General features: G+C 63.5%; 47 protein-coding genes and 1 pseudogene (1 of these 48 only partly in view). 32 read left to right on the forward strand and 16 right to left on the reverse strand.

Annotation, left to right across the window (positions count from 1 at the left end; genetic code table 11):
* The first annotated feature begins 71 nt into the window (after positions 1-71).
* Together nadA and ACZ1G8_RS03370 are read left to right on the forward strand one after the other, a co-directional pair.
* Positions 72-1,058, forward strand: coding sequence for a quinolinate synthase NadA (gene nadA, locus ACZ1G8_RS03365; protein WP_221554304.1), 987 nt, complete (start codon positions 72-74; stop codon positions 1,056-1,058).
* A 34-nt stretch (positions 1,059-1,092) separates the two neighbouring features.
* Complete coding sequence (locus ACZ1G8_RS03370) at positions 1,093-2,409, forward strand: DUF2254 domain-containing protein (RefSeq protein WP_472680394.1); 1,317 nt, start codon at positions 1,093-1,095, stop codon at positions 2,407-2,409.
* Here the strand turns inward: ACZ1G8_RS03370 and ACZ1G8_RS03375 are convergent, their stop codons facing one another.
* Positions 2,410-3,327 carry a DMT family transporter gene (locus tag ACZ1G8_RS03375; RefSeq protein ID WP_472680395.1) on the reverse strand — a complete coding sequence of 306 codons (918 nt, stop codon included), beginning with the start codon at positions 3,325-3,327 and terminating at the stop codon, positions 2,410-2,412.
* A gap of 55 nt (positions 3,328-3,382) precedes the next feature.
* On the opposite strand from ACZ1G8_RS03375, the gene ACZ1G8_RS03380 reads away from it, so the two are divergent.
* Together ACZ1G8_RS03380 and ACZ1G8_RS03385 are read left to right on the forward strand one after the other, a co-directional pair.
* Entirely contained in the window at positions 3,383-4,495 is a 1,113-nt protein-coding gene (locus ACZ1G8_RS03380) for an alkene reductase (protein ID WP_472680396.1), read from the forward strand.
* 46 nt (positions 4,496-4,541) lie between these two features.
* The gene (locus ACZ1G8_RS03385; RefSeq protein WP_472680397.1) at positions 4,542-5,417 is read left to right on the forward strand and encodes an HpcH/HpaI aldolase/citrate lyase family protein; all 876 of its coding nucleotides are present in this window, start codon (positions 4,542-4,544) and stop codon (positions 5,415-5,417) included.
* A 3-nt stretch (positions 5,418-5,420) separates the two neighbouring features.
* Here the strand turns inward: ACZ1G8_RS03385 and ACZ1G8_RS03390 are convergent, their stop codons facing one another.
* Positions 5,421-5,756: a hypothetical protein gene (locus tag ACZ1G8_RS03390; protein WP_472680398.1), complete on the reverse strand. Its 336-nt coding sequence runs from the start codon at positions 5,754-5,756 to the stop codon at positions 5,421-5,423.
* Positions 5,753-6,424 (reverse strand): lipoyl(octanoyl) transferase LipB, encoded by a 672-nt coding sequence (gene lipB / locus ACZ1G8_RS03395; protein ID WP_472680399.1) that lies wholly within the window; start codon positions 6,422-6,424, stop codon positions 5,753-5,755. The genes ACZ1G8_RS03390 and lipB overlap by 4 nt, the downstream gene beginning before the upstream one ends.
* Positions 6,425-6,481: 57 nt before the next feature.
* On the opposite strand from lipB, the gene ACZ1G8_RS03400 reads away from it, so the two are divergent.
* On the forward strand, positions 6,482-7,324 hold the full coding sequence (locus tag ACZ1G8_RS03400) for a glycerophosphoryl diester phosphodiesterase membrane domain-containing protein (protein WP_472680400.1): 843 nt from the start codon (positions 6,482-6,484) through the stop codon (positions 7,322-7,324).
* 3 nt (positions 7,325-7,327) lie between these two features.
* Here the strand turns inward: ACZ1G8_RS03400 and ACZ1G8_RS03405 are convergent, their stop codons facing one another.
* The gene (locus ACZ1G8_RS03405; protein ID WP_472681182.1) at positions 7,328-7,945 is read right to left on the reverse strand and encodes a class I SAM-dependent methyltransferase; all 618 of its coding nucleotides are present in this window, start codon (positions 7,943-7,945) and stop codon (positions 7,328-7,330) included.
* 111 nt (positions 7,946-8,056) lie between these two features.
* Between ACZ1G8_RS03405 and ACZ1G8_RS03410 the strand changes: the two genes are divergently transcribed.
* Positions 8,057-9,409 carry an MFS transporter gene (locus ACZ1G8_RS03410; RefSeq protein WP_472680401.1) on the forward strand — a complete coding sequence of 451 codons (1,353 nt, stop codon included), beginning with the start codon at positions 8,057-8,059 and terminating at the stop codon, positions 9,407-9,409.
* Here the strand turns inward: ACZ1G8_RS03410 and ACZ1G8_RS03415 are convergent.
* Positions 9,406-9,750 (reverse strand): arsenate reductase family protein, encoded by a 345-nt coding sequence (locus ACZ1G8_RS03415; protein WP_472680402.1) that lies wholly within the window; start codon positions 9,748-9,750, stop codon positions 9,406-9,408. The genes ACZ1G8_RS03410 and ACZ1G8_RS03415 overlap by 4 nt on opposite strands.
* Positions 9,751-9,917: 167 nt before the next feature.
* Here ACZ1G8_RS03415 and ACZ1G8_RS03420 point away from each other — a divergent pair, with 167 nt between their 5' ends.
* Positions 9,918-12,029: a TonB-dependent receptor gene (locus ACZ1G8_RS03420; protein ID WP_472680403.1), complete on the forward strand. Its 2,112-nt coding sequence runs from the start codon at positions 9,918-9,920 to the stop codon at positions 12,027-12,029.
* Here the strand turns inward: ACZ1G8_RS03420 and ACZ1G8_RS03425 are convergent.
* Both ACZ1G8_RS03425 and ACZ1G8_RS03430 read right to left on the reverse strand, forming a co-directional pair.
* Positions 12,026-12,592 carry a (2Fe-2S)-binding protein gene (locus ACZ1G8_RS03425; protein WP_221427756.1) on the reverse strand — a complete coding sequence of 189 codons (567 nt, stop codon included), beginning with the start codon at positions 12,590-12,592 and terminating at the stop codon, positions 12,026-12,028. The two genes, ACZ1G8_RS03420 and ACZ1G8_RS03425, sit on opposite strands and share 4 nt — an antisense overlap.
* A gap of 41 nt (positions 12,593-12,633) precedes the next feature.
* On the reverse strand, positions 12,634-13,398 hold the full coding sequence (locus ACZ1G8_RS03430) for a class II aldolase/adducin family protein (RefSeq protein ID WP_472680404.1): 765 nt from the start codon (positions 13,396-13,398) through the stop codon (positions 12,634-12,636).
* Positions 13,399-13,521: 123 nt separating this feature from the next.
* On the opposite strand from ACZ1G8_RS03430, the gene ACZ1G8_RS03435 reads away from it, so the two are divergent.
* From ACZ1G8_RS03435 to ACZ1G8_RS03475, 9 genes are all read left to right on the forward strand, one after another.
* On the forward strand, positions 13,522-14,994 hold the full coding sequence (locus ACZ1G8_RS03435; RefSeq protein ID WP_472680405.1) for an MATE family efflux transporter: 1,473 nt from the start codon (positions 13,522-13,524) through the stop codon (positions 14,992-14,994).
* Positions 14,939-17,335 (forward strand): chemotaxis protein CheW, encoded by a 2,397-nt coding sequence (locus tag ACZ1G8_RS03440; protein WP_472680406.1) that lies wholly within the window; start codon positions 14,939-14,941, stop codon positions 17,333-17,335. Before ACZ1G8_RS03435 ends, ACZ1G8_RS03440 begins: the two co-directional genes overlap by 56 nt.
* On the forward strand, positions 17,332-17,766 hold the full coding sequence (locus ACZ1G8_RS03445; protein WP_472680407.1) for a chemotaxis protein CheW: 435 nt from the start codon (positions 17,332-17,334) through the stop codon (positions 17,764-17,766). The genes ACZ1G8_RS03440 and ACZ1G8_RS03445 overlap by 4 nt, the downstream gene beginning before the upstream one ends.
* Positions 17,767-17,821: 55 nt before the next feature.
* Complete coding sequence (locus tag ACZ1G8_RS03450; protein WP_472680408.1) at positions 17,822-18,187, forward strand: response regulator; 366 nt, start codon at positions 17,822-17,824, stop codon at positions 18,185-18,187.
* An 89-nt stretch (positions 18,188-18,276) separates the two neighbouring features.
* Positions 18,277-19,299, forward strand: coding sequence for a chemotaxis-specific protein-glutamate methyltransferase CheB (gene cheB / locus ACZ1G8_RS03455; RefSeq protein WP_472681183.1), 1,023 nt, complete (start codon positions 18,277-18,279; stop codon positions 19,297-19,299).
* A complete protein-coding gene (locus tag ACZ1G8_RS03460) occupies positions 19,290-20,156 on the forward strand; it encodes a CheR family methyltransferase (protein ID WP_221427750.1) in 867 nt (288 codons plus the stop codon). Before cheB ends, ACZ1G8_RS03460 begins: the two co-directional genes overlap by 10 nt.
* Positions 20,157-20,342: 186 nt before the next feature.
* On the forward strand, positions 20,343-21,839 hold the full coding sequence (locus tag ACZ1G8_RS03465) for a putative bifunctional diguanylate cyclase/phosphodiesterase (protein WP_472680409.1): 1,497 nt from the start codon (positions 20,343-20,345) through the stop codon (positions 21,837-21,839).
* Positions 21,836-23,617 carry a methyl-accepting chemotaxis protein gene (locus ACZ1G8_RS03470; RefSeq protein ID WP_472680410.1) on the forward strand — a complete coding sequence of 594 codons (1,782 nt, stop codon included), beginning with the start codon at positions 21,836-21,838 and terminating at the stop codon, positions 23,615-23,617. Before ACZ1G8_RS03465 ends, ACZ1G8_RS03470 begins: the two co-directional genes overlap by 4 nt.
* Before the next feature lie 55 nt (positions 23,618-23,672).
* On the forward strand, positions 23,673-25,016 hold the full coding sequence (locus tag ACZ1G8_RS03475; protein WP_472680411.1) for a methyl-accepting chemotaxis protein: 1,344 nt from the start codon (positions 23,673-23,675) through the stop codon (positions 25,014-25,016).
* 85 nt (positions 25,017-25,101) lie between these two features.
* On the opposite strand, the gene ACZ1G8_RS03480 is transcribed toward ACZ1G8_RS03475, so the two are convergent.
* Positions 25,102-28,434 carry an amidohydrolase family protein gene (locus ACZ1G8_RS03480; protein WP_472680412.1) on the reverse strand — a complete coding sequence of 1,111 codons (3,333 nt, stop codon included), beginning with the start codon at positions 28,432-28,434 and terminating at the stop codon, positions 25,102-25,104.
* 98 nt (positions 28,435-28,532) lie between these two features.
* Positions 28,533-29,561, reverse strand: coding sequence for a LacI family DNA-binding transcriptional regulator (locus ACZ1G8_RS03485; RefSeq protein WP_472680413.1), 1,029 nt, complete (start codon positions 29,559-29,561; stop codon positions 28,533-28,535).
* Between the two features lie 158 nt (positions 29,562-29,719).
* Between ACZ1G8_RS03485 and ACZ1G8_RS03490 the strand changes: the two genes are divergently transcribed.
* The 6 genes and pseudogenes from ACZ1G8_RS03490 to ACZ1G8_RS03515 all read left to right on the forward strand — a co-directional run bounded on the left by ACZ1G8_RS03490 (position 29,720) and on the right by ACZ1G8_RS03515 (position 38,934).
* On the forward strand, positions 29,720-30,769 hold the full coding sequence (locus tag ACZ1G8_RS03490; protein WP_472680414.1) for a hypothetical protein: 1,050 nt from the start codon (positions 29,720-29,722) through the stop codon (positions 30,767-30,769).
* On the forward strand, positions 30,766-32,139 hold the full coding sequence (locus tag ACZ1G8_RS03495) for a polysaccharide biosynthesis protein (RefSeq protein WP_472680415.1): 1,374 nt from the start codon (positions 30,766-30,768) through the stop codon (positions 32,137-32,139). The genes ACZ1G8_RS03490 and ACZ1G8_RS03495 overlap by 4 nt, the downstream gene beginning before the upstream one ends.
* A gap of 42 nt (positions 32,140-32,181) precedes the next feature.
* Complete coding sequence (locus ACZ1G8_RS03500; RefSeq protein ID WP_472680416.1) at positions 32,182-33,603, forward strand: hypothetical protein; 1,422 nt, start codon at positions 32,182-32,184, stop codon at positions 33,601-33,603.
* Positions 33,604-33,659: 56 nt separating this feature from the next.
* Entirely contained in the window at positions 33,660-35,177 is a 1,518-nt protein-coding gene (locus ACZ1G8_RS03505) for a flavin-containing monooxygenase (RefSeq protein ID WP_472680417.1), read from the forward strand.
* Positions 35,178-35,210: 33 nt separating this feature from the next.
* Positions 35,211-35,957 (forward strand): annotated as a pseudogene (locus ACZ1G8_RS03510) (competence/damage-inducible protein A); the annotation flags it as partial.
* A 52-nt stretch (positions 35,958-36,009) separates the two neighbouring features.
* On the forward strand, positions 36,010-38,934 hold the full coding sequence (locus ACZ1G8_RS03515) for a DUF2339 domain-containing protein (RefSeq protein WP_472680418.1): 2,925 nt from the start codon (positions 36,010-36,012) through the stop codon (positions 38,932-38,934).
* A 98-nt stretch (positions 38,935-39,032) separates the two neighbouring features.
* Here the strand turns inward: ACZ1G8_RS03515 and rplA are convergent, their stop codons facing one another.
* Both rplA and rplK read right to left on the reverse strand, forming a co-directional pair.
* The gene (gene rplA, locus ACZ1G8_RS03520; protein ID WP_472680419.1) at positions 39,033-39,725 is read right to left on the reverse strand and encodes a 50S ribosomal protein L1; all 693 of its coding nucleotides are present in this window, start codon (positions 39,723-39,725) and stop codon (positions 39,033-39,035) included.
* 4 nt (positions 39,726-39,729) lie between these two features.
* Positions 39,730-40,161 (reverse strand): 50S ribosomal protein L11, encoded by a 432-nt coding sequence (gene rplK, locus ACZ1G8_RS03525; RefSeq protein ID WP_221427738.1) that lies wholly within the window; start codon positions 40,159-40,161, stop codon positions 39,730-39,732.
* 448 nt (positions 40,162-40,609) lie between these two features.
* On the opposite strand from rplK, the gene ACZ1G8_RS03530 reads away from it, so the two are divergent.
* From ACZ1G8_RS03530 to ACZ1G8_RS03540, 3 genes are all read left to right on the forward strand, one after another.
* Positions 40,610-41,323 (forward strand): PspA/IM30 family protein, encoded by a 714-nt coding sequence (locus tag ACZ1G8_RS03530; RefSeq protein ID WP_472680420.1) that lies wholly within the window; start codon positions 40,610-40,612, stop codon positions 41,321-41,323.
* Between the two features lie 79 nt (positions 41,324-41,402).
* Complete coding sequence (locus tag ACZ1G8_RS03535; protein WP_472680421.1) at positions 41,403-42,191, forward strand: CPBP family intramembrane glutamic endopeptidase; 789 nt, start codon at positions 41,403-41,405, stop codon at positions 42,189-42,191.
* Positions 42,192-42,301: 110 nt separating this feature from the next.
* Positions 42,302-43,462 (forward strand): sensor histidine kinase, encoded by a 1,161-nt coding sequence (locus tag ACZ1G8_RS03540; RefSeq protein WP_472680422.1) that lies wholly within the window; start codon positions 42,302-42,304, stop codon positions 43,460-43,462.
* 63 nt (positions 43,463-43,525) lie between these two features.
* Here the strand turns inward: ACZ1G8_RS03540 and nusG are convergent, their stop codons facing one another.
* Together nusG and secE are read right to left on the reverse strand one after the other, a co-directional pair.
* On the reverse strand, positions 43,526-44,062 hold the full coding sequence (gene nusG / locus ACZ1G8_RS03545; RefSeq protein ID WP_472680423.1) for a transcription termination/antitermination protein NusG: 537 nt from the start codon (positions 44,060-44,062) through the stop codon (positions 43,526-43,528).
* A 26-nt stretch (positions 44,063-44,088) separates the two neighbouring features.
* Positions 44,089-44,322 (reverse strand): preprotein translocase subunit SecE, encoded by a 234-nt coding sequence (gene secE / locus ACZ1G8_RS03550; protein WP_472680424.1) that lies wholly within the window; start codon positions 44,320-44,322, stop codon positions 44,089-44,091.
* 239 nt (positions 44,323-44,561) lie between these two features.
* Here secE and ACZ1G8_RS03555 point away from each other — a divergent pair, with 239 nt between their 5' ends.
* A complete protein-coding gene (locus ACZ1G8_RS03555) occupies positions 44,562-46,085 on the forward strand; it encodes an alanine/glycine:cation symporter family protein (protein ID WP_472680425.1) in 1,524 nt (507 codons plus the stop codon).
* Between the two features lie 399 nt (positions 46,086-46,484).
* On the opposite strand, the gene ACZ1G8_RS03560 is transcribed toward ACZ1G8_RS03555, so the two are convergent.
* A complete protein-coding gene (locus ACZ1G8_RS03560) occupies positions 46,485-48,341 on the reverse strand; it encodes a DUF885 domain-containing protein (RefSeq protein WP_472680426.1) in 1,857 nt (618 codons plus the stop codon).
* 165 nt (positions 48,342-48,506) lie between these two features.
* Here ACZ1G8_RS03560 and ACZ1G8_RS03565 point away from each other — a divergent pair, with 165 nt between their 5' ends.
* On the forward strand, positions 48,507-49,298 hold the full coding sequence (locus tag ACZ1G8_RS03565) for a tetratricopeptide repeat protein (protein ID WP_472680427.1): 792 nt from the start codon (positions 48,507-48,509) through the stop codon (positions 49,296-49,298).
* Positions 49,299-49,319: 21 nt separating this feature from the next.
* Here ACZ1G8_RS03565 and ACZ1G8_RS03570 read toward each other — a convergent pair whose 3' ends face one another.
* Complete coding sequence (locus ACZ1G8_RS03570; protein ID WP_472680428.1) at positions 49,320-50,594, reverse strand: metal-dependent hydrolase family protein; 1,275 nt, start codon at positions 50,592-50,594, stop codon at positions 49,320-49,322.
* A gap of 128 nt (positions 50,595-50,722) precedes the next feature.
* Here ACZ1G8_RS03570 and ACZ1G8_RS03575 point away from each other — a divergent pair, with 128 nt between their 5' ends.
* Complete coding sequence (locus ACZ1G8_RS03575) at positions 50,723-52,780, forward strand: S9 family peptidase (protein WP_472680429.1); 2,058 nt, start codon at positions 50,723-50,725, stop codon at positions 52,778-52,780.
* A 100-nt stretch (positions 52,781-52,880) separates the two neighbouring features.
* Positions 52,881-53,357 carry a hypothetical protein gene (locus ACZ1G8_RS03580; protein WP_472680430.1) on the forward strand — a complete coding sequence of 159 codons (477 nt, stop codon included), beginning with the start codon at positions 52,881-52,883 and terminating at the stop codon, positions 53,355-53,357.
* Between the two features lie 6 nt (positions 53,358-53,363).
* Here ACZ1G8_RS03580 and ACZ1G8_RS03585 read toward each other — a convergent pair whose 3' ends face one another.
* Positions 53,364-54,242: a MipA/OmpV family protein gene (locus ACZ1G8_RS03585; protein WP_472680431.1), complete on the reverse strand. Its 879-nt coding sequence runs from the start codon at positions 54,240-54,242 to the stop codon at positions 53,364-53,366.
* 110 nt (positions 54,243-54,352) lie between these two features.
* Here ACZ1G8_RS03585 and ACZ1G8_RS03590 point away from each other — a divergent pair, with 110 nt between their 5' ends.
* The 3 genes in view from ACZ1G8_RS03590 to ACZ1G8_RS03600 are tightly spaced (at most 28 nt apart) and all read left to right on the forward strand, a layout consistent with a single transcriptional unit that may run on beyond the window.
* Positions 54,353-55,093 (forward strand): DUF2059 domain-containing protein, encoded by a 741-nt coding sequence (locus tag ACZ1G8_RS03590; protein ID WP_472680432.1) that lies wholly within the window; start codon positions 54,353-54,355, stop codon positions 55,091-55,093.
* Positions 55,094-55,121: 28 nt separating this feature from the next.
* The gene (crtY, locus tag ACZ1G8_RS03595; protein ID WP_472680433.1) at positions 55,122-56,300 is read left to right on the forward strand and encodes a lycopene beta-cyclase CrtY; all 1,179 of its coding nucleotides are present in this window, start codon (positions 55,122-55,124) and stop codon (positions 56,298-56,300) included.
* Between the two features lie 4 nt (positions 56,301-56,304).
* Positions 56,305-57,671: the 5' portion of a phytoene desaturase gene (locus tag ACZ1G8_RS03600; protein ID WP_472680434.1), read on the forward strand. The gene runs 190 nt beyond the window's last position; 1,367 of the gene's 1,557 nt are visible here — the first part of the coding sequence; it begins with the start codon at positions 56,305-56,307; its stop codon lies beyond the right edge, outside the window.

Here is a 57,671-nt window from a genome sequence, read left to right on the forward strand (position 1 = left end):
CGCGGAACCCCCTCGCCACGCGGCTCGTTCCGTCTATAAGCGCCGCAAAGCCATTCAGACGGGACACGAACATGACCGCCGAAACCAGCCTGCCGACAGGCGAGGACCTGCTCTCCGAAATCGATCGCCTCCGCAAGGAGAAGAACGCGATCATCCTCGCGCACTATTACCAAAGCGCGCAGATCCAGGATCTCGCCGATTTCGTGGGCGACAGCCTCGAGCTCTCGCGCAAGGCGGCCGAGACCGATGCCGACGTCATCGCGTTCTGCGGCGTGAAGTTCATGGCCGACACGGCCAAGATCCTGAGCCCTGAAAAGATCGTCGTCTTGCCCGACATGGACGCAGGCTGCAGCCTGGAGGACAGCTGCCCGCCCGAGAAGTTCAAGGCTTTCCGCGAGGCGCACCCTGATCACATCGCGCTGACCTACATCAACTGCTCGACAGAGGTGAAGGCGCTCAGCGACATCATCGTCACCTCGTCCAGCGCCGAGACGATCATCAGCCAGATTCCCGAAGACCAGAAGATCATCTTCGGCCCCGACCGGCACCTCGGCAGCTACATGAGCCGCAAGTTCAATCGTGACATGCTGCTCTGGCCGGGCGTGTGCATCGTGCACGAAGCCTTCAGCGAGACCGAATTGCTCAAGCTGAAGCAGCAGCATCCCGATGCGCCGATCGCCGCCCACCCCGAGTGCCCGCCGACCATCGTCGAGCATGCCGATTATGTCGGTTCGACCAGCGGCATCCTGCAGTTCGCCCAGACCTTTGAGGGCGACACGCTGATCGTCGCGACCGAGCCGCACATCATCCACCAGATGGAAAAGGCGCTGCCCGAGAAGACCTTCATCGGCGCACCGGGCGCGGACGGCAACTGCAGCTGCAACATTTGCCCCTACATGGCGCTCAATACGCTGGAGAAGCTCTACACCTGCCTGCGCGATCTGGAACCGCGTATCGAGATCGAGGAAGGCCTGCGCCTGAAGGCCAAGCAGAGCCTCGACCGCATGCTCGAGATGGCCAGCGGCACGATCGGCAAGGGCGACCTCGGCAGGGTCTAGGCAACTCTTTCCAGTCCTGCGCGTTTAGGCGGGCATGACAGCGGAATTGCGCTTTTTCTGGGCCCGGCTCAACGCCAATTACTGGTTCTATCCGGCGCTCTTCTCGCTGATTGCAGCGATACTGGCGACGATGATGGTGTGGCTCGATCGCTCGGGCTTCGCCGAATTTCTGAACGACGTCGAATGGATCGTCCCCGCACGGCCCAAGGGTGCGGCAGACATGCTGACCGTGATGGCGGGAAGCATGATCGGGGTTGCCTCGACCGTGTTCTCGATCACTATCGCAGCGGTCGCTTATGCCAGCGGCAATTACGGCCCGCGCCTCCTCACCAATTTCATGGAGGACCGCGGCAACCAAGTCAGCCTTGCGACTTTCATCGGCAGCTTCGTCTACGCACTGATCGTCCTGCGCGCTGTGCGGGCAGAGGATGAAACCCCCGCCACGACCGGCGAAGCCGCGGCGACCGCCCTGCCCGGCTTCACACCGCAGCTTTCGCTGCTAGTCGCCTATCTGTTGATGGCCCTGTGCGTCGCGGTGCTGGTCTTCTTCCTCAATCACGTCCCTTCCTCCATCCGCATCAACAAGGTGCTCGAGGGAATAGGTCGGCGCTTGCTCGACGCGATCCGCGAGACCTATCCGGTAGAGGACGAATTCTCGGATGCCATCGAATCGAAGGGTGGCGAGCCGCTGACCGCGTGGGATACAGGCTATGTCCAGCTGATCGACTTCGAGGATTTGGAGGGGATCGCGCGGGATTGTGGCTGCACCTTCTCGTTGATGGTTCGCACCGGCGACTTCGTCCACCGCGACATGCCATTCATGCGCATCGAGGGCTGCAAGCCCGAGAGTATCGAGGACAAGGTACGCGACTGCTTCACGCTTGGCGCAACGCGGACGCCCGAACAGGATCCGCAATTCCTGATCGACGAGCTTGTGGAGATCGGGCTGCGTGCGCTGTCGCCCGGGATCAACGATCCCTTCACTGCTATCACCGCGCTCCACTGGCTTGGCGCGGCCACTGCCGAGATCGGGCGGCGCGACCTGCGCAAGGATATCTGCGGCGAGGACGCGGAGGACTGTCCGGTGATCCCCTGCCCCGACGACTTCGAACATTATGTGAAACGCGGCTTCGGTTCGATCCGCAGCGCGGTAGCGACTTCGCCGATCGCCGCGGAAGTCATGCTGGATACGCTTGCCAAGGCTTCGGTTCCGATCAAGGACGAGCGACGCCAGAAGATCCTCAAGGCCGAAGCGGACAATCTCGCAGCGCAGGCGCGCACGGTCCTCGTGGGCCCGGACCTCGAACGCTTCGAAGCCCATCACGCCGAGTTCAATCGCGAATTCTGGTGATCAGTCCGCGTCAGGTGCCCGCACACGCGGCGGGCTGCTGCGGGCAAGGATCAAGGCCGCCCCGACGAGTACCATCCCGAGGATGTCGAGCGGCACCAGCAGTTCGCCGAACACGAACCAGCCGACAGTTGCCGCGACGGCAGGCTGGGTTAGCAAAGCCATGCCGATAATCAGCGGCGGGAAGTGGCCCAGCGAATAGACGAGCAGGCCCTGCCCGATGATCTGGCTCGTGAGCGCGAGAAGCAGCACCGGCGTCCAGCCCGCTTCGCCCGGCCAGACGGGCTCTCCTGCAAGGACGGCCATGCCGAGCAGCAGCGGCGATGCGGCAAGGCTCACCAGCAGGAGCACGCTCCACTGGCCGAGTGCCGCACGCGCCCTCTGGGCGGGCAGGAGGTAGAAAGCGTAACAGATGCCGGCGAACAGGCAAAACAGGTCGCCGATGAAGGTGGTCGTCGAAATCTCAAGGCTGCGGCCGAGCAGGATGGCCGCACCGACAAGCGCCGCGATCACGCCCCCGCCTTCCCGCAACGAGGGCGCGCGGCGCAGCGCAAAGAGACCCCAAAGCATCAGGATCACGCTTCCCGAATTACCGAAGAGCACTGCGTTCCCTAGCCGCGTGCGCTCGATCCCGATGTGCCAGCTGGCAAGGTCGAGCGAGAAGAACACGCCCGCCGCCATGACCAGCATGGTCAGCTTCCAGTCGAGGTTGCCGGGCCCGCGCGCCCGCCAGGCAAGGAACGCGATCAGCGGTATGGGGAGGAACAAGCGCCAAAACGCCGCGGACACCGGACCGGTGTCGGCCAGCCTCACCAGCCAGGGTCCGAGCGCCAGTGCGACATTACCCGCAATCAGCGCGGCAAACTGCCACGCGCCGGCCTGAAAGCCATTGTTGTCGGCGCTGGCGGTTGTCTGGCCCATATTCGCCCCCTAGCTCTCTTGTCACACAAGGCCAGCCAAAAAGGATCTCGCCTCCATGCACGACACATTGTTCGAACCGCTCAAACTTGGCGCCATCGAGGCGAAGAACCGTATCATCATGGCCCCGCTCACGCGCGGCCGCTCGACACAGCCGGGTTCGGTGCCGAACGAGATGATGGCGACCTATTACCGACAGCGCGCGGGCGCCGGACTGATCATTTCCGAGGCAACCGGCATAAGCGTCGAAGGTCTGGGATGGCCCGCCGCCCCCGGCATCTGGAGCGACGAGCAGGTCGAAGGCTGGAAGCTCGTGACCAGCGCGGTACACGAGGAAGGCGGCAAGATCGTGCTGCAGATGTGGCACATGGGCCGCCTCGTCCATCCCGATTTCCTCGGTGGTAATCCGCCGGTCTCTGCCAGCGCCACCAAGGCGCCGGGCCATGCACATACTTTCGAGGGCCGCAAGGATTACGAGCAGTCGCGCGAGCTTTCGGTCGAGGAGATCGCTCGCGTGGTCGGAGACTATCGCCACGCCGCCGAGAACGCGAAGAAGGCCGGTTTTGACGGCGTGCAGCTGCACGGCGCGAATGGCTATCTCGTCGACCAGTTCCTGCGCGACAGCACAAACCTACGCGAGGACGAATACGGCGGCTCGCCGGAAAACCGCACCCGCTTTCTGCGCGAAGTCCTGACCGCGCTGATCGATGTCTGGGGCGCCGACCGGGTCTCGGTGCGCCTTTCGCCCAATGGCGAGACGCAAGGCTGCGACGACAGCGATCCGGCGGCAACCTTCGGCGCTGCCGCCAACGTGGTCCAGGGCCTCGGCCTCGGCTTTCTCGAACTGCGCGAGCCGGGACCGGAGGGCACCTTCGGAGCGACCGACGTACCCAAGCAGAGCCCGCTTATACGCACGATTTACAAGGGCCCGCTCGTCCTCAACAGCGACTACACGCCCCAGGATGCCGTCGCCGACATTAAAGCGGATCGCTGTGACGCGGTCAGCTGGGGCCGGGATTTCATCTCCAATCCCGATCTGCCCGAGCGATTCCGCCTCGGGGCCGATCTCCAGCCCAATGTGAACGTGCCGCAGAGCTGGTACCTGCCGGGGCCCGAGGGATACATCGATTACCCGATGCTAACCAAAACCGACGAAACTGCCTCCTCCTGATTCGCGCCAAAGGGGCGCGCAATCACGGGCAAGGAGGCTTTGGGCTATGGGTTCGTGGTTGCTCGTCCCTGCGGACAAGGAAAAGGCAATGGCACAGGCCGCGTCGGCAGGTGCGGACGTGGTAGTCCTCGACCTTGCGCGCGCCTCGTCCGAGGACCGCAAGCAGCACACGCGCCTTGCCGCGCGCGATTTCCTCATGTCGCACCGCGAACAGGTGGTGGCCGCGCGCAAGTTTTTGCGCTGGGTGCGGATCGGACCGATTGTCGGTATGGAATGGCGGCAGGACCTCGACGCGGCGATCGAAGGCGGTCCGGAAGGCTTCGTCCTTGCGGAATGCGTCGGCCCCGAACAGGTCAAGGAACTGGCGGCCGCTCTCTACGAGCTCGAAGGCCGGCTGGGCATTTCCAACGGTTCGACCAAGATCATTCCCGAAGTAGGCGGATCGCCAACTTCGGCCCTGCAATTGCGCGGCTTTGCAGAGGAGCTTCACCCGCGCGTTTCGGGGCTTGCCTGGGATCCGGCCTTGCTCGCCCGCTCGATGGGGGCACGGCGCATGCGCGGCCCCGGCGGATTGTGGACGGATGCGCTCGCCCATGTCCGGGCGCTGGTGCTACTGACCGCACACTCACGCAACCTCGAGGTCATCGAGGCCCCGTTCCGCAACCTGCGCGAGCCCGAGGGTATGACCCGTGCAGCCGCGGCAGCAGCCGCAGACGGTTTCACTGGAATGCTCGCCATCGATCCGAGCCAGGTGGACGACATCAATAAGGCGTTCGAACCGAGCCAGGAACAGATTGCCGAGGCGCGCGAGCTGGTTGGCGTATTCGCGCTCAATCCGAACGCGCACAGCATCGCCTTTCGTGGGCGCTATGTCGGGCAGGCCGAACTTGCCAAGGCGCGCGCCTTGCTCGGCGAGGGCTGAGACCTACTCGGCGGGCGCTGGTTCGTTGCCAGCCTCGGCGACGGGTTCGGGCGGAGATGCGGGTGCCGGCGGAGCGGCGGGTGCGGGAGCTTCGACGGGTTCGCTGTCTTCGCTGGCCGTCTCGGCCGGGTCCGCACTTTCATCCGAACTGGCCTGCACCGCCCGCGACGGGGCCTGAGAGGTCAGGGTGTCGAGCGGGAGCATGCCGTCGCTTATCGTACCGCCGAGCACTTCGCCGCGCGCGGTCGCGTCCTCGTTCCGCTCCTCGACCTCTTCGGCGCTCTCGCCGCAAGAGGCCAGCGCCAGGCCGGCAAGCAGACCCAATCCGAACCGCTTCATGGCAGTGCACAACCCTTCTTCTCGAGCGCGTCGAGGAAATCTCCCGCGCGGCGCTTCAATGCCTCATCGAACTCCTCGCGCGCAAGAGCTATCCCGAGCCGTTCGAGGCTAGTGACGCCGAATTCATCGATGCCGCAAGGCACGATCCCGGTGAAATGCGACAGGTCGGGCGACAGGTTGACCGAAAAGCCATGCATGGTGACCCAGCGGCGCACGCGCACGCCGATCGCGCCGATCTTCGCCTCGCGCCCATCGATATCGCGCGTCCAGATGCCGATCCGCCCCTCGCTGCGCCAGCATTCGACGCCGAGATCGCCGAGCGTGGCGATCACCCAGCCCTCCAACGAATGCACGAAGCAGCGCACGTCTCTGCCGCGCTCCTTGAGGTCGAGCATGAGATAGCCGATCCGCTGGCCCGGCCCGTGATAGGTGTAGCGGCCACCACGACCCGCTTCGACCACTTCGAAACGCGGATCGAGCAATTCCGCGCCGTCGGCGCTGGTGCCTGCAGTGTAGACCGGCGGGTGTTCAAGCAGCCAGATAAGCTCGCGCGCGCCCTCCTCCGCAATCGCCCGGTTGCGCTCCTCCATCGAGGCGAGCGCATCACGATAGGCGACCTGCGCGCTCTCGGCGCGCCATTCGATCTTTTCGGTGAGTTCAGCGGACATCGGTGATTGCGTGGCGACTGATGCTGCGCTTATCAAGAGGCAGAAATGGGAGGCAGCATGAAATTCGTGATGGAAAAGGCGTGGGACGAGACCGTCTCGCTGTTGAAGGGCAACATGGGGCTGCTGGCGACGGTCGCAGGATTGCTGGTCTTCCTGCCTGCCGTGGCCATTGGCCTGCTGTTTCCCATCGATGTCACAGGGCAAGAACCGGCTGACGATGCAACCATCGAGCAGATCCTCGAGATGATGGCGGCGCAATTCAGCGAAGTGGGCTGGATCATCCTGGTCACGACCCTGCTGAGCGGTTTTGCGAGCCTCGCCATGATGGCGCTGCTTCGCCGCAGAGCCGCGCCGACCGTCGGTCAGGCGATCTCCGAAGCTGCCGGCTTGCTGCCGACCTACCTTGCCACAATCATCCTGCAGATGTTCATCATCTTCGGTATCGGATACCTGCTGGTCGGCGTGCCCTACCAGATGGGTGCGCCGGGCTGGATGGTGCTCGGCATCCTGATCCTGTTCCCGGTGTGGATGTACCTGTTCGTGAAATTCTCGGTCAGCGTGGCAGCAATCGTGATCGACGGCGTGCGCAATCCGGTGGAGGCTCTGCGCCGGTCGTGGTCCCTTACGAAAGGCAATTCCTTTCGGATATTCTTCTTCTTCCTGCTGATCGGCCTCGCGGCGGCCATTATCCTCGCGATCCTGTCCTTCGCCGTTGGGGCCGTCCTCTCGCTGCTGCCTGCGACGATCGAAACCATCGGGACCGTGCTCTACGACGGAGCGATCAACCTTGTGGCGGCGGTATTCGGCGCAGCACTGACGGTTGCGATCCATGCCCAGCTGCGCAGGCTGCGCGAGCCGCCGGAAGAGGCAGCCTCCGCGGACACGACTCCTATCGAATAAGGTCTAGTCGCGCGGTTCCTTCCAGCCCCAGAAGAGCTGGCACGGAAGGATGTTGAGCGCTTCGAACCCGCTTTCGATCCGTTCGAAATGGCGGGCCATGTAGTCGCGCGCCTTGGCCGAGAACTGGTAGACGAGAAACGCTCCGCTAGGGCGGATCACGCGATAGGTCGCCGCCGCGATTTCGGGTCCGACGCCGTCTGGCAGGGTCGAGAACGGCAGGCCGGACAGGACGTAATCGGCATGCTCGTGGCCATGCGCCTCGACGATCGCCTCGACATCCGCGGCAGAGCCGTGGACCGCGGAGAAGCGGCTGTCGCGGAAATGCTTCTTGAGGTAGTCGATATAGAGCGGGTTGGTGTCGATGACGATGAGCTTGCCGTCGCGCGGCAGGCGATCGAGCACCGGCTGACAGAACGTGCCGACCCCCGGTCCATATTCCACGAAGAGCTTGCATTCGTCCCACTTCACCGGACCGAGCATCTTTTCGATCGTGAAGCGCGATGAAGGAATGATCGAGCCGACCATCCGCGGCTCATCGAGGAAGCCCTTGAAGAACACGCCCCACTGGCCGAACAATCGAGCGGCACGCTGTTTGAGGCTGCGTCGCTCGATCGCCCCGATACCTTGCTGACCTGACACGCTTTTTCTCCCCGAGACCCTTGGCTCGCACGAGGTGTGACAGGCGCATCGGGGCATTGCAAGGTGCAGCTTGCGGGCCTAGCGCAATGCGCGATGTCCGAACGCGATCCTTCTTCCGAGCTGGCTGCAAAGCCGCTGCCCAAGCAGAGGAGCATCTCGCGCGAGCGCATGATACTGCTGTTCACGGTGATGCTGGTGACCGCAGCCGGCAACACAGCGATGCAATCGGTCATGCCTTCGATCGGGACGGCGCTGGAGATCGACGACGTCTGGATCAGCCTCGCTTACAGCTGGTCGGCCTTGCTGTGGGTGATCTGCGCCCCGCTCTGGGCCGAACGCTCCGACAGACGTGGCCGCAAGGCGATGATGGCTGTCGGCCTCATAGGCTTCGTCGCCTCGATGGCGCTATGCGGACTGGCGCTATGGCTGGGACTGGCGGGCCTCCTTACAGGGACCGCTGCGCTGATCGCATTTGCCATTGCGCGAAGCCTCTATGGCGGGTTCGGAAGTGCAGCGCCGCCCGCCGTGCAGGCCTATGTGGCCAGCCGCACACCTCGCGCCGAGCGGACGCAGGCGCTTTCTCTTATCGCGTCCAGCTTCGGACTCGGCACGGTAATCGGTCCTGCTCTGGCGCCCCTGATGGTCCTGCCTTTCGTGGGACTGACCGGCCCCTTCATCATCTTCGCTCTTATCGGCATAGTGGCTCTCACCGCTCTGCGCCTGCGCCTTCCCAATGACGAGCCGCAGTTCCCCGCCCGTGGCCAGACCTATGACGCTCCTTATGCGGGTGGTTCGACGTCTTCACATACCGGCGAGGACAACGAAGACGAGGAAGAGGTCGAGCCGCACAAGCTGCGCTGGTTCGAACCGCGGTTGAGGCCATGGGTAACCGTCGGCCTGATCGGCGGCCATGCGCAGGCCATGGTCCTCGGCATCACCGGCTTCCTTGTGCTCGACCGGCTTGGATTGCGCGCGACGCCTGCCGACGGGACCGGCCCGGTCGGACTGGTCCTCATGTGCGGCGCGATCGCGACGCTGCTTGCACAATGGGGCATTATCCCGCGCTTCGACCTCGGACCGCGTGCTGCGACCCTATCGGGCATCGCGATAGCCGGGGCCGGCGTGGCCTACCTCGGTGTGGCTGAGAATCTGCACGCGATTGCCCTCGCCTACGCGATTGCTTCGCTCGGCTTCGGCCTGTTCAGGCCGGGCACCACGGCGGGGACATCGCTTGCCGTGACCCGGGCAGAACAAGGACAAGCCTCTGGCATCGTCGCATCGGTCGCCGGTGCGAGCTTCATCTACGCACCGGCTCTCGGGGTCTGGCTCTATGGCCATTCCGACTGGCTCGGCTTCGGGCTCATTGTCGCCCTGTGCCTTGCCGTGTTCGCCTATGGCTGGTCCGCGCTCCAGGCTGACAGCACGCTGACGCGCGACCGTCGTTAGAGAATTTCCAGGACCGTGTCCTGCGGCCGGCAGAGACGCACGCCCTTTTCGGTCTCGACCAGCGGACGGTTGATCAGGATCGGGTCGGCAGCCATCGCATCGAGCACTTCGTCGGCAGCAGCATCGGGCAAGCCGCGCTCTTCCGCATCGGTTCCGCGCAGACGCAGACCTTCGTTCGGCGTCATGCCCGCATCCTTGAAGAGCTGGGCCAGCTTCTCGCGGCTCGGTGGGTTCTTCAGATACTCGACAGTTTCGACATCAACCTTCGAGAGGTTCTCGAGGATGGCGAGCGTTTTGCGCGAGGTGCCGCATTTCGGATTGTGGAAGATGGTTGCCTTCATACCGGGTCTCCTTTGGACGGGCGCCTAATCGACCCTTGCGATCTGTAAAAGCGAATATTGCGAATTTTTCACCAGCCAAAGGCAAGTTTGAGGTTGCTATTGCGAATGGCTCTCAATAGCACGTCGGCAGCAATTGATAATCATTCGCAAGAAAAGAAAGATCTCGCATGAGGCACTTCACCAAGATCGCGCTACTCCTTTCGGGAACGGCCATGGCGGCTCCTGCAGCGGCAACGACTGCCGCAGTGGATGGCCAACCCGAGCGCGACTACCTGCCGACCGACATCGTCGTGACCGGCGAACGTGACGAAGGCTATGGCAATGGCGACGGTTCGACCGGCACCAAGACGCCGACCCCGCTGATCGACGTCCCCCAGGCGGTGAGCTTCATCACCGAGGACCAGCTGGAAGACCAGTCGATCCGCCAGCTCAACGATGCGCTGCGCTATGTGCCGGGCATCAGCATGGAAACCGGCGAAGGCCACCGCGACGAGGTGTTCATCCGCGGCCAGGAAACGACCGCAGACTTCTACATCGACGGCCTGCGCGACGATGCGCAGTACTACCGTTCGCTCTATAACATCGAACGCGTCGAGGTCCTCAAGGGCGCCAATGCCCTCATCTTCGGTCGCGGTGCCGGTGGCGGCGCGATCAACCGCGTGGCCAAGCGTGCCGACCTGACCAAGGAATTCGTGGCTGGCGAAGCCTCGGTCGACAGCTTCGGTGCTTTCGCCCTGCTCGCCGACCTCAACCAGCCGGTCACCGATGCACTCGCGCTTCGCCTCAATGCGACTTACGAGGAGTTCGACAACGATCGCGACTTCTACGACGGGCGCTTCATCGGCATTTCGCCCACGCTCACTGCAGCACTCGGTCCCGACACCACGCTGATCGCAAGCTACACCTACGACAATGACGAGCGTGTGACCGACCGCGGCCTTCCTTCCTTCAACGGCGGCCCGCTGACCGGCTTCGACCAGACCTTCTTCGGCGATCCGGACTTCAACGGCTCGACTGCGGAAGTGAACATCGGCCGCGTTCGCCTCGAACACGATTTCAACGGCGGCCTCACGGCCAATGCCAGCATCCAGTTCGCCGATTACGACAAGTTCTACGCCAACATACTGCCGACCGGCACCGACGGCTCGACGGTCACGTTCAGCGGCTACCAGGACGCGCAGCAGCGCACCAACTGGATCGGCCAGGCCAACGCCATCTGGCAGGCGGAAAGCGGCGCCATCGAATCGACGCTGCTCGTCGGTCTCGAGGTCAGCAGTCAGGACACGCAGAACACCCGTGAAACGGTGACTTTCGATGATGGCGATCCGCTGACGAACGACGACAATGCCTCCGCTCTTGCCGATACGATCTTCATCCCGGCCTACACGCTGAACCCGACCTCGCGTTCGCGCGACAGCCAGCTCAAGACGCTGTCTTTCTACATCCAGGAACAGCTTTCTATCGGTGATTTCATCGAGATCGTTGGCGGCCTGCGCTGGGATCGCTTCGACCTCGAAACGCTCGACCTGATCGGAGGCGTCGAAGGCGACCGTGTCGACGAAGAGTTCAGCCCGCGTATCGGTCTGATCGTGAAACCGACGCCCGACCTGTCCGTCTATGCGAGCTACAGCGAGAGCTTCCTGCCCCAGGCAGGCGACCAGTTCTTCGTCCTCTCGCCGACGCGCGCGCAGTTCGAGCCCGAAAAGTTCACCAATTACGAGATCGGCGCTAAGTGGGCCCCGCTCGATAACGTTCTGGTGAATGCCGCGATCTTCCGCCTCGAGCGCACCAACATCCGCGCAGTCGATCCCAATGACCCGACGCTGACCGTCCTTGCCGGCGAAAGCCGCGCCGAGGGCTTCGAGATCGGTGCGGTCGGCGAAGTCACCGAGTTCTGGAAAGCCAACCTCGGTTACACCTATCTCGATGGCGAATTGCTCAACGACAACGCTTTCGGTGCTGCCGGCCAGCGCCTGCAGCAGCTACCTAAGCACTCGGTCAGCGCCTGGAACCGCTTCGACTTTAACGAGAAGCTGGGCCTCGGCCTTGGCGTCATCCATCAGTCGGAGCAGTTCGCGAGCTTTTCGAACGATGTCGTCCTGCCCAGCTACTGGCGTGTCGATGCCGCGGCCTACTACACCGTCAGCGAGCGTCTGAGCTTCCAGCTCAACATCGAGAACCTCTTCGACGAGGACTATTACCCGAGCGCTCACGGCGATAACAACATCCAGCCGGGCGAGCCGTTCAGCGCCCGCATCGGAGTGCGTTTCGAAATCTAGTCGGTCTGCTCGCGCTGGGCGTTGCCTTCGGGTGCGCTCAGAGCGGGCACTTCGGCCGCCGCATCTTCTGCGCTGATGCCCGGCGCGGGCGCAGCGCTAATGCGTTCCTGCCTGCGGGCGACACGCCCGGCGCGCTGGATCGCCCGCACCAGCCGCGGATAGACGCCGCAACGGCAGATATTCGGAATGGCCGCCCGAATGTCGGCCTCGCTGGCACCCGGATTACGATCAATGAGGGCAGCCGCAGCCATCGCGATGCCCGGCGTGCAGAAGCCGCACTGAATCGCCTGCTCGGCAACGAGCGCCTGCTGAACAGGGTGCGAGCGATCTCCCGACAGCCCTTCGATCGTCGTGATGAAGCGGCCCTCCGCCTCGCCGATGGTGACGAGACAGCTGCGCAGCGGCTCGCCATCAATATGCACGATGCAGGCACCGCAATCGCCTTCACCGCAGCCGAACTTCGTACCGGTGAGATTGGCAGCATCGCGCAGCGCCCACAGCAGGGGCGTGTCGTCATCCATCAGGAATTCGATGGGCCTGTCGTTGACCGTCATGCGGGACATGGCGGTGCCTTCGCTTCAAATCGCCTGAATGTCGAGAGCGCTTACGACTGCCAGCTGTCGTCGAGCTTCGAAATGCGACGCTTCCATGCCTCGAAGTCGAAAATGCCGGCCCCGCCCTGCGACTGCATGACAGACAGGTCGCGCTGATGCACGTCGACGACTTCCTGCTGGACGATGTTGGGTTCGCCCTGGCTAAGCGTAGCGATCTGGATTTCGCACGCGCGCTGGAGTGCCCACATTTTCACGAACATGCCGGGGATGGTCTTGTCCATCACGACAGGCCCGTGATTGCGCAGCATGAGGATCGAGTGGTCGCCGAGGTTTTCGACCAGACGATCGCCCTCTTCGGCGCGGACGGTCACGCCTTCGAAATCGTGATAGCCGATCTGCCCCTGGAAGTTGCAGGCGTAGAAATTGGTCGGCAGCAACCCGTCCTTGTGGCTGCACACTGCCATCGTCGCCGTGGTGTGGACGTGGCAGATCGCCGTGGCGCGATCGCCGAGATGCTTGTGGAAGTGCGCGTGCTGGGTGAAACCGGCCTTGTTCACCATGTACTGCGACTGGCCGACATTGTTGCCTTCCACATCGATCTTCACGAGGTTCGATGCGGTCACCTCGTCATAGAGGAGGCCGAAGGGATTGATCAGGAAAGTGTCCTTCTCGCCCGGGACAGCAACGGAGATATGGTTGTAGATGCTCTCGCCCCAGCCGAGATGTTCGAAAATCCGGTAGCAGGCGGCTAGGTCCTGGCGAACCTTCCATTCCTCTTCGCTGCATTCGAACTTCGGCTTCATCTGGGTGGCCATCGTGCACTCTCCTTAGGTCTTTCTTTGAAACCTCTATCGCACGCCACGGGGGCGCTGGGCAAGCGACGACAAAGCAAATCGGCGCTTCCCAACCGCGCCCCGCCCCGCTAGCCCCTCTCGGGCATGAGCGAGACGGCCAAACTGACGCGGGGCAGCATACGCGGCCATCTCATCACCCAGACATTGCCCATGATCGTGGGCGTCGCCGCGATCATGTCGGTCGGGCTGATCGATGCCTATTTCATCGGCCAGCTGGGATCCGCAGAGCTGGCGGCCGTCAGTTTCATCTTTCCGATCACGATTGCCCTCTCCAGCCTTGGCGTAGGCGTGATGGTGGGTATCAACTCGGTCATCTCGCGCGCGCTCGGCGAAGGCGACGAGGGGCGCGCCGAGCGCCGTGCCAACTTTGGTGTCGTGTTCGCGCTGGTCGCCGGAAGCGTCCTTGGTCTCGCGCTATTCCTCCTGCTCGATCCGCTCTTCCGGCTGATGCAAGCGAGTGACGATCTGCTGCCTCTGATCCGCGAATACATGCGCCCCTATGCGCTGGGCATGCCGGTCCTGCTGACCCAGATGGGGTTGCAGGGCGTGCTGCGTGGCCAGGGCGAGGCGCGCTATGTCTCGATGATTTCGATCACCTATTCAGTGGTGAACTGGATCCTCGATCCCATCCTGATCACGGGCGCTTTCGGCTTCGAGGGATTTGGCGTTGCAGGCGCGGCCTATGCGACGATCGCAGGCTTCTTTGTCGCCATCCTCGCCGCGCTGTTCTTCATTCGGAAGACCAGCATCGCCATCCATCCGACCCTCGTGCGCGAATGCGACATGGCAGGCTCGAGCAAGGCGATCATCAGCGTCGCGGGGCCAGCGGCATTCTCTAACGCGATCAACCCCATCGGCCTATCTGTCCTGACCGCCCTCCTCGCCAGCCAGGGCGATGCGGCCGTAGCCGGTTTCGGCGCTGCGGGCCGCCTGCAGAGTTTTGCGGTGGTCCCGCTTCTGGCCCTGTCCGGGTCGATCGGCGCGATCGTCGGGCAGAACTGGGGCGCGCGGCGGGCCGATCGTGCGCGGCGAGCCATGTACTGGGCGGGTGCCTTCTGCCTCGGCTACGGCCTTGCGACGGCCGTGATCCTTTATTTCACCGGCAGCTGGTTCGCGGACTTCTTCACCGACGAGCCCGACGTGATCGAGCAATTCTCGCGCTACCTCGAGATCTCGGTCTGGGGCTATGCCGGCTTCGGACTGCTGATCGTGGCCAACGGCGCGTTGAACGGCGTAGGCCGCGCCTCGCTCGCGCTGGCACAAAGTGCCGCCCGGGTGTTCCTCATCATGCTGCCCTTCGGCTGGGTGCTCCGCGCCAGCTGGGGCGCGGATGCGATCTACGGCGCCGAACTGGTAGCAAACCTTGCAGGCGGCACGCTCGCAGCGCTGATCGTGTGGCGCGTGCTGCGCAGCGGACCTGACGACGGCGGGACAGACCCAACGAGATCGTTAACCATCTTGCGGCATAGAACCCCCATAAGGAACTGGGGGTCGAAGACCGATGGAAGAACTGCTGGCGGACTTTATCGCCGAAACACGGGAAATGCTGGAGGCTAGCGGCAGCGAGCTCGTCGCCTGGGAAGCCGACCCTTCCGATACCGCACGCATCGATACAATCTTCCGCTTCGTCCATACGGTGAAAGGCAATTGCGGCTTTTTCGATTTCCCCCGTCTCGAAAAGCTGAGCCACGCCGCCGAAGACGCGCTGGCCGAATGCCGCGCCGGACGTCGCGAACCCGATAGCGAGCTCGTCACTGCGGTCCTCGCCATTATCGACCGTATCTCGGACATGACAGACGCCATCGAGGCGGGCGAGGACTTCCCCGCAGGTGGTGATGACGAACTCATCGCAGCGCTCACCGCCGACACCGAGGTCGAAGTCCAAAGCGACATCGAAACCAAGGATCTCGAACGCAAGAGCAGCGCTTCGAACAATAATGAAGCTGCCGCCAGCGGCCAGAAGAGCGCACCGCGCCAGGGTGTGCAGCGCTCGATCCGCCTTCCCGTCGACCTCCTCGACGAGGTCATGAAGGGCGTTTCCGACATGGTGCTGGCACGCAACGACCTGGCGCGCCGCCTGCGCGAAGCCGGCGAACAGCCAACGATCGACGGCCCGTTCGAGCGCCTCTCGGCAATCCTCGCCGATGTGCGCGATTCGATTACCCGCATGCGCATGCAGCGGCTCGAACACCTCTTTTCCTCGCTGCCGCGCCTCGTACGCGACCTCTCGACCGAACTTGGCAAGCAGGTCATGGTCGATTTCGAGGGCGGCGAAGTGGAGCTCGACCGCGAGATGATCGAGATGGTCCGCGATCCGCTGACCCACATCATCCGCAATGCGATCGATCACGGCGTGGAATCGCCCGCCGAACGCCTCAAGCAGGGCAAGCACGAGATCGGCACGCTCAAGTTCGCCGCGCGCCAGTCGGGCAACCAGATCAGCCTCGTCATCACCGATGACGGTGGCGGCATCAATGTCGACAAGGTGACCGCCAAGGCGATCGCCAACGGCCTCTATTCCCGCTCCGAGATCGACGCCATGTCGGACAAGGAAAAGCAGAACCTCATCTTCGAACCCGGCCTCTCGACCGCCGAAGCGGTCAGCTCGGTGTCGGGTCGCGGCGTCGGAATGGACGTGGTCCGATCCAACATCGAACGCGTCGGCGGCTCGATCGAGGTGACTTCCAAGCAGGGGGAAGGCACGAGCTTCTATCTCAAGCTGCCGCTTACCCTTTCGATCATCGCCGCGCTCACTGTGGGTTCGGGCGAACAGCGCTACGCGATCCCGCGCAGCTATGTCGAAGAGATCGTCTTCGGCAATTCGGGTCATGTCGAGTTTGCGCAGGCCGGCGATCGCCGCCTCGTCACTTTCCGCGGCAAGCGCGTGCCCTGCCTCTCGCTCGGCGAAGTGCTCGGCGCGGAGAAGAACGAAAACTGCGAATGGGAAAGCAAGACGCTCGTTCTCGTTCGCCTTGCCAGCGACGATGTCTTCGCGCTCGCCGTCGACCGAGTCTTCGATCACGAGGACGTGGTCGTGAAGCCGATCGCACCCGCAATCATGGAAACGCGCCTTTACGCGGGCACCACCCTGCTCGACGACGGCCGTCCGATGATGCTGCTCGACTTGCCCAGCATCGCGCAGATGCGCGGCATGGTTGGGAATGTGCGCACCAAGACCGCTCCGGTCGAGCGCGAGAAGGACGCGGCCACGACCAAGGCATTACCGGTCATGCTCTTCGCGGGTCTCGACGGACGTCACCGCGCGGTTCGCCTCGAGCTCGTCCGCCGCATCGACACAATTTCCAGCGAAGCCATCGACATCGAGGGCGAACGCGCACAGGCCGTCATCGACGGAGAAATCTTCACGCTTGCAGGCCACGACGTGGGTCCGCTGCCCGAAGGCCGCTGCCGCCTGCTTCGCCTGTCGGATGGCGAGAATGAGCTGGTCTACGCCGTGCGCGAAGTCCTCGATGCCGCAGACGTCACCGACGATGTCGTGCCGAGCGAAGTCGACAAGAACATCGAAGGTGTCACGCTTATCGGGGGCAAGCCGATCCCGCTACTGGACGGCCATGCGGTTTTCTCGCGCTACAAGGCCTCGAGAAAGGTCCAGCAGACGCTCACATGCCGCATTCCGGCCGGCAGCGAATGGGCGAAGACCATCCTCGAACCGCTCGTGGAGGCCGCAGGCTACCGCATCGCTGGCGAGGATGACGAGGACGAGGCCGATCTCGCCATCGCTCTTGCCGAGGAAATCGCCGAGCCTGTCTCCGGCGCGCGCGAAACCATCCGCCTTCGCCCCGATCCGGAAGATGCCGGGGACGACACCATCTATCGCTATGACCGCGACGGCCTGCTCGCAGCGCTGAAGCGCTTCCGCACCGGGAGGGCGGCATGAACGAACTTCTCTTGATGTGCACCATCGCCGGACGCCGTGCAGCGATCCCTGCGGTCGAGGTGCAGTCGGTGATCGAGATCGAGAACATCACTCCGATCCCGGGCACGCATGATTTCATCTGCGGCCTGACCGCGCTGCGGAGCCAGGCGCTGACCGTGATCGACAGCTCGCTCGCGCTCGGCATCGGCCATCCTTGCGATTCGAAGGACCAGCGCGCCGCAGTGGTCGAGATCGACGGGCATCTCTACGCGATCCTAGTCGACGAAGCTCATGACGTCGGCGAGGCCCGCAGCGAGCCCGTCGCCGTTCCCGGGGGATTCGGCGAAGGTTGGCAGCGCGCAGCCAAGGGAATGGTCGAAACCGATGGAGGCCCTGCCCTCCTCGTCGACATACCCCAACTCGTCTCGGGGCCGATACAGGCCGCAGCTTAAGCGAAAAGTTACCGCCTGCCTCTAGAGCAGGATCGAACATCAGAGGGATCGTAGAATGAAAACCTGTCTAATCGTCGATGATTCGCGCGTTATCCGTAAGGTTTCGCGTCATATTCTCGAAACGCTCGGCTTCTCGGTCGACGAAGCGGAGAATGGCCAGGAAGGCCTCAACAAGTGCATGGAAAGCATGCCCGACGTCGTCCTGCTCGACTGGAACATGCCCGTCATGACCGGCATCGAGTTCATCACCCAGCTGCGCCAGCGTGAAGGCGGCGACAAGCCCAAGGTCGTGTTCTGCACCACCGAGAACGACGTCGCCCACATCCGTGAAGCAATCAGCGCGGGCGCCGACGAATACGTCATGAAGCCGTTCGATCACGAAACGCTGCAGATCAAGCTCCAGCTCGTCGGCATGGCCTGAGCCGGAGGGCACGAGCCGTGGTGACCGCCCTCCACTCAGACAGGAAAGCGAAACCGGACAGCAATCCCGCGGCGAAACCCGTGCGGATCATGCTCGTCGACGATTCGCTGACGGTGCGCACGGTTTTCTCGCGCATGCTGCAGCGCGAGGGCAATATGCAGATCGTGGCAAGTGCGGGCACGGCGGAAGTCGGTCTGCGCGAACTGCGCAAGCATACGGCTGACGTCGTCTTGCTCGACCTGGAGATGCCCGGGATGGGCGGTCTCGAGGCCTTGCCAAAGATCCTCGCCGCCTCGCCTGCAACAAAGGTCCTGGTGATCTCGTCGCTGACGGCGGAAGGCGCGGAACACACTGTCGAAGCGCTTCGCATGGGCGCGGCTGACACCATGCTGAAGCCGCAGCCGGGCGGCTTCAACGATGAGTATCGCGAGCAGCTGATCGGCAAGATCCGCGCGCTCGCCGGCCTTGCGCCGCACGAACTGCCGAAGGGCTCGGCCCCGCATCCGACGAAGCGCAGTGCGGGCAAACGCCCGCAGGTCCTCGCGATCGGCGCCTCGACCGGAGGCATCCACGCCCTGAACCTTTTCCTGCGGCAGGTACCAAAGAACTTCGATCTTCCGATCCTGATCACCCAGCACCTTCCCGCCAGCTTCATCCCCGTGTTCGCCCAACAGATGACGCTGGCTTCGGGCCGCAAGGCGGTGCTCGCCGACGAGGACGTCGAAATCGAGCGCGGCCAGATCGTGATCGCGCCGGGCCATGGCCACATGGTCGTTCGCAAGCGCGCCGGTCGTTTCCTGACCGGCCTTGCCTACCATCCGGTCAAGAGCGGCTGCATGCCCTCGGTTGATCCGATGTTCGACACCGTAGCTGAAGCCTTCGACGGACACGTGGCAGGCATCCTGCTGTCCGGCATGGGCCGCGACGGCACCGAGGGGGCGGATTCGATCATCGGTGCAGGCGGATCGATCTACGCACAGAACGCAGACAGCTGCGCCGTATGGGGCATGCCGCGCGACGTAACCGAGCGAGGTCTGGCGACGGCGGTTCTGCCGCCCGCCGAACTCGCAGACAAAGTATTGGCCAGCGCGGGAGCAGACGCATGGCGCTAGAAGACGCATCACATCAGATTATTGCCGACTTGCTGGAATCGCGCACCGGCCAGTCTCTCGGCGAGAGCCGCCGCTGGCGCATTTCGAGCGCACTTTCGGGTCTCTTCCGCGAATTCGGTATCGACAATGTCGACCAGCTCGCCTGCTTGCTAGAGCGGCCGGGCGAACACCGCCTTGCCACCCGTGTGGTCGAGGCGCTGCTCAACAACGAGACCTATTTCTTTCGCGACCACGCCTATTTCGCGACGCTCGCAAATACCGTGCTGCCGGAATTGCAGCGCAAGCGCGCGGACAAGAAGAAGATCACCATCTGGTCGGCGGGCTGCTCGACCGGGCAGGAGGTCCTGAGCCTCGCGATGACCTTCGCCGAGCAGCCGGGCCGCTGGCAGGACTGGACCATCGAAATCCTCGGCACCGACGTTTCGGGCAAAGCCGTCGAACAGGCGCGCAGCGGGGTCTATTCCCAGTTCGAAATCCAGCGCGGCATCTCGGTCGCGCAGATGCTGAATTTCTTCACCGAAACGCCCAAGGGCTGGAAGGTGGTCGAGCGCGTGCAGAAGATGACGCGTTTCGAGCAGCAGAACATTCTCGATTTCCCGCCGACGCCTGGGAAATTCGATCTCGTGCTCTGCCGCAATGTCCTTCTCTATTTCGATCCGGACACGCGCCGCCAGGCGTTCGAGCGTCTTGCCAGCGCCACCGCGAGTGACGGCATGCTGATGCTTGGCGCAGGCGAGACCGTGGTCGGACAGACCGACCGCTTCGAACCCGCTTCCTGCGGCTCGGCAATGTATGTGCATAAGGCCGCAAACAGCGTCGCATCGGCCTTGGGTGGAGCAGTTTCCAAAGTGGCGTAGGAATTCAGTTCCACGGGTATCGTAACAAGGTCGCAAACCCGCAGAAAACTTTGCCTTCTATGGTAAAATTTCGGTTTACCGTTCCTTAGCGAATGCCCGTTAGCGAGTAGTTTGTCGGCCAGTGCCGGCCATCAGGGGGTGTTCGTGCGAGTTGAGAATGAACTGACACACAGGGGAACGCGGTTGGTGATTTTCGCGCCGCTCGCAGCCCTTGCCGGCATCGTTCTCGCCACGGCCGTCCTTGGCTTGCTTGGGCCGTCCAGCGGGTTCGTCTCGCTAGAGGCCGTGCTTGCCGGCGGACTGGTCGCCTTCGGTGCCAGCATTGCCGGGTTCGCCATCATCGGCCTGCGCCACCTGCGCAAGCTCGAGAGCCTTTCCAATAGCGATGGCCTGACCGGCCTCCCGAACCGCAAGGCACTGCACCGCGACATCCAGCAAGCGATCGCAAGCGACCTCGAAGTCGCCATCGCACTCGTCGATCTCGACGGCTTCAAAGCCGTCAACGATCACTACGGACACCTCGTTGGCGACAAGGCCATCAGGATGGTCGCGAAGATCGTCCCCGACGTCTGCGGCGACGAAGCAAGCATCTATCGTCTCAATGGCGACGAGTTCGCCATCGTAATGACCGGCCAGCTGTCCGGCACGCTGCTTGAGGGGCAGTGCCGCCGGCTGATCGACCGGATGGGCAAGACTATCAAGGTCGAGGAACGTCGCCTGACGCTCGGTGCAAGTGTCGGCCTGTCGCGCCGCAATCCGGGCGACGGCATCGATTCTGCCGAGATGCTGCGCCGCGCAGACGTGGCGATGAACGCGTCGAAAAGAGGCGGCAAGATGCGCTGCACTTGGTTCAACGAGGCTTTCGATCGCAGCCGTGAACAATTGAAGGATCTCGAAGACGATCTGCGCGCCGCCCTTTCGCGTGACGAATTCCGAGTTCATTACCAACCGCTGGTCGACGCCGAGACCCGACAGATCACGACTGTCGAATGTCTCCTGCGCTGGGAACGGCCGGACGGAAAAGAGGTCGGGCCCGCCGTCTTCATCCCGGTCGCCGAGGAATCGGGGCTCATTAATCCGATCGGTCTTTGGGTCCTGCGCCAGGCATGCTGCGATGCGCTCGAATGGGAAGACATCACTCTGTCGGTCAATATCTCGGCCGCGCAACTGCGCAATCCCGAATTCCCTATCCAGCTCGGACACATTCTCGAGGAAACCGGTCTCGACCCGGAACGCCTCGAGCTGGAGATTACCGAAACCTGCCTCGTGCTCGACCCCGTGGTCGCCGAGCGCAGCCTCGACCTTATCCGCGGCTTCGGCGTGCGGGTCGCGCTCGATGATTTCGGAACCGGCTATGCCTCGATCGGCTTCCTGCGCCAGTTCCGCTTCGAAAAGCTCAAGATCGATCGCAGTCTCGTCGCCCAGGCGCACGAGGACGACGGAAGCCGCGCCATAATGGTGTCCAGCATCACGCTTGCGCGCGCCATGAACATGGACGTCACCGCAGAGGGCGTCGAAACAGAAGAACAGGCGGCAATGGTCCGCGCAGCCGGATGCGACCAGGTCCAGGGATGGCTCTATTTCAAGGCCATGCCGGCGGAGGAAATCGTCCAGCACCTCAACAAACCAGTGGACCGGAGCGAAAGCGCCATCCGGCCAGACAAGGGAACGAAAGTAGCATGAACGCGCTGTCCGGAGCATTTGGCGGATCGCAGGCCGACACATTTCAGGAAGACTTCGCCTCGCACGAGGTCAACTGGTCGGAAACCGAAGAGAGCAGCGTCGATCATCGGCGCGGCGTGCTCGGCATGTTTGCCGACCTGCCGATCGCCAAGAAGCTGAACGCCCTTTCGACCGCAAATATCGCGGCAGTGCTGTTTATCCTCGGCTCGATCCTCGTCGGTGGCTGGCTGGCACTCGAGCTACGTTCGGAACGCATGGCGATTTCTCAGGCTATCGCCGTAGCCTCGGAACTCAAGGTCAATGCAGCAGACGGCGTCGTCGAGACCCAGTTCTATGCCCTCAGTGGAGAACGCGAGGCTCTCGAGGCCGGGAGCGAAGCGAACAAGCGTGCGCGCCGCAATCTCAACGAGCTCGAGACCACGGTGAGCGAGCTGCTTCCCAGCGAGATGGGCATGATCCGCGAACTGCGTACCCAGCTCAATATTTTCGAGGAAGACATCCAGAAAGCGGCGCGCGCTACCGATGGCGAGCAGCTCCGCGATATCGCAATGCAAGCGGTGGTCGACGGTCAGGCCTTCGATACAGTCGCAACAGAGCTGCGCGATGCGCTCATCGCCCACGGCGAATCCAGCGACGCTGCATCCGAGACGGTCATCACCTGGCTGTTCGTGGCCTTCTTCACCGTCGCCGGTCTCGGCATTGCCCTTATTCTTGGCACCACGCGCATCATCTCACGCGATGTCACCCGGACGGTCGGACGCCTGACCGAAGTTTCGACGCAGCTCGCCGAAGGCAATAAGCACGTCCACATTCCGGCGCTGACAAGGCGCGACGAGCTCGGCGACCTCGCCCGTTCGCTGGACATCTTCCGCGAATCCGCGTTCCGCATCGAGGAATTTGCCAACGAGCGCGAAGCCATGCGCAGCGAGCGCCGGGCTGAGCTTGAAAAGCTCGCGACCACTTTCGAAGCGACGGTCGGCGAAGTCGTCAACGGCGTTGCCGCGGCCTCGAGCCAGCTCAACACTACCGCTTCGAGTATGGCCAGCACTGCCGAACAGGCGACGCAGCAGACCGGCGCGGTCAGCCAGTCGATGGAAGCCGCCTCGGGCGGCGTCACCGCGGCAGCGGCGGCCTCTGACGAGTTCGCCATGTCGATCGGCGAAATCAGCCGCCAGGCATCGCATTCGGCAGAGCTGGCGCGCAAGGCAGCAGATGATGCGGAAGGCGCTGACGAGACCATTTCCACCCTCGCCGCTTCGGCGGACCAGGTCGGCCAGATTGTCGAGCTGATCCAGTCGATCGCACAGCGAACCAACCTGCTCGCGCTCAATGCCTCGATCGAGGCCGCACGCGGCGGTGAAGCAGGCCGCGGCTTTGCCGTGGTGGCAAGCGAGGTGAAGGAACTCGCCGCGCAGACCAGCCGCGCGACCGAAGAGGTCGCCGAGCAGATCCGCAACATGCAGAACTCGACCGGTGCCAGCGTCAACGCGCTGCGTTCGATCGGCGAGCAGATCAAACAGCTCGAATCCACCGCGATCTCGATCGCCAGCGCAGTCGACCAGCAGTCGGTAGCCGGACAGGACCTAGCACGCAGCATCGACCTCGCCGCGCGCTCGACCGACGAGGTCGAGGTGAATATCGTCCAGGTACGCGAAGCGAGCTTGGCTACCGGGGCAGCTGCCAGCCAGGTGCTCGGCAGCGCCAATGCGCTGGAATCGCAGGCTTCTGTCCTGCGCAGCCAGGTCAATCAGTTCCTGCAAAAGGTCCGGGCTGCATAACGAAGTGTTTACCATGGCTTGCTAGCCTCCCAATCACTTGGGGGAGCAGCAAAATATGAATGCCCACACGGAGTTTTCGACCGAAGAACTGACTCGCGAAATCGCGCAGGTCGAGCTGGCAAGCAAGGCAGGTGAAGAGTCAAATTCGGCCATCTACAAGTGGTTTATGAGCAAGTCGCTCACGGCCAAGGCCAAGATTGCGTCGCTCTATTCGCTCGGTGGATTGACCGTGGTCGCGATTGCGGGATTGGTCGGTCTTTCCGACCCGTCATACGCCAACACGGCATGGTGGGTGATGATCGGCGTGCTTGCGATCTGCCTCGCCGGTGGTCTCTACAGCCTCGTCTTCCTGATCCGGCACGTGATCGAACCCTTCGAACGCATCAGCGCGCAGATGACCACGCTCGCGCAAGGCGGCCGCGAGATCGAGATCCAGGACACACATCGCGGTGACGAGATCGGCGATCTCGCCCGTTCCCTGGAAGTTTTCGCCAAGTCCGGTCACAAGCTCGACGAGCTCTTCGCCGGTCGCAAGGAAAGCGCCGAACAGCGCAAGCGCGAACTGGTGCAATTCGCGGAAGGTTTCGAGAGCACTATCGGCGAAATCGCCGGAAGCGTCGCCAGTGCATCTAGCCAGCTCAACACCACCGCGTCAGGCATGGCGGCAGCGGCTGAACAGTCCGCCTCGCAGGCTCACGACGTCACCGGAGCCATGGAAAAGGCCAGTGGCGGTGTGACCGCTGCTGCTGCCGCGTCCGACGAGTTCGCCATGTCGATCGGCGAGATCAGTCGACAAGCCTCGCATTCGGCAGAGCTTGCCCGAAAGGCAGCAGGCGATGCGGAGAACGCGGACGAAACGATCTCGACGCTAACTGCCTCGGCGGACCAGGTCGGCCAGATCGTCGAATTGATCCAGTCGATCGCACAGCGTACCAACCTGCTCGCGCTCAACGCCTCTATCGAGGCCGCGCGTGGCGGCGAGGCAGGTCGCGGCTTTGCCGTGGTCGCCAGCGAGGTGAAGGAACTGGCCGCACAGACAAGCCGCGCGACCGAGGAAGTCGCCGACCAGATCCGGAACATGCAGAACTCGACGGGCGCTAGCGTCAACGCGCTGCGTTCGATCGGCGAACAGATCAAGCAGCTCGAGACGACTGCAATCTCGATCGCCAGCGCGGTCGACCAGCAGTCGGTCGCCGGACAGGATCTTGCCCGCAGCATCGACCTTGCCGCGCGCGGGACCGACGAGGTTTCGGGCCACCTCGGCCAGATGAAGGATGCCAGCATGGCCGCCGGTGCAGCCGCGACGCAGGTGCTTTCCTCTTCGAAGGATCTCGAGCGTCAGGCAAACGCCATGCGCAAGGAATGCGAACAGCTCGTCGCGCGTATCCGCTCCGCTTAGTTACAGCGATTACCCCAAGAAAAAGGGCGACCGGGAATTCCCCCAGCCGCCCTTTTCTTTTGGTCCCTAACGGATCAGCCAAGTGTCATTCCCACCAATAAGGAAGGCGCCGGTCGTCGCCCGTCGAGACCTCGTTCATGGTTCGCGCGTCGTAGAGACGCCCGCCGATCATCACCTGCGCGATATCGTCCGAATTGCGAATGTCGTCGGCGGGATCGGCAGTCAGGATCACGAGGTCGGCAAGCTTGCCCACCTTGAGGCTGCCTACGTCACGCTCCATGCCGAGCGACTTTGCCGGTTCGATCGTGCCTGCGCGAAGGGCTTGCACCGGGCTCATCCCGCCGCGGGCGAAGCTCCACAGCTCCCAGTGCGCGGCGATACCCGGCTGCTGGCCGTGGGCGCCAATGCTGACCTTCACTCCGCGTTCGGCGAGCTTCTTGGCTTCGCGCGCAGCGTTGTCGTCCACGAAGGCCCAGTCGGGCGCCTTGGTCCGGCGCGCGGTCGATGCGAGCAGCATCTTGGGCGGTGTGTGGACGAGCAGCGGATTGTCGAACACGTCGGTCGCCTGGCGCCAGTAGGGGTCGCCGGCAAGGCCGCCGTAGGTCACCGTAAGGGTCGGCGTGTAGTTCGTGTCCGAGCCGGCAAACATCTGCAGCACGTCTTCGTACATCACATCGACCGGGATGTTGTGCTCCACGGTCGAATTGCCGTCGGCGATGAGGTTGATGTCCATGCCGAAGAGCGATCCGCCCTCTGCCACGACGAGCATGTTCTCCTCGCGCGCGGCGGCCACGACCTGCTGGCGCTGCTCGCGCCGGGGCTGATTGTAGTTCTTCACGCTGATGCCACCCTGCGCCTTGATCCGGCGAACATGGGCAAGTGCATCCTCGTAGCTGTCGATCCGGGCATAGACGCTCGGCGCTTTCGCACCGTAGATAATCTCGCCGGTCGAGAAGATGCGCGGTCCAAGCAGGCTGCCGGCCTGCTGACGCTCTGCCGCAGCGAAGATCATGCTCGCCGAAGACGAGGGATCATGGATCGTCGTCACGCCCATCGCGAGGTCCTGAACCAGCGACCAATTCTGCTGCGGGATGAGATCGCCCGTGCCCTGCGCGCCGTGCGCGTGCGCATCGACGAGGCCGGGAATGATCGTCCGACCCCCTGCATCCACCGTCACGGCCCCGGAAGGCACCTGCACACTCGAAGCGGGACCAATCGCGGCGATCCGGTCGCCCTCGATCACGATAACGCCGTTCTCGATCGTGCCCGCACCTTCGCCTGCCATTGTGTGGATACGCGCGCCGGTGATCGCCACGGTTCCGCTCGCCTTGTCGGCACGGATGGTGCGCGCAAGCGAAGTGCCAGTGTCGGGCGGCGAGAACTTGGGCGCATCGTCTCCGGGCAGCGCCGGCGTCAGCGCCGAAGTACTGGCGCGGTAGAGCACCGGGCCCATGGACCAGTGCAATGTCGAGCCATTGTCCGCCCAGCCGATATAGTCCGCCCCGCCCGTGCTGACCTTGGTCACCGGAAGCGAGCTTGCCTTCTCTCCGACAGTGACCGTCTGGCCGCCGGGAAGCAGCGGCATGGCGAAGACTTCATAGTTCTGGCGGAACGCGACGTAGTCGCCACGTGGGCTCACGCGGAAGTCGTTCGCGAGATCGCCCTGCGCGTGCACGCGGCGCTTCTCACCGTCGAGATCGGCCGAGATCAGCTGAAGATTACCGCCCGAGCGCGCGAACATGAAAACGCGATCATTCTCGGCACCGAATTGCGGCGTCGAGGTGTCGCGCGCGATCATGCGCGGCGTGCCGCCGCTGGCCGCAACGGCGTAAACACCGCGGTTTTCGGAAAACTCGGGTGCGGTCAGGTAGCCGCCGCCACGCTTCTCGAACACGATAGTGTCGCCATCGGGCGAGAACTGGGGCACCGCATAGTGACCCTGCTGGCTCGTCACCACGCGCTCGCCGCGTCCACGGCGATCCACGGTGACGATCTTGCCCAGCCCTTCATCGGTCCAGCGCACGAAGGCGATGCGCTGCCCGTCGCGCGACCATGCAGGCCAGAGCTCGAGTGCATCCCCGCCACCGGAGATGAGGCGCTCCGGCGCGGCATCGCTGCCGACCGGCTTGGTATAAAGCTTGCCGAGGCTTTCGAAGACCACCGTGCGCCCATCGGGCGATACGCTGGCAAAGCGCGGGATCTTCGCGGTGAAGCTCTCGGGGGCAACATCTATCACCGGATGCGGCGCTTCGGCTACCATGCGCGTGTCGTTGATCTGAAACGGGATCACTTCCGCGCCCGAGCCGTCGGCTGCTACCCTGCGCAGCTTGCCGCCAGCCCAGACGACCATGCTGCGGCCATCGGGCATCCAGTCCATCATCGGGTAGACCCCGTAGACCGCCCAGGTTTCCTGCAGGTCGAGATCGAGCGCATCGTAGATCATGCGCTCGCGGCCCGTGGAAAGATCCTTCACCCAGAGCTGCGAGGTATCCTTGTCGCGCCGGACGAATGCGATGCTCTTGCCGTCGGGCGAAGGCGTGGGGCGAACCGCGCCGCCATATCCGCCGACCGCCGTGGTCACTTCTCCTGTGTCGATGTCGTAACGCTCGATATTGAAGATGCCGGCATTCGAGTCTTGGGCGTATTCGAAGATCGGGCCGGAAGTGACATTGCGGGTGTAATAGATTGCGTTGCCATCGGGAGCGTAGATCGGCTCGCCCAGTTCCTTCTGGACCGCTTCGCTGGCGCGCTTGACCAGCTGCACGCCGCCGCCGCCGGAGACATGGTAGAGCCAAATCTCGCCTGTGCCCGCGCTGCGCTGCGTGGTGAAGTGCTTCTTGGCGACGATGTAGCGCCCGTCGGGCGACCAGCTGGGCTGATTCAGTAGGCGAAAGTTCTCCTTGGTAACCTGACGCTTGTCCGAGCCGTCGAGGTTCATCAGCCAGATATTGTCGCCGCCCCCACGGTCCGAAATGAAGGCGATCTTGCTGCCGTCGGGCGAGAAGCGCGGCTGGATTTCCCATGCCAGGCCATCGGCGATCCGCGTCGGCGTGCCTCCGGAGATCGGCATGGTGTAGATGTCACCCAGCATCGAGAAAGCCAGCATCTGCCCGTCGGGCGAGACGTCGACATCCATCCAGGTGCCTTCGTCGGTATTGATCGCCACTTCGCGCATGACCGAGCCGCGCGGCGCTGTGACATCCCAGCCCTCGTCCTTGTCCTCGGTGCCCGGAATCGGGATCGTGGCCGGTGCGGCATCGACCTGCTCGCCGCTGCCCTCGGGCGGCAATTCGTCCTGCGAGGCATCGACTTCCTGCTCTTCCACCGGGTTGGGGCTCGGTTCGGGCTCCTCGCTTTGGGCGTGGGCGGTAGTTGCGCACAGGACGAGCGCAAGCGCGGATGCGATGCTGGATTTCATTCTGGTTCTCTCCCCAAGAGGCAGCAGCCTCAAATCAGGGGCAGAGGCTTAGACGCGCGGGGACGCGATTGGCAAACCGGCTTTCGACGAACGGCTTCTCAGCGGGCGCTGGCGCGTTCGACCAGCCGCACGGGCACGCGGCGTTCGGCCTGCTCTTCCCTCGGAGCGAGCGCCGTCTCGATCAGCAGGCGCCCGGCCTCGGCGAAATCGGGTTCAACCGTCGTGAGCGGCGGGTTGCTGAATTCCCCTGAGCCAAGCCCGTCGAAACCGACCACGCCCACCTCGCCCGGCACCGAAACACCGCGCGAGGCAAGCTCCTCGAGCGCGCCCAGCGCCATGGCATCGCAGGCGAAGAAGAGTCCGTCGAAATTGGCACCGCTGTCGCACAGCTGGCCCACGGCATTGCGGCCTTGTGTCACCCGGTCTTCCCCCTTCGCGGTCGCCGGATCGCGCGCTTGGAGGCCTGCGGCCCCCATTGCCGCCTGATAACCCTCGTATCGTTCGCGGAACTGCTTTTGCGAGGAATTGGGATCGCCGACGAAAAGGATTTCCTTCGCCCCGCCCTCGACCAGCCGGTCGACCGCGACCTTGCCGCCGGCAAAATTGTCCGAGCGCACCCAGACCGCGTCATCGAAGGGCGAGCCCCAGAAAGCGATCGCGTCGCTGCTTGAGGCGACTTCGCGGAAATAGTCCCAAGCGGGGCGGTTTGTGGCAGTGCCGATGACCACGACGCCATCGGCCTGTCGCCGTCCGACATAGTGGCCGAAAAGCTCGTCCTCTTTCGCCTGGAAAGAGACCAACGCCTCGTACCCGCGTTCCGCGGCGGCCGCGCAGGTGCTGCCCAGCAGGCTATAATAGAAGGGATTGATCGCGGCGGGACCCTGCCCCTCGCGTCCGATCACAACGATGGCGATCGTACCGGTTTCGCCCTTGCGAAGGCCGGCGGCGCGCATGTTGACGTGATATCCAAGCTCCGCGGCCGCCTGCTCCACCCGGCGGCGCGTCGCCTCCGTAATCGTCTCCGATCCCGACAGTGCCCGGCTGACGGTCGACTGGCTGACACCTGCCCGCTCGGCGACGTCGATCGACGTGACCCGGTGCGGCCGGCTGCTCCCCTCTTTGCTCATGGCATCTCCTCTGTCCGCACGCCCTAGCCGAGAGATTCTGCGAAAGCGAGTGCCTGCGATGCTTGCAGCATGGCCGAACTCGTGGAAAGTAGCCCGGGTGGATGCCGGGGGATTGAGCTAATGCTGCGTCATGGGCCGCAAGACGGCATGGCCACGCGATGAGCGATTGCGTCGTCTCGACCGGACCGCGCCCGCTCGTCTCGCCCGCGCCCGTCCGCTTTGTGCACAACGACCGTTTCGGCGCTGCCGAGGCGATCGCCTCCGACGATTTCGATGCGCTCCTGACGGACCGGCCAGACATCCTCGCCTCCTTTTCAGAGAACGGCGACCTGTGCTGGACCGTCCAGACGTGGTGCCGTCTGCGCGATGCCGGTTTCGGCGGGATTGAGATCGCGACCGAACCTGCCAAGGGCCGGGTCAACCTCGCCAAAGCCAAGACGCTTACCCGCGGCGGGCCGAGGCTGGGCATGTTCCAAGTGTCGATCCAGGCAGATTACCCCCGCGTGCTCTGGGCGCAGTTCCATATCCAGCAGAATGCCGACCAGCTGTGCGACGACGCCGCCTTCCAGTATCTCTGGCCGCAGGCGGGGATCATTCCCCGCGACCCGTCGCGTGACAGGGTCGAGAAGGTTGCTTTTCTCGGCAATGTGTCGGGCAATCTCGCAGCCGGCGCGGACGAATGGACCCGGCTCTTCGCCGAGCGCGGCCTCGAATTCGTAGCCCGCGAGCCAGACCGCTGGCACGATTTCTCTGATATCGACATCGCCATCGGCATCCGCAGTTTCGGCCACGCCCGCCAGTCGCGCAAACCCGCCAACAAGATGATCAACGCGTGGATCGGCCGTGTTCCCTTCATCGGTGGCTCCGACAGTGCATTCGCGCAGGCCGGCACGGCAGGCATCGACCACCTACTCGCAACCACGAAGGACGAGGTGCTCGCACAGGTCGATCGGCTTGCGAACGAGAGCGATCTCTACAGCGCGATCGTCGAGGCTGGCAGCCAGAAGGCGCTCGAATTCACGCCGGAGCGCCTCGTCGAGCAATGGACGGCATTGCTCGAGGGGCCGGTCGCAGCACGCTATCGCCAGTGGGCCGCACATCCTGTCCGCGAGAACAACCGCCTGCGCGCATTGGGTGTGGCTCAATCCGGCGTCGAGCTGGCTAAATCGGTCGGGCGCAAGGTCCTGCGACGGGGCTACGAGGCGTGAGCGACCGCCGCAGGATAATGCGCGGCGTCGCGGCGAACCTCGCATCCATCGCGACACGCATCGCGGTGCAGTTTGCAACGCTGCCGATATTCTTTGCGGCATGGGATGCCGAACGCATCGGCACCTGGCTGATCATCTTCTCTGTCCCCGCCTATATCGCACTGGTCGGCAATGCCTTTGCAGGAGCCGGCGGCACGGCAGCGCTTGCCGCGGCCCGGGAAGGCGCGATGGAACGCGCACGGAGCGATTTCCGCGCGTCATGGACAATCTCGGCAGGGTCGACCGCTTTGCTTGCGCTGCTCTTTGCCGGAAGCGCGATGTTCCTTGCGCCCTCACTGCTCGATCGGGGCGGCGCAGTGGACATAATGGACGCGGCCCAGGCGGCCGCATGGCTTGCCCTCTACATCTTCGCGACGAGCCAGATGGCGGTCTTCGACATCCCGTTCCGCGTCGCCGGCCGGTATCCGGACCATATCTTCCTCTACAATGCCGCCAGCCTTGTAGAGATCGTGGTGATCGCCGCCTCCGTGACATTCTCGGAAAGCCTCGCGGTCCTGGCGATGGCATTGGCTCTGACGCGCTGTGTTGCGGCCGCGGTCATCTTTCTCTCCGCGCGCAAGGCCGCCCCGGAAATCTTCGCAGGCGAGCGCGAGGGCCAAGGCCAGAGCATGGCCAGCCTGTGGCGTCCCTCGCTCGCTTTCATGCTGGTGCCGCTGGTCTTCGGCCTCAATTTGCAGGGTTATCTCTTGCTGGTCGGCGCAGCTTTCGGAGCCGTCATGCTGGCCAGCTTCGTGGCGACACGCACGCTGACGCGCCTGCTCGATCTCTTCACCAACCTCACTTACGCGATGCAGTTCTACGAGAGCGGCTATCTCGAAGGCGAGAAGCGGGAAATCCAGCGACGGATGCTGGCTACGATGACCCTCGTGACTCTCGCCGTGTGCCTCGGCTTCTCGCTCGTCCTCCTTGCCACAGGTGCATGGCTGCAGGGTCTCTACACCCTGGGCCAGACCTATTTCGATCCGGTCACGGCAGTGATCCTGCTGTTCGCTGCGAGCCTCAGGTCCTTGTCCGCCGCGCCGGTTGCGGTGCTCGCGGCAGGCAATTCGCACGCCCGCGTGATGGCGATCTATCTCGCGGGCTCCGCCCTCGCCCTGTTCGTGGCGGTGCTCCTTTCCTTTGCAGGTGCGCCCTTGCCGCTGCTCGTGCTGCCATTGGTCGTGGCAGAGGCCAGCCAGCTCGTCCCAGCCACGCGGCAGGCGCTCGAACGGCTCGAATGGCAGCTGCCCGAGTTCCTCGCCCAGACCTTCGCGAAAGAGAGATTGCTGGACATCCGGCAACTCCTGACGACGCTGCGCGGAAAGCAATGATGCTGTCCCTCATTCGGCCGAGCCGCTAAGGCAGCCGGCACCGTGTACGATTTCCTGCTCATCGTTTCCCTGGTCGTATTCGCCGCAACGGTGATCGCATACCTGCGCCATCCGGCTGCATCGCTCGCGCATCCGGCGAGCTTCTATCTCCTGTTTCACGGCTTCGTCTTCGTGTTTCGGCCCTTCGTGGCGCGGTTTTACGAGTTCGACTTCGTCTACCGCCTGTATGATTTCCAACCTTCGATGGACGACAAGATCACGGTGATCCTCGGGGCGAACCTCGCCATGCTGGTATTCGTGGCGATGACACTCTGGATCGGTGCGCGTCCGACAGAGCCCGTACCGCGCCAACAGGCCGACCGCATGCGCACAAAGCTTTTCTGGCCGATCGTCGTATCCGTCGGGCTCTTCACGCCGCTCGCGCTCTACTCGCAGCTCGGCAGCTGGATCAGCCGCTCCAACCATTTCGAGACCATGGTGCGCGATGCCGCGACAGGGAACATGGTCAATATCCAGGGCAACGGGTGGTTCACCGATTCCGCACTCATGATGGCGCCCATGGCCGTCATGATGGTCTGGCTCTCGCGCTATCGCTGGTGGGGCTGGGCCTATTTTGCCGGTTTCGCCTTTCTCCAGGCAGGCACGGGCACCCGCCACGCGATCATCTTCGCCATTGCAGCCGTTGCCATCTGCTGGCTACTTGAAAGAGAACGCAAGTGGTTCGACTGGCGTGCTGTCGTCCTCGCCCTTGTGGCGGCTGTGGCATTCAACCAGATCGTGGTGGACCGTGGCGGTGCGGTGCGATCGCTCGTCGTCGAGGACATGGGGCCGGACTATATCGACGAGCAGTCGCTCGATCCGCTCGAACACATGGATTTCGCCAGCCTCGAGTACTTCGAATACATCGTCTACGCGGTGCCCCAGCGGACCGGGACCTACGACTATTTCGCCCACGTCCTGCAGGTCTTCACCGAGCCGGTTCCCCGTGTATTGTGGGAAGACAAACCGGTGGGATCGCCGGTCAAGATGTTCTCCTTGTGGGACTATGGCCGCCCGGTGGGCATGACCGCCTCTATGCCCGGCATCGGCTGGATGAGCCTCGGCTACCCCGGCATCATCATACAATCGGCGATCTTCGCGCTTATCTTCGGCTGGCTCTACCGCTACCTGCTCGTATCGCACGCCAGCGCGCTCGCCCGGCTGGCCTATTCTCTCGCGATTGCCATGACGGTGCTGGGCTTTCGAGATGGAACGCTGCTCACCCTCCTCAGGACGCTTCCCTTCTATTTCGGCCCCCTCGTGGTCGCGCTCCTGCTCGCGCGATTCGCATTCGGCCCTTATTCGCGCGCGGCGATCGTTCCGCAGGCCGATACTGCCAGGAATTTCCTGGAACAGACCCCTGCCGAACGCAGGAAAGCGCTGGCCGCACGCTCGCTCGACGGGCCTGCCCGCCGGGTCAATTAAGTTGCACTAGACAACTTACACTTCCCTCTCGTGCGGCCTTGGGTTAGTCTGTGCGCATGGGAGAGAGACCGACAAGCAACCGCGCCACCGATTTCGACGTGCTGATCGTGGGTGCCGGCATATCCGGCATTGGCATGGCAGCGCATATGAGAGAGAAGGCGCCGCAGCACACATTCGCCATCGTCGAGCGCCGCGAAAACCTCGGCGGGACCTGGGACTTGTTCCGCTATCCCGGCATCCGCTCTGACAGCGACATGCATACCCTTGGTTTCGATTTCGAACCGTGGAAGCACGAAAAATCCATCGCCGACGGTCCGGCGATTCTCGAATATCTCGACCAGATCGTCGACGAACGCGACATCCGCCGTCACATCCGTTTCGGCCACAAGGTGTTATCGGCGGACTGGCGGGAGGCCGACGCACGCTGGCACGTGACGCTCGAAACCGACGACGGCGAGCGCAAGATGCTTACCGCAAACTGGCTCTATCTCGGCTCTGGCTATTACGACTACGACGAGCCCTATGACCCAGGCTTCGAGTTCGGCGAGTTCGACGGTCAGGTCATCCACCCGCAATTCTGGCCCAAGGATCTCGACTACGCCGGCAAGAACGTGGTCGTGATTGGCTCCGGTGCGACCGCAGTGACTATCGTTCCGTCGATGGCCGACAAGGCCGGCAAGGTCACCATGCTCCAGCGCACGCCGACATGGATGTTCTCGCGCCCGGCAAAGGATGGCTTTGCCAATTTCCTGCGCAAGATCCTGCCCGAGAAGCTCGCCTACCGGATCACGCGCTTCAAGAACATTCGCCTGCAGGACATCGGCTTCAAGCGTGCGCGCACCAAGCCGGAAAAGGTGAAGCAGTTCCTGCACAAGAAGATCACCAAGATCATGGGCAAGGACTACGATCTAACGCCCTTCACCCCGCCTTACGATCCGTGGGATCAGCGGCTCTGTCTTGTGCCCGACGACGACCTGTTCGAAGCGCTGAAAAGCGGCAAGGCCGATGTCGTCACCGGCCATATCAAGGCATTCGAGAAGGGCGGCGTGCGGCTTGCGGACGACACCTTCCTGCCCGCCGATATCGTCGTTACCGCGACCGGCCTCAAGCTGGCGGTGGCCGGCAAGATCCAGCTTACGCAGGAAGGCCAACCGGTCGATCTGGCGCAGCGCTTCTACTACAAGGGCTGCATGTTCTCGAACCTGCCCAACCTTGCGGTGGTGTTCGGTTATCTCAATGCCAGCTGGACCCTGCGCGCGGATATCAATTCCGACTATGTCTGCCGCGTTCTCAACGAGATGCGCGAGTCCGGGACCGACATTGCCGTCCCCGTGCTTCCCGAGAACCACGGGCTCGAGGAAGACGATATCTTCGATTTCTCGTCGGGCTACATCCAGCGGGCCAAGCACATCATGCCGAAGAACGCGATCGAGTATCCCTGGCGGCTCAACCAGGAATACGTGCTCGATCGCAAGCGCATGAAGACCGATCCGGTGGACGATGGCATCCTTGCCCTGCGTCGCAAGGGAGCCAATGCGCGCGGAGCCGACGAGGAACTCGAAGCAGCAGAGTAGCTTTCCGCTGCCAGCCGCAGTACCAAGCCTCCCATGACCGATCGCATCTTTACCGCAGGGCTCGTCGTGATCGGCGACGAGATCCTCTCCGGCCGCACTCACGACAAGAATATCGCGCAAGTCGCCAGCTGGCTGCAGGTGCAAGGCATCCGCCTTGCCGAGGTGCGCGTGGTGCCCGACGTGATCGAGCGGATCGTCGAGGCGGTCAATGCGCTACGCGAAGCGAACGACTACCTCTTCACCACCGGCGGGATTGGCCCGACGCATGACGACATTACCGTCGATGCCGTGGCCGAAGCGCTGGGCGTCGATGTCATCATCCACCCGCAGGCACGCGCCACGCTCGAACGCTACTATGCCGACAAGGGCGGACTGAACGAGGGCCGACTGCGCATGGCGCGCGTGCCCGATGGCGCAGAGCTCATTCCCAATCGCATGTCGGGTGCGCCCGGCATCCGCATCGGCAATATCCACCTGATGGCGGGTGTCCCGCACATTACAGCCGGAATGCTCGACGCGCTCACCGGCTCGCTGGAAGGCGGTGCACCATTAATTTCGGAAACTGTCGGCGGCTTCATTCCCGAAAGCGAGGTCTCGACCATGCTGCGCGAAGTCGAACAGGCACACGAGAACTGCCAGATCGGCAGCTATCCCTTCTTCCGCGAAGGCAAGGTGGGGTCGAATTTCGTCGTACGCTCGACCGACCGGGTTGATCTCGATGCCTGCATGAAGGATCTTTGCGACGGCCTCACGAAGGAAGGCTTCGAATTTACCCACGGGGAATTTGACCTCCGCTTGCGTTGGGCGGCGGCGCGGCTAGCCTTCCCGCACCATGCTGTGGTTGCTCACTCTCGGGCTCATGTTCGCCTGCGCCGCGCTCTACCAGCGCCTGAGGCTGGCCGAGCAGCGGCTCGAGGATCTCGAGAGCAGCCATATGGACATGACCGCGCGCTTCCTCGCGCTGTCGTCGCCGAGGCGATCCGATACGGAAGTAGAGACCGGACAGAGCGAAGAGCAGGCCGAGAGCGCCGAACCTGTCGAGACGGAAGAACCAAGCGTCCGCCTAGTGAGTGCGCTCGACGCGCCGGAAAGCGAAGCTGTCAGCGCGGGTCCCGAGGACATCGCAAAAACTACCGAGACTGCTGCGGTTTCCGAAGAGGTCGAGACCGCGGAAGATCGACCGGCGCGAACGGTCGATTTCGAAGAGATATTCGGCCGCCGGCTGCCGATCTGGGCGGGCGGGATCACGCTCGCGGTCGCGGGCGTCTTTCTCGTTCGCTACTCGATCGAGGCGGGGCTGCTAACGCCATCGGTCAGGGTCATCCTGGCCTTCCTTTTCGGAGTCGGCCTGCTCGGAGGTGCCGAAGCGGCGTACCGTTTCGAGGACCGGGTCGGCGACGATCGTGTCCGCCAAGCGCTGTCCGGTGCTGGCCTCGCGACGCTTTACGCCGGCTTCTACCTTGCGGGCACGCAGTATGGCCTCATCGGCCAGACCTTCGCCTTCCTCGGCCTCGCGTCGGTCACCGCGCTGGCGATCTTCGTTTCCTTCCGCTTCGGATTGCCCAGCGCGATTCTGGGGCTGATCGGCGGCTTCATGGCACCGCTGCTGGTCGGCGGCGAGGATGCGAACCTGCCCGTGCTCGCGCTCTACCTTGCGCTGGTAACCGGCGGCCTGACGCAGACGGGCAATAGGCAGGGTCGGCCCTGGCTGGGCCTTGCAGCGCTGGTCGGCGGCCTTGGCTGGGGCTTCCTGCTGCTGATGGAGGGCGACCTCGGCATGGCGGACGTGGCCGCCATCGGCCTCTATGCGCTCGTCCTCGGCGCGATCCTGCCGACCATGCTGGTCTCCAAGCTTTACGAGAATCCGGCCCGCCTCATCTCGGCAGGCGTAGCGAGTATCCAGCTCGCCATTCTCGTCCAGTCCGCCGGTTTCCAACCGCTGTCCTGGGGCCTCTACATCCTGCTCGGCGCGGCCCTCGCGTATTTCGCATGGAACCGGCCCGAAATGCGCGTCGCCAACGTCATGGCGGGCATCATAGCCGTGGTCCTGCTCGCGCTCTGGCCCGATTTCGGCGCCTTAGAGTTCGGGCTAGTCGCAGCCGCGTTGACCGTGCTCTTCGCAGGCGTTCCACTCTACCATCTCGGGAAGGACCGCTCGAGCCTCGTCGATCCTGCCATGGCTGCCGAGATACCGCTCGCTGTCGGCATCGTGACCCTCGCGCAGTTCGGAAGCCTCGATACCGATGCGGTCCGCGTTGCAGAGGCACTCGCCTGCCTCGTACTCGCCGCCTTCCCGCTCTACACCGCGCGCCTGCTTTGGAACGAGGACCGTCCCCTTGAGACCGTGGCCGCGCTCGCATCTGGCGCCGCGCTGACCTTCTTTGCAGCCCTATGCCTCCTGCCAGACTGGGCGACACCCTTGGCAGCCTCGGCGATCACCCTCGCACTGATTGCGGTGGTGCGAGATCGCATGGGCAAGGGCCGGACCTTCAGCGCGCTAGCCGTGATTGCCTCCGTTCTTGTCACGCTGACCCTGGTGCCGAGCGATGGCGGATTTGCAGAGGTCGAACGCCTCTTCACCGGAGAGGACACACCGGATTTCTTCTCCGCCCTGCGCTGGCTGGCGGGTTTCGCGCCATTCGCAGCTCTGGCGCTCGTCGAACCTCGCAACAACACACGCCGCGGTGCCGAATTCGTCGCTGGCCTGCTCGGCTTCGCGACGCTAGCCCAGCTCCTGCCACCGATCGCACTCGTCTGGGTCGCCGCACTGGGCGTCGTCGCACTTCGCCTGCGCCTGCCGGAGCGGCAGATGGCGATGCTCGCGCTGACCGTCTGCATCGCTCTGTGGGCCCTCACGCCGCTGAGCGTGTGGCTACATGGCGGCGGAGAGGCCTTGGCGGGCAGCCCGATGATGCTGTCCGACCTGCCGAGCCTGCGCGAGACATTCGGTTTCCTCCTGCCTCTGGCGCTGGGGGCGACGATGATGGAGCTATCGGTGCCCGGCGAGCGCAGGCTGGTGTTCTGGCCGGTCGCATTGCCGATCGGGCTGGTCGTGCTGCACGTGGTCTTCAAGCAACTGTTCGCGATCGACAGCATGACCGACTTCCGCGACCTCGGCCTAGCCGAGCGCACTCTCTGGCAGGCGCTGCTGCTGGCCGCAGCATGGGCCTTCGCCAAGGGCACCGCCGGGCGTGAAGGCAACCGCATCGCCGCAGCGGCGCTGGCGGGGCTCGCAGTGCTTCACCTCTTCTGGTTCGGCCTGCTCCTGCACAACCCACTGTTCGACATGCAGGCTGTCGGACCTGCCCCGCTCGCCAACCTTGCCCTGCTGTCCGGAGCCGTCGGTATCGCAGCGCTGCTTTCGCTGAGGCGCTGGCTGCCGGATTACCGGATTGCCATCGACGGGTTCACCATGGCGCTCGCCACGCTGACAGCGATCACGCTGCTGAGGCAAGCCTTCGCCGGATCGATCCTGCCCGAGCTGCCCATGAGCCAGTCCGAGGATTTGCTGCGCTCGCTGGTCGGCATCGTGATGGCGATCGCCTTCCTGCTGATCGGCAGCCGGCTCGGCGAGCGCACCTGGCGGGTCGGCTCGCTCGTGCTGATGACCGCGACCGTGATCAAGGTCTTCATCTTCGATACCGCCGGTCTCGAAGGCCTGATCCGTATCGCCAGCTTCGTGGCCCTGGGTGCGAGCCTGATCGGGATCGGCTGGTTTTATTCGCGGCAATTGAAGGCCGAGCCGTCACCAAAATGAGAAAGGGCCGGAGGTTTCCCCCGGCCCATTTCTGTTGCGCTACCGCTTCGCTGCATGAGCGCGGCGATAGTCTCCTGCTGACGCAGTAGGAAAGAGCTTTATGCTCCCTCCACCTCGCCGAGGTCGACCTTGAGGCCCGGGCCCATCGACGAGGTCAGGGTGACCTTGCGGACGTACTTGCCCTTGGCGCCCGAGGGCTTCGCCTTGACGATCGCGCCAGTCAGCGCTTCGAAGTTCGCCTTGAGGTCTTCATCCTTGAACGACAGCTTGCCGATGCCGGAGTGGATGATGCCCTGCTTTTCGACGCGGAATTCGACCTGGCCGCCCTTGGCGTCCTTCACGGCCTGTTCCACGTTCGGCGTGACGGTGCCGAGCTTCGGGTTCGGCATCAGGCCCTTGGGGCCGAGAACCTTACCGAGACGGCCGACGACACCCATCATGTCGGGGGTCGCGATCACGCGGTCGTAGTCGAGGTTGCCGTTCTGCATGTCTTCCATGAGATCTTCGGCACCGACCTTGTCGGCACCTGCTGCAGTGGCCTTGTCAGCGTTGTCGCCACGAGCGAAGACAGCAACCTTGACGTCCTTGCCGGTGCCGCCCGGAAGCGAAACCATGCCGCGGACCATCTGGTCTGCGTGGCGCGGATCGACGCCGAGGTTCATCGCGACTTCGACGGTCTCGTCGAACTTCGCCTTGTGCTCGCGCAGCGTGGCGATGGCTTCGTCCACGGTGTAGAGCTTCTCGTTGTCGAGCTTGGCGGTAACCTGCTGCTTCTTGGTCTGCTTGGCCATGTTCTTAGCCCTCCACCACTTCGAGGCCCATCGAACGCGCGGAGCCTTCGATGATCTTCATTGCCTGGTCGATATCGTTCGCGTTGAGGTCCTTCATCTTGGCCTCTGCGATTTCCTTGACGGCGCTCTTCTTGATGGTGCCGGCCGAAACCTTGCCCGGCTCGCTCGAGCCCGACTTCAGCTTGGCGGCCTTCTTCAGGTAGAACGAAGCCGGCGGCGTCTTGGTGGTGAAGCTGAACGAACGGTCCGCATACACCGTGATGGTGGTCGGGATCGGAGCGTTCTTTTCGAGGTCCTGCGTGGCAGCGTTGAACGCCTTGCAGAATTCCATGATGTTCACGCCGCGCTGACCCAGAGCCGGGCCGATCGGGGGTGACGGGTTTGCAGTGCCCGCGGGCACCTGCAGCTTGATATAGCCTTCGATCTTCTTGGCCATTACTGGCCTCCTTTCACACTGTCGGCTGTCTCTTTCGATGCAGCCTCATGTTGAGCGGTCGAGCGGCCTGCTTGCGGCTGGCCTCCCGCGTGGAATCCCGAACTGTCGCTTGGGAAGGCGCGCACATAGCGATTCTGCGCGCAAATGCAAGCGTTGCGGTGCCCTGTTGGACGCAGGTTGGGAAGCCCCTCGCACAGTCCCTTCAGGATGGAACACATGGAACACGGTCCCGAAGCAAAATCCGCACAGGCCGACGCGACGATCCTGTTTTGGGCAGGGTCATGGGTTCTTGCCGAGAAAGTTTTCCCCACCCAATACGAAAGTCATCGCGAGTAGGAAAATCAGTCTTTACCGCAGTTGATGGTTAAAACGGCCCTATCTTTCCGGTCTCAAAGCCTTAATACATTGTCGTTAGGCAAGTATTCGACTGCAACAGGGGGACGCAAACATGTTTCGTATCGCCATCCAGGTGAAAGAACTCATTTCCAGCAATGTGACGAGCGCGCTCGACGGGGCATCGAACCCGGCGAAGATGCTCGGCCGCCTCCAGCGCGAAATCGAAGAGGCGCTGATCGGCCTCACCGGCGAGATGTCGAAGGCCCGCCGCCAGAAGGACCGTCTCGAGGCCGAACTGACCCAGGCAGAGCTGCGCGAAGCAGATTGGGGCGACAAGGCGAAGATCGCGATGGACAACAAGCGCGAAGACCTCGCCCGCCAGGCTCTGCTCGCCCGCGAGGACTGCCGCGCCGGCATCGAACGCCTCAAGCAGGATATCGAGAAGCTGTCCGCCGACATGGCGGAAATGGACGCCGCTGTTTCCGAGCTCGAAGACAAGCGCGAGGACGTGAAGCAGCGCCTGTCGGACCAGATGGCGGCCGATGGCAATGCGAGCGGCAAGTCTGGCGGAAGCTCGGGCTATGCCAGCCGTACCGAGCGACGCATGGACCACATCGAGGATCTCGAAAAGCGCACCGAGTTCGCGACCGAGGACAGCGCAATCTGCCGCGGCAATGCGGGTGTCGAGCGCGAGATCGAGGAAATGCGCCGCGAGCGGAAGGTCGAGGAAGAACTCGCCGCGCTGCGCGACAGTGGCAGCGCGAAGCAGGCGCCTGCCAAGAAAGCTCCGGCAAAGAAGGGCGGAAAACGCACCAAGGCTGCGTGATCGCCTGAAAAAGCCATGTTAGGGCGGTGCTTCGTGGGGGCGCCGCCCTTTTCTTTGCGCAAGGGACGAGGAACGCAGCGTGACCGACAATGCATTGACGCAAGAGACGGGCGGAAAAGCCGTGGGGATTAGCGACGGGGAGCCTCTCGGCTGGGGACGCTTCACCTTCCAGTTCCTGACAATCGCCTTCGTCTATTTCGCCGCGCAATTCCCGCCGGTCCTCATCTGGGGCATCACCAACGATCAGGGCGTCTTCACGATCAGCTCGACCGGCGCGGCAGTGTCGACCGCAACGGGGATGGCCGCCGCGCTGCTGGTGGCCTGGCTCTGGCTCCGCAAGGACGGTACCCTGGCCCAGGCCTGGAACCTGAGGGCGCCTGAAAGCTGGAAGCGTACGCTTCTCGTCGCGGTCGCGGCGACGATCGCGATCATCATCTGGTTCACTGTCGGCAGCATGATGCTTTCCGCACTCGGGATAGAATCGCCCGATGTCGCCGAGGTGCTGGGATGGGTTACCGAAAGCCCGTTCCACTTCATTCTCTGGATCCTGCTGGTAGCGATATTTGCCGCAGGCTTCGGCGAGGAACTGCTCTGGCGCGGCTTCCTGATGGACCGCCTCTCGCGGCTTGGCGGGCTGCGCGGCAGCATGTGGCTGATCATCTTCATCCAGGCAGCGTTCTTCGGCCTGCCCCACCTCTACCAGGGCCTTGGCGGCGTGATCATCACCGGTGTCGTCGGCATCGGTTTTGGATGGCTGCGCTATCGCTGTGGTGGCAACCTGTGGGCGTGTATCATCGCGCACGTCGCGGTCGATGTGATCATGATGAGCCTGTCCTATGCCGGCAAGCTCGGCATCGTGCCGACCTGATCAGCGGCACCTAGGGCCAGTTCCCTAAACCGCCGAATTTCCGAAACCTTTTCCGGCTCTACCCGTTGTTCGTCCAGCTGCGCGGCGAACGGCGCAGGTGGGAGGGGATAATGGATAGTTTTACCGACGTCTGGCAATACATGCCGCACGGGATGTGCCTGCTGTGGCAGCCTTGGCTGCTCCTGCTCTGGGCAGGCTCGGACCTGCTTATCTTCCTGAGCTATTCGGCGATCCCCATCGCGCTGCTTACGGTCCTTCGCCAGCGCAAGGACGTCCCCCATTCCGGGCTCGTTGTGCTGTTCGCGTCCTTCATCCTCCTGTGCGGTCTTACCCACCTACTCTCGATCGTGACGCTGTGGTATCCGATCTATCCCTACGTCGGGCTGGTCAAGCTGGCGACGGGCGTAGTCTCCGCCATCACCGCGATCACGCTCTTCCGGCTTATCCCGACGCTCATCGCCTTCCCCTCACCTGCTCAGCTCAGGGACACCAACGAGAAGCTGCGCGACGAGATCACGGCGCACGAGAAGACCCTCGCCACGCTCGAGGCCACTGTGGCAAACCGGACGGCCGAATTGCGCGAGGCGAACGCCAAGCTGTCGGTCCAGGCTCGCGAGGCGGTCCATCGCAGCGCCAACCTGCTCTCGGTGGTCTCCTCGCTCACCAAGCAGACGGCGCGGGGACATTCCAATACCGACGAGTTCATCGACACGCTGGCGGGGCGGATCCGTTCGCTCGCCCTCGCGACTTCCACGGTCATGCGCGGCACCGATCAGTATTCGGGCGACCTCGTCGCCGTCGTGCGCGAGCAGCTCGAACCGCTGCTTCTTGCGCAGCCCGACGCGGTCGAGATCAAGTCCGGATCGCTCGAAATCGCCCCCGACGCTGCGCAGCAGATCAGCCTTGCGGTGCACGAACTCGCGACCAATGCCCAGAAATATGGGCTTACGCAGCCTATGGACGGCGCCATCGCGCTTTCGTGGGAAGTGTCGGGCCATGATGCCGACCAGCGCTTCGTCTTGCTGTGGGAGGAGAAACTCACTGCAGACGAACAGGATGGCTGGGAAAGCGAAGCAGGCGGGTTCGGCACCAAGCTGCTGACCCGCATCGTCCCGCAAATGCTCGGCGGCACGGCCACGCGCACGCTGGGCGATGGAAAGCTGACCTATCGCCTCGAGGCACCAGCATCGTCGGTCTTGGCAAATCCCGAGGATCGCGAGGCGGGGAAGATGGCGACACGCCTCGTCGACGAGAATTTCGGACTCGCGTGATAAGAAAAGAGGCGCCCTTCGCTATGAAGGACGCCTCTTTCGAATTTTGGTTTTTCGCAGGTCTTACTTGACCAGTTCGACCTGTTCGAACTCCAGCTCGACCGGCGTCGCGCGGCCGAAGATCGAGACCGAGACCTTGACCTTCTGCTTGTCGAAATCGAGCTCTTCCACGAGGCCGTTAAAGCTGGCGAAGGGGCCGTCGAGCACCTTGACCTGGTCGCCGATCTCGTAATCGACGCTGATCTGCTTCTTGGGAGCCGACTTGGCTTCTTCCACACCGCCGAAGTAGCGCGCAGCTTCCTTCTCGGAGATCGCCTGCGGCTTGTTGTTGTTGCCGAGGAAGCCGGTCACCTTGGGCGTGTTCTTCACGAGGTGGTAGACGTCGTCGGTCATGTTGAGCTTGGCGAGGACGTAGCCCGGCATGAACTTGCGCTCTACCTGGACCTTCTTTCCGCGCTTGACCTCGGTCACCGTCTCGGTGGGGACCTGAACCTCTTCGACGCCTTCTGACAGGCCCAGACGCTCGGCCTCGGCGATGATCGAATCGCGGACCTTGTTCTCGAAGCCGGAGTAGGCGTGGATGATGTACCAGCGTGCCATATGTATTCGTTACCCTCGTAGACGGATCAGGCCAGCGTCATGAGCCAGCGCACCACGGCGCCGAACAGCGAATCGACGCCGAGGAAGAAAAGCGAAAGGATCACCATCATGATGAAGACGAAGATCGAGATACGTACGGTCTCTTCCCGCGTCGGCCAGACGACCTTGCGGCCTTCGGTCTGGACCTGACGGACGAACTCGGCGGGCGAGGTCTTGTTGCCCTTCGCGGCCTTGGGTGTCTTGTCGGGCGTGTCTGCCATGATCTTGCTGATGCTCTCGCGTTGAAACTCTCTGCCTTCCGGGATGGGGGTTTCGCCGCCCCGGTTCAAGTCCGGGAGGGGCTTCAATCCTACATCGATGTCGGAAGACGCCGGTGCATGTAGGCTGGCGCGGCCCAAAAGGCAAGCGGGGGAGACAGGCACAATTGCGTCTTTCCAAGCGCGCGCCGCAAAGCTAGCTTGCCCGCTTTCCTGCGGGACGCATGAGGGGAATTTCAGTAATGGCAACAAGCCAAGCACCAAGCTTGGGCGAACGGCTCGTCGAGCCGGTCACCAACGTATCCGATTTCATCTGGGGCGGTACCTGGAATGGCGAGGCCGTCATTCCCTTCCCGCCGCTGGCGCTCATCCTGTTGGGCGTGGGCCTGTGGTTCATGGTCGGACTGCGGTTCTATCCGATCGTCAAGCTGGGCACGGCAGCCAAGGGCCTGTTCGCCGGTCGCAAGAGCGCAGGCGACGGAGAAATCTCGCCTTTCGCAGCTCTGTCGACCGCGCTTTCGGGACAGGTCGGAACGGGCAACCTTGCCGGTGTCGCCACCGCGATCGCATTGGGCGGTCCGGGTGCGATCTTCTGGATGTGGATCACCGCCCTGTTCGGCATGGCACTCGCCTTCGCCGAAGGCTCGCTCGCCATCCGCTACCGCGAGCGCACCAGCGATGGCGTGCTGCGCGGCGGCCCGATGACCTACATCATGATGGGCCTCGGCAAGAAGTGGACCTGGCTTGCCATCGTCTTCTGTCTCGGCACGCTGTTCTCGGCGCTGGTCACGGGCAACTCGATCCAGGCGAACGCCGTGGCCGACGGCCTCAACGAGCTGTTCGGCATCGAGGAATGGCTCGGCGGCCTGATCGTCGCGATCCTCGTCTTCATTGTCATCATCGGCGGCATCAAGTCGATCGGTAACGTCGCCGAGAAGGTCGTCCCCTTCATGGCCGCTGCCTACATCGTGATGGCAGTGATCGCGCTGATCCTGAACTTCGGCGACCTCGGCGAGACCTTTGCGCTGATCTTCCACGGTGCCTTCAACCCGCAGAGCGCGGTTGGCGGCTTCACCGGTGCGGCGATCATCATGGCGATCCGCGCAGGCGTTGCGCGCGGCCTGTTCTCGAACGAGGCCGGACAGGGTTCGACTGCCATCGCCCACGCTGTGGCGCAGACCAACGATCCCGAACAGCAGGGCCGCATGGCAATGCTCGGCACGTTCATCGACACGGTCGTGATCTGCACCATGACGGCGCTCGTCATCCTCACCGTTCGCGGCGAATTTACCGCGGGCACGGAGACGGTGGTCCATGCATGGCAATCGGACCGCGTCGGTTTCGAGATGACCAGCGGTGCCTTCGCGGCGGCGTTCCCGGTCGAGATCGCGAGCATTCCGATCGGCACGCTGATCGCCTCGATCGCACTGATCCTGTTCGTCTTCACCACGCTGCTGACGTGGAGCTACTATGGCGAGCGCGCGATCACCTTCCTCTACGACCGCATGAAGGGGTCCAACCGCGAGGGCGAGAAGAAACTCCACATGGCGTGGCGCGTGCTCTGGTGCGTGGTGATCTTCCTTGGTGCGGCCCAGCCCTCCGAGCTGGTCTGGCGCCTCGGTGACATCTCGAACGCGGCGATGGCTCTGCCCAACCTGCTGGCACTCGCGCTGCTGTCGGGCGTGGTGTTCAAGCTTGCCCGGGGCGAGAAGGATGCCGGGCCGACCCATACCGCCGATACGAAGGAGGAACCGGAGGAGTACTGACCTCCACCATCCTCCACACGAGGCAAAGGAAGGGGCCGGGAGTAGCGATACTCCCGGCCCCGACTTTTCAGGTAGTGTCCTTACGACTGAACCTTGCAGCTACCCCCTACCGAAGAGGCGGGCAAAAAACCCCGGCTCTTCCATCGGCAGGATCTTCCCATGAGTCATACGGCGAAGCGACGCGTCGCTGTAAGGCTTGGGCTTCACCCACCGATCGGGGCGACTGCTATGGAAGGACAAGCTCGACATGGGCTATCTCCGTGAACTCATTCCCTCCGTCCTGCCGGGTAAAATCCCTTAGGCGCAGAGAGAGTTCCCGAAAAATGGCGCGTGCGCGCCTCGCTGTGCCGGATCGGGACAGCGGGAGCGCCGATTTTTGCAGCCTTTCAGAACCGCGACTTACTTGCCGCCAGCCGCAATCCAGCGGTCGATCTTCGCCTCGAGCACGGGCAGCGGGAGACCGCCGGTATCGAGCACCTGCGTGTGGAAGGCCTTGAGGTCGAAGTCCTCGCCCAGCTGTTCCTCGCCGCGCTTGCGCAGTTCCTGAATCTTGAGCGCACCGACCTTGTAGGCGAGCGCCTGCGAAGGGATGGCGATGTAGCGTTCGACCTCGGCCACCACTTCGGTGCGGGTCATACCGGAATTCTCCAGCATGAAGTCGATCGCCTGCTCGCGGCTCCAGCCCTTGGCGTGGAGACCCGTGTCGACCACCAGGCGCATGGCGCGCAGCTGTTCGTCCTGCAGCGTGCCGTAGCGGTTCCACGGATCGTCGAAGAAGCCCATTTCGTAGCCCAGCGTCTCCGAATAGAGTGCCCAGCCCTCGACGAAGGCCGTGGTGCCGCCAAAGCGCATGAACGCCGGAAGATCGGTGTTTTCCTGTGCAAGGCTGATCTGGAAGTGATGCCCCGGCGCGCCTTCGTGCAAGTAGAGCGTGACATTGCCCGTCGTCAGGCGGCTCGGCAGGTCGTAGGCGTTAAAGTAGAAGGTGCCCGGGCGCGAGCCGTCGGGCGCACCGCTCTGGTAGGAGCCGCCGGCAGAGAACTGCTCGCGATAGGGCTCGTAGGGCTTGATCTCGAGCGGGGTCTTGGGCGTCAACGAGAAGTACTCGCCGATCTTCTCGTCGACCGCCTTGCCGATATCGTAATAGCTCTGCGTCAGCGCCTCGCGGCTCTCCGGCTTGAACTGGGGATCGGTGCGCACGAAGTCGAAGAACTCGTTGAGCGTGCCTTCGAAGCCGACCTCGGCCTTGATCTCCTCGAGCCCCTGCTTGACCCGCGCGACTTCGGACAGACCCAGCTCGTGCAGGTAATCGGGTTCGAGCGGCAGCGTGGTCGTGTTCTCGATCAGCTGGCGGTAGAGCGCCTCTCCGCCCTTCATCTGGGCAAGGCCGACGCTTTCGCGCGCGACTTCGTAATAATCGTCGCGCAGGAAATCGCGCAGGCGCTCGTGCGCACCGTAGATTTCGCCGATCGAGGCGCGGTATTCGCGGGTCAGCCGCTCCTTTTCCGCCTCGCTGAAGCTGTCGGGGAAGTTCGTTACCGGCATCCAGAAGGGTGATTCCTCGATATCGAGAGCAAGCTGCGTATCGAGCTGGGTGATCACATTGCCGATGGTCAGCCGCGTTTCGAGAACGCCGCTATCCATGCCTTCACGGAAACGCGCGATCGCACGGTCGGTCAGTTCGACATAGTTCGCATGGCGCGACAGGTTGTTGTCGTAATCTTCGACCGTGGCGAAGGGCGCCGCACTCTGGCCGCTGGCGAAGCCGGGGTAGAAGGTGTGGAAGCCCGAGAAGTGGTTGACCGGGCGAACATTGGTCACCGCAAGGATTTGCGGCTCCAGCCCATTCAAGGTCTGGCGCTGGTTATATGCGAAGACGTCGTAGGCGAGTTGGTCGGTCGGCGAGAGCGCGCTGCGGTCGATCTCCGCCAGCTTGGCGAGGTTGAGCTCGGCATCCTCGCGTGTCAGCTCGTTGAATTCGTCGGTCAGGTAGTCGCCGATCCGATCGGCATAACGCATGTCGCCGCGAAACAGCGCGCTGATGGGGTTGAGTTCCAGTTCGCGTTCGTCCGCATCGGCGAATAGCGCAAAGAGTTCGTCATGGGCTGCATCCTGTGCGCTTGCCCCGTCGACTTCGGCCGCGACCTCGGCGGCGCTCGCCGTGGTGACTGTCTCGGCTTCCACGCTGCCGGTGGTCGAACACGCTCCAAGTGCAAGAGCCGATGCGCCGAAAAGCGCGTTACGGACGAATTTCATATGTGTTTCCCCTGTGTGATACCCGCGCTTCTAGGGATATCGCGCAAGATTGGAAATTGTGACCGATTGCCGCGCCACCGCTCTCGACGAACGGCGATTGGTGCCGCGATTTGCCTTTCGGGCCTGCCGCGGCCATCCTGCGCGTCCATCGCAAGGGAAAACACGTTGAAGATCATCGCCCTGCCCGCCGTCGCGGCCCTGCTCCTTCCTGCTGCAGCGTGGGGGCAATCCGCCGACCCCGAGGGCGAGGAAGAAAAGCCCGAAGCGCCCATCATCGTGATCGCCGATCCCGACAAGGCCGAGCGCCGCGTCAGCGTCGGGTCGCGGCTCCCGCGCGCAGCACCCTTCGCCGGGACCAACATCGCCACGAATGTCGGAACGCCTGGCCTTGTCCCGGGATCGGGAATGTCACCGCATGCCACCGTGCGCAGGATGCAGAAGCGCGATTGCGTGTCCGACGACGAGAACCTGAGCAAGCTGGTCATCTGCGCGCTTGCGAAAGGCGATGCGCTGCTGGCCGAAGGCGATCTCGAAGGCGCTGTGCAATTCTATCGCCACGTGGCCTACACCTCATCGAATTCCGCGCACGAACGCCATGTGGCTAGCGAGAAACTCTACGCCGCCGGCGAAGCTGTCGATGACGCGGGCCTGCGTGAAGAGGCGCTGCTGGCGCTCGTCGACGGCGGCAAGCTCGCCCCCAACGAAGCGCAGAAGGCGCGGCGTTCCCTCGTCGCTCTGGCGCTATCTGAAGGCGATGACACCAAGGCCATCCGGCGCCTCGAGGATGTCCTTGCACAGTACCCACAAGACGCGAGAAGCCTGGCAACGCTTGCCCTCGCCCACCATCGCAACGGAACCGGCGATCCGAAGGCCATCATGCGCAGCGCGATCGCCGCACAGGAAGCCAAGGGTCGCAAGGCACCTGCGAGCTGGCGGAGTTTTGCCGAGGAGGGCTAGGCCCTCCCCGTCAAAGGCGGATCACTCGATCACGCGTCCGCGGGCCATCACCCAGTCGACATCCTCGAGCACGGTGACATCGTCCAGCGGGTTGCCATCGACCGCGATGATGTCGGCCGAATAGCCCGGCGCGATCCGTCCGATCTCGTTTTCCATCCCGAGGATTTCGGCAGCGCCCGTCGTCGCGCTGGCCAGCGCCTCGCGGTTGCTCATGCCGTTGCTGCGCATCAGCGCGAACTCGCCCGCATTCTGGCCGTGCGGGAACACGCCCGCATCGGTGCCGAAGGCGACCTTGACGCCCCAGCGGCGCGCGCGTTCGACGATGGTGCTGGCATATTCGCTGACTGCGCGGATCTTGTCTTCGACCACCGGAGTGTAGAAGCCCTTGCCGAGGTTCCCCTTGATGCCCTCGAAGGCCATCAGCGTGGGCACGAGCGTGGTGCCGTTCTCGCGCATGGCCTTGGCGGCAGCCTCGTCGAGATAGGTGCCGTGTTCGATCGTGTGCACGCCGGCGCGCGCAGCCGCCTCGATCCCGCGCGCGCCGTGGGCGTGTGCGGCGACCTTGAGGCCGAGCGATTCCGCGGTGGTCACGATCGAGCGCATCTCCGCATCGGAGAAATGCGCCTCGAGCCCGCGACCCTGCTGGCTGAGGACGCCGCCGGTGGCGGTGATCTTGATGAGGTCCGCGCCGTATTTCGAAGCGAGGCGAACTTTCTCCGCGCATTCGACCGGACCGGTGCAGGCGAAGGAAGTCCCGAGGGAATCGTTCACCTCGCGGCGGAAGCCGTTGATGTCGCCATGTCCGCCGACGATCGCGATGGTGCGCGCGCTGGTGACGACGCGCGGTCCGGGAAGCATGCCTTCCGCGGTTGCGCGGCCAAGCATCTGCATGACCTGGTCGGTGCGCGAGCCGACGTCGCGCACGGTGGTGAAGCCTGCGAGCGCAGTGATGCGGGCGTTCTTGGCTGCGACCAGCACGCTCCATTCGCTCGGCGTGGTCGCCGCGCGCCAGTATTCGCCGCTCGGGTCGCCCGAAAGGTGGGTGTGCAGGTCGATCAGCCCGGGGACGAGCGTCTTTCCTTCGAGATGGATCATCTCGGCGCCATCGGGGGTTGCCGCCCATCCCTCTTCGACGCTCACGATTTGGCCGTCGGTCACGGTCACGGTCACGCGGCCCTGGACCGGCTCGTCGGCATCGGTGACGATCCCGTCTGCATGGATGATGGTGGTCTGTGCCAGTGCCGGTGCGGCGCTGGCCATCAACGTTGCGGCAAGGCCGGCAATCAGTTTGCGCATAGTCTCTCTCCCCTGTTTCGGCGGGAGTGATGCCCGCTTGGAACCCTTCTGCCAAGCCCTCGGTTTGCCTAGAGACGCCACATCGCTATGAGTGCGCCCGCTAGATTCACCCGAGGAGAGAAACCCCGATGACCACCCGTCCTTTCGCCATTGCCGCAACCCTGCTTGCCGGCGTCTCGATCGCCGCCACGGCACAGGCGCGCCCGATGACGCCCGAAGATGTCGCCAAGCTGGAAAGCGTCGGCGCGATCGCCGTCTCGCCCGACGGCAGCCGCGTTGCCTACACGAGCGCGAGCCTGCCCGACATCACCGATGGCGAGGAGAACGGCACAACCACGCAGCAGCTCAACCTTGCCTATGCGCCGGGTAACACGCGCGAATTCCTGCCCGACGATATGTCCATCTCGGGCATCGCCTTCTCGCCCGATGGCCGCATGATGAGCTTCCTGTGGACCGATGGCGACGAAGACCGCGCGGTCTATGGCATTCCCGTCGACGGCGGTGCCTATCGCAAGCTCGCCGCGGTCGATGGCGCAGGCGTTCGCTCTTACGCCTGGAGCCCGAGCGGCACCCACATGCACCTGCTGGTCGGCGCCGACGAGGACAGCGCCCGCGAGAAGGAGCGCAAGGCCGGCTTCAACTCGGTCGTCTACGAAGAAGAGCAGCAGCTCAACCGCCTGTTCCGCGCGCGTATCGGCATGGAAGTCGATGCCGAGCCGCAGGAAGTCACCGTGCCCGGCTACGTCACCTCGTTCCAGATCGCCGACAATGCCCGTATCGGCGTGATCGAAACCGCTCCCACGACGCTGATCGACGATTCCTACACCTCCAAGAAGGTGAACATCCTAGACATGGAAACCGGCGATGTCCGCATGGTCATCGAAACCACCGGCAAGATCGACGATGTCGAGATTTCGCCCGACGCAAGCCAGCTGGCCCTGATCGCCGCCGTCGACATGAACGATCCGGCGGCGACCACGATCCACTTCGTCGACACCGCGACCGGCGCGATCACGCCGCACCGCGCGGGCGCACCCGAAGCCGTCGTCGACGTCGAATACATGGATGACGGCCGCCTCGTCGCAGCCGTGCATGTCGGCGCGCAGAGCGTGCTGCGCATCCACAACCGCGACGGCTCGCTCGCCCGCGAAATCGATCCCGGGGCGCTGATCATCACCGGCATCGACACGGCAGGCGATACCGTCGCCGTGCGCGCCAATGCGCCGCAGCACCCGAATGAGCTGTTCAAGCTCGACGGCAACGGCTTCACCCGCTGGACGATGCACAACCCGTGGTTGTCGGAAATCGACTTCGGCGAACAGCGCACATTCCGCTTCACCGCGCGTGACGGCCAGGAAGTCGAAGGCGTCCTGATCGAGCCGGTCGGCGGCACCCCGCGCGGCGGCGCCCCGCTGATCATGAACGTGCACGGCGGCCCCGAGGCGCATGACAGTAACGGCTGGCAGACCGCCTATTCGAAGCCGGGCCACGTTGCCGCAGGCCAGGGCTATGCCGTCTTCCTGCCGAACTACCGCGGCTCGACCGGCTACGGCACGGCGTTCTCGAAGCAGCACCAGGGCAATTACACCGATCCCGAGTTCACCGATCTCGTCGATGCCAAGCGTGCACTGGTGGCCGAAGGCGTGGCCGATGAAGACCGCGTCGGCGTGACCGGCGGTTCGTATGGCGGCTATGCCACCGCATGGTCCTCGACCTTCCACAGCGACGAGTTTGCCGCAGGCGTCATGTTCGTGGGCATTTCGAACCAGGTCTCGAAGTTCGGCACGGGCGACATCCCCTACGAGATGTACAACGTCCACAGCCGCGCATGGCCGTGGGACAACTGGCAGAAAATGCTCGAAGTCTCGCCGATCTACCATGTCGACAAGGCCAATACGCCGCTCCTGATCATGCATGGCGAGGAAGACACGCGCGTCGATCCTGGTCAGAGCCTCGAGCTCTACCGCTCGATCAAGATCCGCAAGCCCGACCTGCCGGTGCGCATGGTCTTCTATCCGGGTGAAGGCCACGGCAACCAGAAGGCTGCCGCGCGCTATGATTACAACCTGCGCATGATGCGCTGGTTCGACACCTACTTGAAGACGGGTGACCGCGATGCGCCGCTGCCCGATACGCGTCCGGTTCTGCCCGAGGGCACGACCGGGGCCAGCGCTTCGGAAGACTGATCGACAAAAATTAGGCTTTGCCTGCTAGACCCGTCCTCCGGAGCACTTTCGGAGGGCGGGTTTTTTGCGAGCGATTCTGTCGATCGGTGTTGGCGTAGCCATGATCGCGGCAGGCTTGCGCCTGTTCCCCGACCTAGAGGACATGCCGACTTTCATGGCGGTGATCTTCGTCCTGTTCGGCCTCGTGCTTGTCTATGCGGGAGTCTATCACGCCCGTCTGCGCATCCTGCGCCGACGCGCATATGCCGGCGGACGCGAAAGGCGCGGCACCGTGCGGTACCTGAAGCCGCTCGGCGAAGACGATGCCCTCGCCTATCTCGTGTTTGCGAACAGCCATTCGGAATGGCTGATGTCGGTCGACACCTCGAGCATCAGAAAGGTCGAGGGCGACCTTGCTGAAGGCGTAGCGGCACGCGCCTATCTGGGCGACGACGACAAGATCTACGGCCTCGATATCGGCGAAGTGAAAGCGCTGCCCATATCGGTTGGCGTCCCGCTTGAGGGCAAGCTCAAGGGACGCATCGAATGGGCAGAGCGCAAGAAGGCCGAATGGACCGAGCGCGCCGCGAGGGATTGACGACACCTAGAAGGTGTAGCCGACCCCGATTGCGGCGAACCACTGGTCTGCATCGCCCCGGATCGAGGTGAACGGCGTATCGGCCGCATCGCCGGTCAGTTTCGACCAGCCGCCGATCCCCACGAGCGACAGTCCGCCATCGGTCACATCGCCGCTGAGATCGTGAGCGAGGAACAGCGTCACCCCGTAGCTTTCCATCCCGCCCTCGGCATCGAATCCCGGTAACAGGTCGGGATCGGGCACCAGCGTGTTGAGCGTCGGAACCGTGTAATAATAGTCGGCGAACTTATCGTCGATGAAGTTGGTGCTGAGGGTGAGCGATGCGGCTGTCGCGCGGCTCAGCGGCGTGAAATAGGTCACACTCGGGCTGACCGACATGCCGTCATGCGCGCCTGCCACATCCCAGGTCGCATCGACGTTGAAGCTCAGGCTGTCGAACGGGTTGAGCAGCTTGGGGTAGGACACGCCTACGCTGAAGCCGACTTCGAAAGCGCGATCGAGTTCGCCGTAAAGCGCCACGACATCGTCATTGATGTCCTCGGCGTCGTCACGGTCTGCGCGCAGGCGGACCATAGGACCGGCCGAAAACGAGAGGCCTTCATCGGGGTCGGGAATGAAATCGAGTGCCACGCCTGCCGGACGCGGATTGATGTCGATGCCCCCGAGCGATCCCTGCACGATCGGCAGGACGTTCACATTGTAGTCGTCGCTTCCCGAATAGCTCGGATTGTAGGCGACGCCGATGCCGACGCTGAGAAAGTCGCCATCGAAGATCGTCTCCGGCGGACCGGCGGGCACCGGTGCGCTTTCCCCGGCCTCCTGCGCGAGAGCCGGCGTAGCAAGCGACAGACCGGCGATCAGGGGCAAAGCGACAAGACGTATCATACGGTATTTCCCTCCGTTATTGCCAAGCCAACGTGCAGGTGCGCAGCGCGTTCCAAGCGGTGTAACTCTCGCATTGCGCCTCGACAGTCACCGCAATAGAACCTTTGGCCATGAAGTCATTCCTTCCCGCGGTCGCCAGCCTGGGCCTTGCCCTCGCGCTCCCCTTCACATTGCAGGCGCAGGACGCTGCTCCGCCCATCGTCGCAGCGGAAGAATCCGCTCATGCGCGCCTCGTTGCGGTCATGTCGCCCGACGCACTGCACGAAGCCTCGTATGCGAACACGGTTTCCGAGCTTCGCCGGTTCTACATGGAGAACCCCGATTTCGTGCTGCTCGAGAAGGAATGCCCGGGGCTGACCGACAATATCTTCGAAAAGAGCGAGGACGCGATGCGCGAGTATCACTGGGCCGAAGCCAACGCTATCCGCGGACTGATGCTGGACCTCGTGACCGAATACCTCACCGAGGAGCAGGCGCGCGAAGGTGCCGAGCTTTACGCAACCCCGCTCGGCCAGAAGGTCATCATTGCAGCAGGGCAGAACCAGAACCTCCAGAACACGATGGAAAGCGCCGTCGAGAACAAGGACGGAGACGTGGACCGCTCGGCCTTCGACCGTGACCAGCGGGCGACCACCTCCAAGGTGCTGCGTACGCTGACGCGCGCCGAGATCGAGGAATTCGGCCGCCAGGCCATGGGCAGCAAGTTCCTCCCCGCCTTCCAGCGGCTCAACCCGCTGATCCAGCAGCGCAAGTTCGAACTCCTCAACTCCGACCGCCTCTCCGCCTACGAGACGCGCATGCAGACTGCGATGCAGGACGCGATGAATTCGCACATCGAGGCCTGCAATTAAGGTCCGGCCGGACAGTCCGGAAGCCTAGGTGACTTCGACTGGTCTCGATGTGGCGATCGTCGGCGGCGGCCTTGCGGGAGGGCTTGTCGCGATCGCCCTCAGGCGCAAGGCGCCCGAGCTGTCCTTCGGCCTGTTCGAGGCAGGCGAAAGCTTCGGCGGCAATCACCGATGGAGCTGGTTCGAAGGCGATCTCGACGCGGACGGCACGGCGCTGCTCGAAGGGTTCAACAAGGCGCAGTGGCCCGGTGGCAACGAGGTCCGTTTTCCGGCGCATAACAGGCGTTTGAATAGCGACTACCGTTCGCTCGACAGCCGCGATTTCGATGCAGGGCTCCGCCGCGAGCTGCCGCAGGAAGCAATCCGCACGGGCAGCCGCGTCATGGGGATCGACGAGGCCGGCATCACGCTCGAAAATGGCGAGAGGATCGCCGCCAAGCTCGTGATCGACTGCCGCGACGCCGGCCCGAGCGAGCATCTCACCGGCGGCTGGCAGGTTTTCCTGGGCCAGCACCTGCGTACCTCCTCGCGGCACGGGATCGAGCGACCGGTCATCATGGACGCCACGGTCGAACAGCCCGGCGCCTATCGCTTCACCTATCTCCTGCCGCTCGGCCCCGACGAGATCTTCGTCGAGGATACTTATTACGCCGACAGCCCAGCCCTCGATGCCCCGCTGCTGCGCGACAGGATCGCTGCCTATGCGATAGACAAGGGCTGGCAGGCCGAGCTGGTGCACGAAGAGACCGGCGTCCTGCCCGTCATCACCGGGGGCGATTTTGCCGCCTATCGCGCCTCGCTGGAGACAACGGGTGTAGCGCTGGCGGGAGCCAGGGGCGGCTTCGTCCATCCCCTGACCAGCTACACCATGCCCATCGCAGTGGAGAATGCCCTCGCCATCGCCGATGCCGCAGCACGTGACCTGGCAGGCGTGCCCGCTTTCGTGGAAAGGCGCGCGCAGGAGCACTGGCGGCGTACCGCCTATTACCGGATGCTTGGGAAGATGCTGTTCCAGGCCGCCATTCCCGAGGAACGATATCGCGTGTTCGAGCGCTTCTATCGTCTACCGGAACCACTCATCGAACGCTTCTACGCCGCCAGATCAACCCGTCTCGACAAAATCCGCATCCTGACAGGCAAGCCTCCCGTACCTGTCACACGCGCCGTCAAGGCCTTGCTTGGCAAGGGCGCACCACTCGTCCAAGGGTAATTTCATGAACGCCGAACCGACGTCTCCGCCTGTCGCTACCACCGAAAGCGACGGCCCTTTCATTCCCGCGCCCACCGGCAGGACCGCCTGCGTCATCGGGTCGGGCTTCGGCGGGCTGGCGCTCGCCATCCGCCTGCAGTCGGCTGGCATCGAGACCACGGTGATCGAGGCACGCGCAAAGCCGGGCGGCCGCGCCTATTACTGGGAGAAGGACGGCCACACCTTCGACGCGGGACCGACGGTCATCACCGATCCCGACTGCCTGCGCGAACTATGGGGACTGACCGGCCACGAGATGGCCGAGGACATAGAGATCATGCCGGTCATGCCGTTCTACCGGCTCAACTGGCCCGACGGCACGAATTTCGACTATTCGAATGACGAGGAACAGCTCTTCCGCGAGATCGCCGAGCTCAATCCGGCAGACGTTGCGGGCTACCAGCGTTTCCTTGAATATTCCGAAGGCGTCTACGAGGAAGGCTACGTCAAGCTCGGCCACAAGCCGTTCCTCGACTTCAAGTCGATGCTCAAGGCAGCTCCGGCGCTGGCCAAGAAGCAGGCATGGCGCAGCGTCTATTCGATGGTCTCGAGCTATGTCGAAAACGAGAAGCTGCGTGAGGCGCTCTCTTTCCACACGCTGCTCGTCGGCGGCAACCCGATGAAGACTTCCAGCATCTATGCGCTGATCCACAAGCTGGAAAAGGACGGCGGCGTCTGGTGGGCCAAGGGCGGCACCAACCGGCTGATCGCGGCCATGGTCAGGCATTTCGAGCGCATCGGCGGCACCGTGCGGCTCCACGATCCCGTCACACGGGTCCATACGCTGGGCAGCAAGGTCAGCGAGGTGGAAACGCATTCCGGCTACAAGCAGCGCTTCGACGCGGTCGCCAGCAATGCCGACATCATGCATAGCTACAAGGACCTGCTGGCAGGCACCAAACGCGGCGAGAGCTACGCCAAGTCGCTCTCACGCAAGAGCTTCTCGCCCAGCCTCTTCGTCGTCCATTTCGGCATCGAAGGCACCTGGCCAGGCATCCCGCACCACATGATCCTGTTCGGTCCGCGCTACAAGGGACTGCTCGAGGACATTTACGACCACGGCGTGCTGCCGCAGGATTTCTCGATCTACTTGCACCATCCGAGCGTGACCGATCCGAGCATGGCGCCCGAGGGCATGAGCACCTTCTATGCCCTCGTACCGGTCGCCCACATGGGCAAGCTGGCAGTCGACTGGCAGGAAATGGGCCCGATCCTGGAAAAGCGCATCCTCGACGAGCTCGAGCGGCGCCTGATCCCCGGCCTTCACGAGCGCATCCGGACCAAGTTCCACTACGCCCCGAGGGACTTTGCGATGGACCTCAACGCTTACAA

It is taken from the genome of Qipengyuania sp. BR81-2, from assembly GCF_055693895.1.

Bases quoted from the DNA above. Each gene is read 5' to 3' on its own strand.
- cheB (WP_472681183.1), top strand. From the start codon at position 18,277: ATGCTCGTCGACGATTCGCTGACGGTGCGCACGGTTTTCTCGCGCATG.
- ACZ1G8_RS03370 (WP_472680394.1), top strand. From the start codon at position 1,093: ATGACAGCGGAATTGCGCTTTTTCTGGGCCCGGCTCAACGCCAATTAC.
- secE (WP_472680424.1), bottom strand. From the start codon at position 44,322: ATGGCAGACACGCCCGACAAGACACCCAAGGCCGCGAAGGGCAACAAG.
- ACZ1G8_RS03585 (WP_472680431.1), bottom strand. From the start codon at position 54,242: ATGATACGTCTTGTCGCTTTGCCCCTGATCGCCGGTCTGTCGCTTGCT.
- ACZ1G8_RS03410 (WP_472680401.1), top strand. From the start codon at position 8,057: ATGTCCGAACGCGATCCTTCTTCCGAGCTGGCTGCAAAGCCGCTGCCC.
- ACZ1G8_RS03505 (WP_472680417.1), top strand. From the start codon at position 33,660: ATGGGAGAGAGACCGACAAGCAACCGCGCCACCGATTTCGACGTGCTG.
- ACZ1G8_RS03540 (WP_472680422.1), top strand. From the start codon at position 42,302: ATGGATAGTTTTACCGACGTCTGGCAATACATGCCGCACGGGATGTGC.
- ACZ1G8_RS03450 (WP_472680408.1), top strand. From the start codon at position 17,822: ATGAAAACCTGTCTAATCGTCGATGATTCGCGCGTTATCCGTAAGGTT.
- ACZ1G8_RS03480 (WP_472680412.1), bottom strand. From the start codon at position 28,434: ATGAAATCCAGCATCGCATCCGCGCTTGCGCTCGTCCTGTGCGCAACT.
- ACZ1G8_RS03425 (WP_221427756.1), bottom strand. From the start codon at position 12,592: ATGTCCCGCATGACGGTCAACGACAGGCCCATCGAATTCCTGATGGAT.
- nadA (WP_221554304.1), top strand. From the start codon at position 72: ATGACCGCCGAAACCAGCCTGCCGACAGGCGAGGACCTGCTCTCCGAA.
- lipB (WP_472680399.1), bottom strand. From the start codon at position 6,424: ATGTCCGCTGAACTCACCGAAAAGATCGAATGGCGCGCCGAGAGCGCG.
- ACZ1G8_RS03430 (WP_472680404.1), bottom strand. From the start codon at position 13,398: ATGGCCACCCAGATGAAGCCGAAGTTCGAATGCAGCGAAGAGGAATGG.
- ACZ1G8_RS03580 (WP_472680430.1), top strand. From the start codon at position 52,881: ATGATCGCGGCAGGCTTGCGCCTGTTCCCCGACCTAGAGGACATGCCG.
- rplA (WP_472680419.1), bottom strand. From the start codon at position 39,725: ATGGCCAAGCAGACCAAGAAGCAGCAGGTTACCGCCAAGCTCGACAAC.
- ACZ1G8_RS03400 (WP_472680400.1), top strand. From the start codon at position 6,482: ATGAAATTCGTGATGGAAAAGGCGTGGGACGAGACCGTCTCGCTGTTG.
- ACZ1G8_RS03530 (WP_472680420.1), top strand. From the start codon at position 40,610: ATGTTTCGTATCGCCATCCAGGTGAAAGAACTCATTTCCAGCAATGTG.
- ACZ1G8_RS03555 (WP_472680425.1), top strand. From the start codon at position 44,562: ATGGCAACAAGCCAAGCACCAAGCTTGGGCGAACGGCTCGTCGAGCCG.
- ACZ1G8_RS03490 (WP_472680414.1), top strand. From the start codon at position 29,720: ATGAGCGATTGCGTCGTCTCGACCGGACCGCGCCCGCTCGTCTCGCCC.
- ACZ1G8_RS03445 (WP_472680407.1), top strand. From the start codon at position 17,332: ATGAACGAACTTCTCTTGATGTGCACCATCGCCGGACGCCGTGCAGCG.
- ACZ1G8_RS03475 (WP_472680411.1), top strand. From the start codon at position 23,673: ATGAATGCCCACACGGAGTTTTCGACCGAAGAACTGACTCGCGAAATC.
- rplK (WP_221427738.1), bottom strand. From the start codon at position 40,161: ATGGCCAAGAAGATCGAAGGCTATATCAAGCTGCAGGTGCCCGCGGGC.
- ACZ1G8_RS03390 (WP_472680398.1), bottom strand. From the start codon at position 5,756: ATGAAGCGGTTCGGATTGGGTCTGCTTGCCGGCCTGGCGCTGGCCTCT.
- ACZ1G8_RS03415 (WP_472680402.1), bottom strand. From the start codon at position 9,750: ATGAAGGCAACCATCTTCCACAATCCGAAATGCGGCACCTCGCGCAAA.
- ACZ1G8_RS03435 (WP_472680405.1), top strand. From the start codon at position 13,522: ATGAGCGAGACGGCCAAACTGACGCGGGGCAGCATACGCGGCCATCTC.
- ACZ1G8_RS03560 (WP_472680426.1), bottom strand. From the start codon at position 48,341: ATGAAATTCGTCCGTAACGCGCTTTTCGGCGCATCGGCTCTTGCACTT.
- ACZ1G8_RS03485 (WP_472680413.1), bottom strand. From the start codon at position 29,561: ATGAGCAAAGAGGGGAGCAGCCGGCCGCACCGGGTCACGTCGATCGAC.
- ACZ1G8_RS03590 (WP_472680432.1), top strand. From the start codon at position 54,353: ATGAAGTCATTCCTTCCCGCGGTCGCCAGCCTGGGCCTTGCCCTCGCG.
- ACZ1G8_RS03420 (WP_472680403.1), top strand. From the start codon at position 9,918: ATGAGGCACTTCACCAAGATCGCGCTACTCCTTTCGGGAACGGCCATG.
- ACZ1G8_RS03385 (WP_472680397.1), top strand. From the start codon at position 4,542: ATGGGTTCGTGGTTGCTCGTCCCTGCGGACAAGGAAAAGGCAATGGCA.
- ACZ1G8_RS03375 (WP_472680395.1), bottom strand. From the start codon at position 3,327: ATGGGCCAGACAACCGCCAGCGCCGACAACAATGGCTTTCAGGCCGGC.
- ACZ1G8_RS03440 (WP_472680406.1), top strand. From the start codon at position 14,939: ATGGAAGAACTGCTGGCGGACTTTATCGCCGAAACACGGGAAATGCTG.
- ACZ1G8_RS03470 (WP_472680410.1), top strand. From the start codon at position 21,836: ATGAACGCGCTGTCCGGAGCATTTGGCGGATCGCAGGCCGACACATTT.
- nusG (WP_472680423.1), bottom strand. From the start codon at position 44,062: ATGGCACGCTGGTACATCATCCACGCCTACTCCGGCTTCGAGAACAAG.
- ACZ1G8_RS03570 (WP_472680428.1), bottom strand. From the start codon at position 50,594: ATGCGCAAACTGATTGCCGGCCTTGCCGCAACGTTGATGGCCAGCGCC.
- ACZ1G8_RS03380 (WP_472680396.1), top strand. From the start codon at position 3,383: ATGCACGACACATTGTTCGAACCGCTCAAACTTGGCGCCATCGAGGCG.
- ACZ1G8_RS03575 (WP_472680429.1), top strand. From the start codon at position 50,723: ATGACCACCCGTCCTTTCGCCATTGCCGCAACCCTGCTTGCCGGCGTC.
- ACZ1G8_RS03515 (WP_472680418.1), top strand. From the start codon at position 36,010: ATGCTGTGGTTGCTCACTCTCGGGCTCATGTTCGCCTGCGCCGCGCTC.
- ACZ1G8_RS03460 (WP_221427750.1), top strand. From the start codon at position 19,290: ATGGCGCTAGAAGACGCATCACATCAGATTATTGCCGACTTGCTGGAA.